Genomic DNA, 54,123 nt, shown 5'->3' on the forward strand with positions numbered 1-54,123 from the left:
TCGGTGTAGGCCGGGCTGGAAAAGACCTGGACCAGCGGGTGCAGCGCCACGGCGCTTTCCGGCGCGAGCAGGTGCTTCATGAGGGCGCTGACACGCACCCCGCGATTGCTCAGCCAGACGACGCGCGACTCGTCGATCCGCCCGTTTTCAACCTCGATCACCTGGTCGTGCTTGTCAAGGTAGTGGCCGGCCGCGTCGGTTTTGGCCACCCCCGAACTGTGCAGCGCGATCACCTGCCACTCGTTGTTGAACACTGGCGCGCCGCTGCTTCCCTGTGCCGTGTCGCTTTTGTAGATCAGGACATCCGGCAGATCGTTGTCGATGATTTCGTTGTTGCGCAGCGCAATCTGTTTTTCCTCGCCATCGGGGTGCTGAACGATGGTCGCGTAGTCGCCCGTGCCCGCCTTTCCCAGCCGGCCATTCAGGATGAGGTAGCCCTGGTCATGCAGCTGGCGCAGGCCGGTCAGGTCACGTGGGCGAACGGCGACCAGGGCCAGGTCCAGCGCCTTGGAGGTGTGCAGGAAGGCTTCGGGGTCCAGCGCATGGACCACCGGTTCACCGAGCTTTCCGAAGGCGTCGTATTCGTAGCCGAACTCGATGGCGGCGTCATCGGCCAGTGCTGCGAATTCGGCGACATCTGACACCGGGAACACATGGTGATTGGTCATCATGAGTTCAGGTGAAACCATGAAGCCGGTGGCATAGGCGGTGCGTCGGTCCTTCTTGTCAAAGTAGCGAATCCTGCCCACCGCGCGCGACTGTGCATAGCCGGTGAGCAGGTAGTTGATGGGCAGAAGGTCGTTGGTGCCGAGGTAGCGCTCGAAAGCCAGGCTGGCGCTTTCCCGTGCCGATGCCGCAATCATCGCGCGCCGGCGTTCCAGGTGGTCCAGGCCGTCAAGCACCAATGCAGAGCGGGAAACGATGCGCGACTGCAGGCTTCTGACCTGCGCAGGCGTCTTCGGATAGTCCGCCTCAGCCTTCGAAAGCAGTTCGACAGGTAGTTTCATACGACAACCTCGCGATGGTTTGGGCGCTTGAATCGTCGGTCAGGAACGGGTTGGCCGGCAAGCCGCGTTCCTGCGCGAAGTCTGTGTGCCTGGGACGGCCGCGCCATGCCGTCTTGCATAACTGTAAGACGCCTGCGAAACCGGGTCAACGTCAACCGCGCGGTGGCCCGTGGGTGCATCACGGCAAACCGGTGGATGGCCTGCAATGGCAATGCCGGCCTTGAATGCTGCCGCAAGGTAAATGCTGCCAAAAATGTGAGCGCCAGGATCAATGCCGACGGTCTCGAGGTGCGGGAACATCCGGAGGTCGCGGCCCGCTTCGACACCTTCGATTTCGAAACCAACACCGGGACATCCGCCGAGATCCGCCGCCATGTCGGTGCCAGGGGCAAGGTGGACCGGCAGCGGATCACGCGCAAGCACGTCAGCCCGGAATGAGCAATTGGGGGGCGGTCCGCAGGCGGGCGATCAGACGGGGCTGACCACCCCGCGGCCTGAAAAATGGCCCTGGACGTTTTCCAGGAAACGGTCAAAGGAGGCTTGCGTCGCTTCGGGGGACCAGCCGGCCAGGTGCGGCGTGAGGATCACGTTGTCCAGCCCGATGAGCGTCTCGGGGCGGGCCGGCTCGCTTTCGTAGACGTCCAGGCCGGCACCGGCAATCCGGCCATCGCGCAGGGCTGTCGCCAGCGCTAGGGTATCGACCACGCTGCCCCGGCCAATGTTCACCAGAAAGCCTTGCGGGCCCAGCGCATCGAGCACCTGCGCATTGACGAGATGCCGGGTGGCTTCCCCGCCCGGTGCCGCGCATACCAGGACATCGCACCATTGCGCCAGCCCCTCCAGGCTGGCGAAGTAGCGGTACGCAATGCCTGCTTTGGGGCTGCGGTTGTGGTAGCCGATGGGCATGTCGAAAGCGGCCGCACGCCTGGCTATCTTCTCCCCGATGGTGCCCAGGCCGAGGATGCCGATGCGCTTGCCCGAAACGTTCGGCGGCTGGGGAATGGCCAGGCGCCACACACCTTCGCGGCACAGGCGGTCGAGTTGCCGGAAGTTGCGCATGGCCGCGATGACAAGACCGAACGCATGGTCGGCGACGCAGTTGTCGTTGGTGCCCCGGCCATTGGCCACGGCGATGCCACGTGCCCGCGCCGCATCCAGATCGACCCGTTCGTAGCCGGCGCCCATGCAGCAGATGAGTTCGAGCGCCGGCATGGCGGCGATTTCCTGCGCCGTCAAGCCCAGAACACCAATGGTGAGCACGGCTCGAAATTTAGCGCCATGCGTGGCGATTGCGGCGGCGCGTTCGCCTTCGGTCGGCGCGTAGGTGAGGTCGTAAAGTTCGGACAGCGCCGCTTGATGTTCGCTTGAATGCGTGTTGAGCACCAGCAAGGAAATTTTGTCGGACATGCGCGTGAAACTCCTGAAAATGATTTTTGTCGCCATCAGTTTGGCATGTTGTTGGACGTGATCAGCGGCTTTGGGCTGAGGCCATCTTTCACCTGGAAATCCAAACGCCAGCGGCGTCGGCAGGCTGAACTGGCTGCTCCATCAAAGAGGGAATGCATCGTCTCTGTTGGCCTTGCGCTTTGGCGTTTCAATGCAAGGCGCGTAAGATGAAACGCCATACCGCCCAACAACTCTTGAGGGAGCCATTTCATGAACAACCATGTCTACAAGCAGCTGGAACTGACCGGCTCGTCCAGTGTCAGCATCGAAGAGGCCGTGACCCATGCCATTGCCAAGGCGCATGAGACGGTGCGCAACATCCAGTGGTTCACCATCACCGAAACCCGGGGCCATGTGGTCGAGGGCAAGGTGGCGCACTGGCAGGTTTCCCTGAAAATCGGTTTCACGCTCGACTAACGGCCCGCCTACTCTGGAACTTGCATGTACCAACGAATCTTGCTGGCTTATGACGGCTCTGCTCCGGGACAGCAGGCCTTGCTGGACTGCCATGAAATTGCGCAGTGGAGCGGCTCGGAACTGTCGCTCATCGCCGTCATGCCGCTGCCGCTGAACAACCTCGGGCTTGAAGGCAGCATTTATGACGAATCGCTGCAGGACAGTGAAAAGGAACGCTACCAGGCCATTCTTGACACCGGTCTGCGCAAGCTCGGCGATGCCGGCCTGAAAGCCAGCGGATACGTCGTGACCGGGGATGCTGTGAGTGAAATTACCCTCTGTGCCCGCCAGATCAAGGCGGACCTGATCGTGGTCGGCCACAAGCATCTGGACGGCTGGGCCGCCCGCTGGTGGCGGGGCTCTGTCTCCAAGGCATTGATTGAACAGTCGCCCTGCAGCGTGCTAGTGGTCATCACGCATTAACCGGCATTGCGAATCTTCCAGCAGATCCTGCGCCGCCCGTTTCTCGCGGCTTGTCAAAAGGCAGTCGGCGCCGCCAGGGCTGGCGATGGCAATGGTGTCCACGCATATCCGTTTCGACTGCCCCCCGGATTTTAGTGTCAAATAGGCTTCTCGCGCAGGCGCAGCATGCGCAGGAAGCTATAAATAAAGTAGCAAAAATTGAACGGTACCCTTGGTGCGCCGTGACCTGAGGGCCGGGTGATGAAAACGCCCGGCAGCGTCAGGGCGCTGCCCCCCAGTAGCAAGGGCGCAATGTCCTTGTGCTGTTTGACCCACCCATGGCGGAGTACCAACACCCGCCGCGGCTGGCGTGCACAGCGTGGCCGCCGAAAGGGGGATGTAGCACATGGCGCCCATCGTGCAGCCCTGGTCAGAGATCGCCGTGAAGCCAATCAAGGCTTACAGCCAGAGACTGCTTCGGCTGGTTTTCCGCAGACCTGCCGCCAGTGGCCGCTTTGCGCCGCTGAACACCGAACGCAGCACCAGTTCGCTGGCTGCTCCCACCCATGCAGCCGCAGGAAGGGCTCATTCGACAAACGAACAGCCGCACCGTGCAGCACATTGCCTGGCCCCGGCCTGCAGCAGACGCTAATGCAGGATGACAGCCGCTGGAATCGCTTCAACGGCATTGGCGCTGCGGCGTGAAAACAAACCCGGCTCGCAATTGGCCCGCATCAAGCTGGCGGCCCGGCTCATGTGGGTCCTGAGAAAAACAGTTTTTCGCTATTAAATTTGTAGCGTGCTTGTGCGTGCTGTGCTTGTGCCGGAGGTTTCTTTGATGCCCAGACGACAGCATTCTGTCGAATGCTGTTAGATGCGGACAGAATCCCTGTCCTGCTGACTGATTTTTAAACCGAATGAATTCGATTCTTTGCCTTGATACCGCCGCCTACTGGGTTTCCCGCGTGGCGGGGTACGCGCTGCTCAATCTGGGCGAGGATGCCGCGCTGATCGCCTTGATGTTCTGCTGAATCAAGGCAAAGTCCTGAAGGTTCCGGAGTGTGAAAAGGCCTGCGTCGGGCCCAGACCGGGGTTCGTCAGGCTTTCTTGGCCCAGGCGCTGCACCAAGCCTTGGCTGGAACCTGCTTGCCGGCGAACAGCGGACAACCTGCAGCGGCATCGGTCGGTTTGCCTTGGTACAGCGCGCAGTTGGCGCAGTTCTGGCCAGCGGCGTATTTCGGGTACTTCGCCTTGTCCACTTTGGTGGCGTCGGTTTTGTAACCCAAGGCAACCGCCTGTGGGTCGGTATCCTGAACCATCGGCGCGGCGGCCTGCGCCTGAGCCAAGCGGGTCGAGGCGAGCACGCCTGCGCCCACGATGGATTGGATGACAAAGGTTCTGCGATTTGATTTCATGTGGGTTCTCGATTTTTGAATGGACCTGGCCGAGTACGGTGAAAAGTGAATCGCCGCGTCGTCAAGGCATCGATCAGGCAGTACAGGCTCGCGCAATGAGCGGAGCCAATATCACAAGACCATGCCATGTCCTGGTTTTCTCGCCGATATAGGCAAAATCAAGTTTACAGCCAAGCCCTCAGTGTTGCTTGCAAAGCAGCGTGGTTCCATGATCCAGCGCAACGGTCTGTGCAAACTTTTGTCAGGTTCGCGGTCACAGCCTGTTTTTCGGATTCCCGGAAAAGAACTTGTTTTTCAATTGCTACAAAATATATAGCAGCATATCTATGCTGAACAAGCAAGGAGTTGCGATTTTTGCAACTCATAAGCGTCTGGAAGGCCCAGTGTCTGCCTTTTGCTGCCACGTGCTGAGGCTGCGAAAGCCCTATATGAAACCGGCCATTCCTGTGGAATTCGAAACACGGCGAATATTGTCATTTTCAAGTAAGGCTATGCTTGGCGTCCGCCTTGGCCGCGCGCGGTGTTTTTTTGGGACTTCATCGTTTTCCCATACGGCTATTGCGTATCAGTTTATTTCTTTACGTTATCAAGGGCTTTCATCATGAAGAGACATTTTTTACGCACCGTTCCCGCGCTGATTGCCTTGTCCTTGTCGCCGATGTTTGCTGCCGCGCAGGCTGCCTGGCCCGCCAAGACGATCACGCTGGTTTCCCCTTATGCGCCGGGCGGCACCACGGACGTGCTGGCACGGCTGCTGGCTTCCAAATTGCAGGGCGTGCTTGGCCAGACCGTCATCGTGGAGAACAAGGGCGGTGCTGGCGGCAACATCGGCACCGACTATGTGTCCAAGTCCAAGCCTGATGGCTACACGTTTTTGCTGGCAGCCAGTGGCCCGCTGGTGATTGCGCCTTCGCTCTATCCGAAGCTCCCTTACCAGCCAAACACCGATTTCACTGCGGTGGCGCCAGTTGCCAGCGCCGCGTTTGTGATTGCCGTCAATCCCAAGTCGGGCCTGACGAGCGTCCAGGACATCATCGCCAAGGCCAAGGCGGGCAACCTGGCCTTTGCATCTGCCGGTTCTGGCACGCCGCAGCACATTATTGGTGAGATGTTCAATGTGCAGGCCGGCGTCAAGATTCAGCACATTCCCTACAAAGGGTCGGGTCCTGCGTTGAACGACCTCGTCGGTGGCCAGGTTCCCATGACTTTCGAGAACCCGGTGCCCATCATGCCGCAGGTCAAGGCCGGCAATCTCAACGTGCTGGCGGTGACCAGCGCCAAGCGCTCGGCAGCGTTCCCCGAGATTCCGACTGTTGCCGAACTGGGCCTCAAGGGCTTCGATGCGCAGCCCTGGTACGGCGTTCTCGGCCCGGCGGGCATTCCGGTGGAAATTGTTGACCGCATGAACAAGGAAATCCGCACCATCCTGGCTTCAACCGACATCAAGGCGCGTCTGTTTGCGCTGGGCGCGGAACCGATGGACATGACACCGCTGGCCTTCAAGAATTTCATTGTGGCGGACACACAGAAATGGACCCGCGTGGTCAAGGCTTCCGGCGCCACGGTGGACTGACACGCACTGGCAACCTCCATGAGCTCCGACCTGCTTGATGGCGCAGCGCTGCGGCAGGCCTGCACCGGCCGGGCGGCCACGCCATGCACCTGCGCGCTCGGCGCCTGTCCCGGTTGGGAAAGCTTTACCGAAGACCGCTGGCCCGGCCCGTCGGTCCAGCGACTGGGAACCTTGCGCGATCCGGCGGTCGACGAGCCGACGTTGCAAGAGTTTCACCCAGGCGGCACGCGCTACGGTTCGCCGGACGCGCCATTGGCCCTGGAGTTTTTCCCCTGCAACCGGTGTGACGCTTATGCCTGCAACCGGTGCGGCCGCACCCTGCTCAGGTACACGGAATACGGTGGCTACTACGTCGATCACCGTGTCCGCGAAGTGGATCCGGAGCGGGTGGTCTAACGCGCATTGGTTCTGGCAAGCCAACCATTTTCAAGCACGAAAAAAGCATCTTGCGCACGCGCAGTCTGCGCTAAATGCTAGGAATTCAGTAGTGAATAGTTGGCCGATGCCTTGCGCGCCATGATGCAGGGGCCGGGTGATGGGGCGCCAGAAGCTGCCCAGGCCGCTTTCAGTCGGTCTGCCAAATCACCTTTTTGCCCGAGGATTCCCAGCGCTCGTAGTTGGCCGAGTAAACGTCCTCGATGCGGTTGCGCTTGACCTTGAAGGTTGGCGTGATGATGTCGTTCTCCACGGTCCAGGCCGCAGTCACGATGACAATGCACTGGAGCTGCTCGTGCGGGTCCAGCGTGGCATTGACGGCCTGCAGGTGCCGGGCCAGCGAGCTTTCCAGCACCGCGCGTGCAGCATCTTCCTGCGCGCGCTTGGCGGCCTCGGCATTGAGCATCACGATGCCCAGCGGCTGGCCCAGATTGGCGCCGGTCACCACGCAGGCCTCGACTGCCTCGTGCATCACCAGCTTGTCCTCGATCGGTGCGGGCGCCACGTACTTGCCCTTGCTGGTCTTGAACAGGTCCTTGACGCGCCCGGTGATATGCAGGTTGCCCTGCGCATCAATGACGCCCTTGTCGCCCGTGCGCAGCCAGCCGTCCTCTGTGAACGCGGCCTTGGTCTGCACCGGGTCCTTGTAGTAGCCCATCATCAGCGCAGGACTGCGCATCTGAATTTCCCCGGTGTCAGGGGCGATCCGGTCTTCCACGCCTTCGTATGCGGGTCCCACGCTGCCTTGCTGGTTGGCACCCGGAATGGTCAGGTGCGAGACCGCCAGGTTCTCCGTCAGGCCATAACCTTCGTTGATCGGCAGGCCAAGCTTGCGGTACCAGGCCAGCAGCGCCACCGGCATGGGCGCTGCGCCGCCCGCGGCGATACGGCACTGGTCAAGTCCGAGCGCCTTGAGTACCTTTTTTCTCACCAACCCGCCGATCACCGGAATCGACAGCAGCAGCTGGAGCCTGGCCGGCGGCATCTTGTGGTGCACCCCCTGCTGGAACTTGACCCACAGCCGGGGCACCGAGAAAAAGATGGTGGGCCGGGCGCGCTGCAGATCGGCGGCAAAGGTGTCGAGCGACTCGGCAAACCAAAGCCGCATGCCGGTGCGCAGCCAGCCGTGTTCGACCAGTACGCGCTCGACCACATGGGCCAACGGCAGGTAGGACAGCATCCGGTCCTGGCCGGTCATGCCGATGCGCTGGACGCCGGCATCAAGCGCCCAGGCAAAGCTGCCAAAGTTTTGCATCACGCCCTTGGGCTGGCCGGTGGTGCCGGAGGTGTAGATCAGCGTCGCCAGTTCGTCGGCGCCCCGAAGCACCTCGCCCTGCATCGGCGCCTGGCGGCCGCAGATGTCGTCCCAGCGGTCAGAATTCTGGAGGGCGTCTGGCGGCGACAGCGGGTAGCTGATGCAGGGAAGGCCGCTGGGCACGCCCGGTTTCATGTGCGCCCAAGCGTCGAGCTTGCCGACAAAGCAGGCCTTGGCTTGGCTGTGCGTGAGGATGTGCGCGATGGTGTCGGGTGCCAGCGTAGGGTACAGCGGCACCGAAACATGGCCAGCCATCCAGATGGCCAGGTCGCTCATCAGCCACCAGGCGCAGTTCTTGGACAGGATGGCAACGTTCGAGCCGGGCGCCCAGTCCTGGGCCTTCAGGTGCGCAGCCATGCGGCGCACCTGATCGGCCACCTCGCGCCAAGTGTAGTCCTGGGTCATGCCGCCGCCCATGGGCTGTGTCAGGCTGATGCTCTGGGGAATTGTTTTTTCCCAGTGGTAAAGGCGCTGCAGCGCCAGCAGGTCAGGGGAAACGGGTTCCATGGTTGTGGTCTCCTACTGTTGTTTTCAATGGTGGCCAGCCCCGCCAAGAGACTGCGCTTTGGGCGTATAAGTGGGCTGCTGTTGAGCTTCGTGCCTTCAGCTATTGAGGCTTTAATCGCTCGGCATGTCAATCCCCTGAAGCACGGGAAACCCCAGAAAATTCCCGGGGGAAACCCGCGTTTGCGGATTCCTGACAGACTCGTGGCCGTGGCAGGGCTGTTCGAATTTCCCGAAAACGGAAAAGGCACATTTCAACCGTAAGACCCAAGAGCGTTTTATGCCTCGGGAGTGCATCATGAAGATTCTCAAGACCCTTGTCAGCCTGTCTGCCGCTGCAGCGGTCGCGGCCGGCTGCGCCTTCACGCCGGTGCAGACGGGCATGTCGCGCGAACAGGTCATGGCCAGTTATGGCACACCGACCCGGGTCGTGCCGTTGCCAACGGGAACGCGCCTGCAGTATTCGAGGCAGCCCGCCGGCCAGAGCGCCGTGATGGTGGACCTGGATGCTGCTGGCAAGGTGATGGCGGTGCGGGAGGTGCTCAAGCTCCAGGCGTTCTTGCGCATCGAGCCCGGCCAGTGGACACGCGACGATGTGGAACGCGAGTTCGGCCCGCCCGCACGGATCGACAGGGTGGCGTCGTGGTCCGGCGACATCATGAACTACCGCTGGCGCGATAACCTGCAGGACATGTACTACTGGGTGTACCTGGACGCTGGCAACCGCGTCCAGCGCACCGGACAGGGCGTCGAGTTCCCCGTCACGACGGACGACTGAGCCCGTAGGCTACTGCACCGCGCGGCCAATTTCGGGCCAGCGGTGGTGCAGGTAAATCCAGGCCACCAGCCCGATGCTCAGCATGCCCAGCGACACGGCGGCCAGCGCCGGCGTCGAATGCATGACCAGCGGCGCGATGACGCCGGCCACCAGCCCGTTGGCCGACGAGCCGATAAAGGCCTGCAGCGAGGACGCCATGCCGCGCCGCTCCGGGTACAGGTCCAGCACCAGCAGCGTGACGACCGGCACCATCAGCGCCCAGCCAAAGGCAAAAAGGGCAATCGGAAACAGCGCCCATGCCACATGGGCGTCAAACAACAGATTGGCCAGCAGGTTGAAAACGGCGGTGACCAGCATGATGACAAACCCGTGGCGTATCTGCTTTTTCGGCGGAATCTTTCCGGCCAGGCGGCCGCTCAGCCAGGCCCCCGACATGATGCCCGAGATGGTCAGTACGAAGAACCAGAAAAACTGCGTGGGCTGCAGGCCCAGATGCTCGCCCAGGAAAGCCGGGGCGGCCAGCACGTACAGGAACATGCCATTGAAGGGAACACCGCTGGCCAGCGCCAGCAGTAAAAAACGCGGGCTGGAACCCAGTTGCCAGTAGCCGCGCATGAGGTGCCGCACTTCAAACGGCTGGCGTGCCTCGGGCTCCAGCGTTTCCGGCAAATACCGGTAGTTGGTCAACCAGAGCACGATGCCCACCCCGGTCAGAAACCAGAAAATGCTGTGCCAGCCCAGGTGCACGAACAGCCAGCCGCCGACTATTGGAGCAAGTGCCGGCGCGATGCCGAAGTAGATGGTGACCTGGCTCATGACCTGCTGCGCCTGCGCAGGCGGAAACATGTCGCGTATCACCGCGCGCGACACCACAATGCCGGCCCCGGTGGACAGGCCCTGCATGGCGCGGAAAAACACCAGCTGGCCAACGCTTTGCGACAGCGCGCAACCCGCCGACGCCAGCGTGAACATGGCAATGCCCCACAGCACGACCGGCCGGCGGCCGAAGCTGTCGGCCAGCGCGCCATGAAACAGGTTCATGAAGGCAAAGCCGAACAGGTAAGCCGACAGCGTCTGCTGCATTTCCACCGGCGTGGCGCCCAGCGATGTCGCCATGCCCGAGAACGCCGGCAGGTAGGTGTCGATGGAGAACGGCCCGAGCATGCCGAGCACGGCCAGCAGGGCAGCCAGCGCCCAGCGTGGGCCGCGCCAGAGTTGGTCGGCGTTCGGATTCATTCGCTCTTGAGTTTCAATGCGGTGTCGTAGAGTTCGTTGCGCGACGCGCCAGTGATGTCGGCGGTCAGCTTGACGGCGGTTTTCAGCGGCATTTCGGCCAGCAGCAGTTTGAGCACCCGGGTGCTGTCATCCGGGCCTTCGTGTGGGGCTGAGGCATGCAGCACCAGCGCAAACTCGCCCCGGGTGCGCTGCGGCCCGGCGTCCAGCCAGGCGGCAAGATCCTGCGCCGGCAGGGTGGCAATTTCCTCGAACTGCTTGGTCAGCTCGCGCCCGACCGTGACGAGCCGGCCTTGCAGCACCGCCAGGGCGCGCGCCAGGGCCTCGATGCGATGCGGCGCTTCCAGGATGACCGTGGCCCGGGAATCGGTTCCCAACAGCGCGATGGCCTGGTCGCGTTCGCCGGCCTTGGTCGGCAGGAAACCGGCAAACACGAAACTGCTGCCGCTGCCTTCACTGCCTTCGGCACGCGTCACGCCGGCAGCGCTGAGCACGGTCGTCACGCTGCTGGCGCCCGGCAGCGGCATCACCTTGAACCCGGCGGCCCGCACCGCCGCCACCAAGCGCGCGCCGGGGTCGCTGACGGCAGGCGTTCCGGCGTCGCTGACATAGGCCACGCGCTCGCCGCGCTGCAAGCGCTGCACCACGCCCTGGGCAGCTTCGGCCTCGTTGTGCTGGTGCACGGCCAGAAGGGGCTTGTCAATGCCATACTGGCGCAGCAGCGGCTGGGTGTGGCGCTTGTCCTCACAGGCAATCGCCTGCACCAGCTGCAGCACATGCAGTGCGCGCAGGGTGATGTCGGCCAGGTTGCCGATGGGCGTGGCCACCACATACAGCGTGGCCTCGGGATAATGCTGCATGCCTGCTGCGGCGCGTGCCGTGTCCAGGGCCAGTTCGAAAGAAGCGTTCAATGTGGTTTTCCAGAAAACAGGCGGATCAATTGCCCACCCGGGACGCGGCAGGCGGTGCTGCAGCGGTGCCGAAACAGGTTACCACCAAGTCCCGGGGTGACGCGGCCGAAGCGGCGGCGCGGGCCTGGCTGGCCCGGGCGGGACTGCGATGGGTCGAGTCCAATTATCGAACGCCGGGGCGCGGCGGCGGCGAGATTGACCTGATCATGCGCGCGCCGGACGGCACCCTGGTGTTTGTCGAGGTCCGCCAGCGCGCGAACGCATCGCATGGCGGCGCCGGCGCCAGCATCAGCGGCGCCAAGCAGCGCCGCATCATCTTTGCCGCGCGCCACTACCTGATGCGCTTTGCCAGCGCGCCGCCTTGCCGCTTCGACGTGGTGCTGGTGCATGGGGCGCTGTGCGGGGGCAACGTTCCTGGACCGGAAATCGAATGGCTGCCGGCCGCGTTCGACGCCTCCTGATCCATGGCGGCCGCTGAGATTCGGCCGCCCGGGGTATGGCAAATTTGTAACCAATCCTTCGTGGCGCTGCCGCCGTGCCTTTACCGGCACGGCGGCCCGCCATGACCCGCTATCATCCGTCCATGCTTGAACAACGAATCGAACAGCAATTCATCGACAGCGCCGACCTCAAATACCAGTCCGCGCAAATTCTCTCCAAACCCGTAGCCGCCGCAGTGCATGCGATCCTGGCCAGCGTCACCAGCGGCAACAAGGTCCTGGCCTGCGGCAACGGCGGTTCGGCTGCCGACGCCCAGCATTTCGCGGCTGAATTCGTCGGCAGGTACGAGCGCGAGCGGCCCGAACTTGGCGCCATTGCCCTGACCACCGACAGCTCTATCATCACCGCCATTGCCAATGATTACGATTTCAGCGTGATTTTTTCCAAGCAGGTGCGTGCCCTGGGCGTGGCCGGCGACGTGCTGCTGGCCATCAGCACCAGTGGCAATTCGGCCAACGTGCTGGCCGCCGTCGAAGCGGCGCATGAGCGCGAGATGACGGTGGTGGCGCTGACAGGACGGGGGGGCGGAAAAATGAACCAGGCGCTGCGCGAAACCGATGTCCATATCTGCGTGCCGCATGAGCGCACGGCCCGCATTCAGGAAGTGCATTCCCTGGTGATCCACTGCATCTGCGATGGTGTGGATACCCAGTTACTAGGCGATCAGGAGTCTTCGACATGAACCATGGTGTGATGAAACGACTCGCCGGTATGGCCGGCGCGGCAGTGCTGCTCTCCAGCCTTTTGTCGGCTTGCGTGGGGCCCCTGCTGGTGGGCGGTGCCATGGTCGGGGGCACGCTGGTGGCGGTTGACCGCCGGACTTCCGGCGCCCAGCTGGACGACGAAGCCATCGAATTGCGGGCCGCCAACCAGATCCGTTCCAACCTCGGAACCCGGGTGCGCGCGAGCGTCACCAGCTACAACCGCCAGGTGCTGCTGACCGGCGAGGTGCCCAATCTGCAGGACAAGCAGCGGGTCGAGGAGGCGGTCAAGTCGGTGGAAAACGTGGCGTCGGTGGTCAATGAACTGGCGGTCCTGAACAGCCCTTCGCTCATGGACCGCTCTGCCGACACGCTGCTGACCGGACGCATCAAGGCCATGCTGCTGGATGCCCGCGACCTGCAGTCCAACGCCTTCAAGGTCGTGACCGAACGCAATACGGTGTACCTCATGGGGCGCGTCACGCAGCGCGAGGCAGAGCGTGCCACGGAAGTTGTGCGCGCGACGCCGGGTGTGCAAAAAGTCGTCCGGCTTTTGGAAATCATCAGCGAGCAGGAGTTGCAGAGGATTGGAACCGTGCCTGCCGGCAGTGCGCAGCCGGCCGCTTCAGTCAAGCTTTGAGTCGCTTGCAAAAAGGTTAATGATCTTTGCCTTTTTGCATCTCAGGCAAGTCAGGCCGCTGCAAGAAGCCGCTTGGTGTTACTTCAGTCGTTTGACCAGGCTGGACGTGTCCCAGCGCTGGCCGCCCATCGCCTGCACGTCGGCATAAAACTGGTCCACCAGCGCCGTGACCGGCAGCCGGGCGCCATTGCGCTTGGCTTCGTCAAGCACCAGGCCCAGGTCCTTGCGCATCCAGTCCACCGCGAAGCCGAAGTCAAACCTGTCGGCCACCATCGTCTTGCCACGGTTGTCGAGCTGCCAGCTTTGCGCCGCGCCCTTGCCGATCACGTCGAGCACCTGGTTCACGTCCAACCCGGCCTTCTGGCCAAAAGCCACTGCTTCGCTCAATCCCTGGACCAGGCCGGCAATGCAGATCTGGTTGACCATCTTGGTCAGTTGCCCGGCGCCAGACTCGCCCATCAGGGTGAAGGCCTTCGAAAAGGCCATGCCGGCCGGCTTGACCGCATCGAAGGCCGCCGCATCGCCGCCGCACATGACCGTGAGCGCGCCGTTTTCCGCGCCGGCCTGACCGCCCGAGACGGGTGCGTCAACGAATTGCAGGCCGGCGGCTTTCGCCGCGCTGTAAAGCGCCCGGGCAACCGTCGCCGACGCCGTGGTGTGGTCGACAAAGATGGTGTCCGGCTTCATGCCGGCAAAAGCGCCGTTCGCGCCCAGCGTGACGGAACGCAGGTCATCATCGTTGCCGACGCAGCAAAACACCATGTCCGCGCCGTCAGCCGCTTCGCGTGGCGTGCTGGCCGAGGCGCCCTTGAATTCACTGCACCAGCCCTGGGCCTTGCCGGGGCTGCGGTTGTACACCGTGACGTCATGACCTGCCAGCGCCAGATGGCCGGCCATGGGGTAACCCATGACGCCCAGGCCGAGAAAGGCAACTTTGCAGGAAATGGAGGACTCGTAATTCTTGGTCAGGAGGGTGGTCATGTTGGATCAACAGGGGAAGTTAAAAGGAGTTCACACAATCGCAAAGTGCTCGGTTCCGGCCGACAGGTCGGTTGACTTGGCGCGCTGCGAATAAAGCTTGATCTGCAGCCGCAGGTCATTGACCGAATCGGCGTTGCGCAGGGCATCTTCGTACAGGATGTGGTTGCCTTCAAAGGCATCGAACAGCGACTGGTCAAAGGTCTGCATGCCCATGTTGCGGCTTTTCTTCATGATTTCCTTGATCTCGCTGACATCGCCCTTGAAGATGAGGTCGGAAATCAAGGGTGAATTGAGCATCACCTCGACTGCCGCAAACCGGCCTTTGCTGTCCTGCCGGGGCACCAGGCGCTGCGACACTACGGCCTTGAGGTTGAGCGACAAGTCCATCAGCAGCTGCGTGCGACGCTCTTCCGGAAAAAAGTTGATGATGCGGTCCATCGCCTGGTTGGCGCTGTTGGCATGCAGCGTGGCCAGGCACAGGTGGCCGGTTTCTGAAAACGCCAGCGCATGCTCCATGCTTTCGCGGTCGCGAATCTCGCCCATCAGGATCACGTCAGGCGCTTGGCGCATCGAGTTCTTCAGCGCCGAAGCCCAACTGTCCGTGTCCAGTCCGACCTCGCGCTGGGTCACCACGCAGTTCTTGTGCAGATGGACAAACTCCACCGGGTCTTCAATCGTCAGGATGTGGCCGTAGGACTGCTCGTTGCGCCAGTCGAGCATGGCCGCCATGGTGGTCGACTTGCCGGAACCGGTGGCACCCACCAGAATCGCCAGGCCCCGCTTGGCCATCACCACGTCCTTCAACACCGGTGGCAAACCCAGGCCGTCCAGCGTGGGAAGCACCGCCGGAATGACGCGCATCACCATGCCGACCTTGCCCTGCTGCATGAAGGCATTGATACGAAAACGGCCGATGCCGGGTGGCGAGATGGCGAAGTTGCATTCCTTGGTGCGCTCAAACTCGGCCGCCTGCTTGTCATTCATGATGGCGCGTGCCAGCGTCAACGTGTGGCTGGCATTGAGCGGCTGGGACGACACCTTGGTCAACTTGCCGTCGACCTTGATGGCGGGCGGAAATTCTCCGGTCAGGAAAAGGTCGCTGCCACCACGGCTGACCATGAGCCTCAGCAGGTCATTGATGAATTTACTGGCCTGATCGCGTTCCATGAATTCTCCTGGGTATTGTCAGCGGATGAAATGGCACCGGATCAGCTCTGTTGTTCACTGAGCCGGGCGCTCACGACCCGCATGCGGCGCGACAGCTTGCGGGCCAGCAAGGCAATCAGGCTGGCCGCCAGCGCCGGGTCGGTCGCCATCATCTCGTCGAGCGCCTGCGCGCCCAGTATCGCAATTTCGCAATCAGTCAGCGAGGTGCAGACGGAAAAACGCGGGCCGCTGTCGAGCAGTGACATTTCACCCAGGATGTCGCCCGGCCGTGCTTCGGTGAGATGCAGGCGCTCGCCCCAGGGCTGCTCGCGGTCCACGGCAATGCTGCCGCTCAGCAGCACCAGCATGAAGTTGCCGTGCTCGTCCTGGCGAATCACGTCCCGATTGGCCGGGAGCGAGGCAAAGTCAAGGAATTTTTCCAGACGTTGCAAGGCATCCCGCCCCAGCCGTGCCATGAAGTTGTCCCGGCTCCACAGTTCTTGCAGCAACTTGCTGCCGCGTCCGGCTGCCAGGCGTCGGGCGCCCACCTCGTTGGCCCGGGCCTCCCACGGGACCATGGACGAAGCATCGACTCCCTGGTCGGCAAAGGCAGTGGAAAAGAAAAATGTGTCCGGGATGTCGCCGCCGGCACTGGCGGGCGTGGCCTGCTTGATCAGTCCGATGAAGCCTTTCATGGCGCATTTCTCCTGGTGGGGACGGGACGGTCTCAGCCCGGAAAGTTGTCGGGAATCTTGGCCTTGCCGCGGGCTTCTGCGGCAGAAATGACATTGCGCCTGACCAGGTCGGTCAAATTCTGGTCCAGTGTCTGCATGCCCAGGCTGTTGCCGGTCTGAATTGACGAGTACATCTGCGCCACTTTGGCTTCCCGGATCAGGTTGCGGATGGCGCTGGTGCCCAGCATGATCTCATGCGCGGCCACGCGGCCCTGACCGTCCTTGGTCTTGCACAGGGTTTGCGAGATCACCGCCTGCAGCGATTCGGACAGCATCGAGCGGATCATTTCCTTTTCCTCGGCCGGAAACACGTCGATGATCCGGTCAATGGTCTTGGCCGCGCTCGACGTGTGCAGCGTGCCGAACACCAGGTGGCCGGTTTCCGCCGCCGTCATGGCCAGGCGAATGGTTTCCAGGTCACGCATTTCACCCACCAGAATGGCGTCCGGGTCTTCGCGCAGGGCCGATTTCAGGGCGGCGGCAAAGCTCAGCGTGTGGGGTCCGACCTCGCGCTGGTTGATCAGGCATTTCTTGGACTCGTGGACAAACTCGATCGGATCCTCGACCGTCAGGATGTGGCCGTATTCGGTTTCGTTCAGGTAGTTGACCATGGCGGCCAGCGTGGTCGATTTGCCCGAGCCGGTCGGGCCGGTGACCAGCACCATGCCGCGCGGTTTCAGGGCCAGGTCGCCGAAAATTTTTGGCGCGCCCAGTTGCTCCAGTGTCAGGATCTTCGACGGAATGGTTCGCAGCACCGCACCGGCGCCGCGGTTGTGGTTGAAGGCGTTGACCCGAAACCGCGCCAGGCCGTCGATCTCGAAAGAGAAATCAACCTCCAGGAATTCCTCGTACTGCTTGCGCTGGGTGTCGTTCATGATGTCGTACACCATGGCGTGGACTTCCTTGTGGTCCAGCGGGTCGATGTTGATGCGGCGAACATCGCCATGAACCCGGATCATCGGCGGAAGGCCGGCTGACAGATGCAGGTCGGATGCCTTGTTTTTGACGCTGAAGGCCAGCAACTGCGTAATGTCCATTCCGGCAAATCCTCTAAGTTGAATCTGAGTTTACAGTCGGATTATGACCACGATTGCGCACCACCTCCGACTTGTCCATGACCGAATTCATGCCGCCTGCCTGGCCTGCGGACGCGACCCTGCCAGCGTGCGCCTGCTGGCGGTTTCCAAAACCTTTGGCGCCGAGGCGGTGATCGAGGCCATGGCGGCGGGCCAGACGGCTTTTGGCGAGAACTACATTGCCGAAGGTGCGGGCAAGATCGAAGCCTTGCGCGGCTGGCTGGCCGCTGCCGCCCAGGGGGCCGTGATGCCTGCAAGCGCCCTCGAATGGCATTGCATCGGACCGGTCCAGAGCAACAAGACACGGCTGGTGGCCGGGCATTTCGACTGGGTGCAGTCGGTGGACCGGCTGAAGATCGCCCAGCGGCTGAGCGAGCAGCGCCCGGCCGAGCTGCCTGCGCTGCAGGTCTGCCTGCAGGTCAATATCGATGGCGGCGCCAACAAGTCGGGCGTGCCGCCCGAGGCGGCCCTGGCGCTGGCCCGGGAAGTCGCACAACTTCCGCGCCTGGTGCTGCGCGGCTTGATGGCCATTCCCGAGCCTGCTACTGATTTTGTAGCTGCACTTGCACTGCACGCCAGCGCAAAAGACCTGTTTGATCGAATAAATGACTCTGACGCCCTGGCGCTGCCGATGGACACGCTGTCGCTGGGCATGACGGCGGACCTGGAGGCCGCGATTCATGCTGGCAGCACCATGGTGCGCGTGGGAACGGCAATCTTCGGCGGGCGCGGCTGAACGCCTGCATCCTGGCCATGTCGGGACGGGCGATCTTTGGGGGGTGCGAGGGGAATGTCCGCCCCCTTTGACTGGCAACTGCTGAATGTGAGAAGGTAAGTGTTTTGCTACTGTATTAATAGCAATAAGCACAAGCGCAGCATGCGCAAAAGGCACTTTTAATGCTGAAAAGTCGTTTTCTGCTCAGAGCGAATGTGCATTAGCCCGGCAGCAATGATGCGGCCAGCGCCTTGCGGTGCGTGCCCGGTTCCATGAGGTAGGCCTCCAGTTCCCCGATCGGCAGCGGCTCGGAAAACAAGAAGCCCTGAAACTGGTCGCAACCCTGTGCAATCAGGAAATCCTGCTGCGCCTGGGTTTCCACGCCTTCGGCAACCACCTCCAGGTTGAGGCTGTGCGCCAGGGTGATGATGGTGCGGGAAATGGCGGCATCGGCCCGGTCCGTCAGCACTTCCGCGACAAAGTTCTTGTCGATCTTGAGCTGGTCCAGCGGCAGGCGCTTGAGGGCCGACAGCGACGAATAACCCATCCCGAAGTCGTCAAGCGCCAGCGTCACGCCCAAGGCCTTGAGCGTTCCCATGCGCGCCAGGGTGATCTCCATGCCGTCGGCCAGCAAGGTTTCGGTGAGTTCGAGCTTCAGGTGCTCGGGCTTGATGCCGGTGCGCCGGATCTCGGCCATCACCTGGTCGACAAAATCAGGATGCCGGAACTGGCGCACGCTGACATTCACCGCGATGCTCAAGCTGGCGGCCTGCGGCCATTGCGCCCAGGCGGCCAGTTGTTCGCACGCCGTTGCCAGCGCCCACTGGCCCAGCGGCAGGATCAGGCCGCTGTCCTCGGCCATCGGGATGAAGTCGGCTGGCATGACCAGTCCGCGCCTTGGATGCTGCCAGCGCAGCAAAGCCTCGACGCCGGTCACGCAGCCCTGGCGGTCAACCTGGGGCTGGTAATGCAACACAAACTCCTGCTTGCGCAGGCCGGCATGCAGTTCCGAGCTGACAGCGGCATTGGCATTGACCACCGCCTGCATTTCGGGATCAAAAAAGCACACGGCATTGCGGCCCGTGGTCTTGGCCTGGTACATCGCCAGGTCGGCCTGTTTGAGCACCTCGCTCACGCTGTCATGCGGGCCATTCAGCGAGGTCACGCCGATGCTGGAGGTGGTGTAGTGCTGGTGACCGGACAGATCAAAAGGTTCGCGCAGCTGTTCAAGCACTTTTTCAGCCAGCTTCTGGGTTTTGACGGTCGCCTCGGCCGCATCGTCCCCCAGGTCTTCGAGCAGCACGACAAACTCATCCCCGCCCAGCCGCGCCACCGTGTCGGTGTCGTCGACGCAGCCCGCCAGCCGTTCGGCGACCTGCTGCAGCAGCATGTCACCCTTGTGGTGGCCCAGGGTATCGTTCAGCACCTTGAGCTTGTCCACGTCAATGAACATCAGCGCGCCGTTGCGCCGCAGGTCAACGCTCTGCGACATCACCTGTTCCAGGCGGTTCAGCAGCATCAGCCGGTTGGGCAGGCTGGTCAGCGGGTCGTAGAAGGCCAGCTGGTGAATGGCGTCCGCCGCGACCTTGCGCTGGGTGATGTCCCGCCCGACGGCGACCCAGTGCGCCAGGTCGTCCGCCGTGTCGGCGACCTGGACGATTTCCAGTTCCAGCCAGAAGCAACTGCCGTTCTTGCGGTAGATCAGCAGTTCGCTGCGGGCCTGCCGCTTGCGCGCCAGCATTCTGACCATGCGTTCGAATTCATCCTGCGCTGCCCCGGGCCCCATGAGCTTGTGCGGCGTCTGGCCCAGCACCTCATGGCGGCTGTAGCCGGTGTGCTGCTCAAAGGCGTGGTTGACGAACACGATGTAAGGCACTTTTTTGCGCGCGGGCTGGGCCTCGGCGATCAGCACGATGTCGTTGAGCCGCGATACGCAGGTCTCCAGCAGCATCAACTGCTCTTGCGATTTTCGCCGCTTGCTCACATCGCGAAAGTACACGGCCAGCCCTTCGGCGAAGGGGCAGACGCGCACTTCCAGCCACTTTCCAAGCCCCGGGTAGAAATCTTCGAACTCAAGCTGCCGGCCAGTGGCGATCGATCGCTGGAGTTCCTGGCGCAGGCGCTGGTTCTTGTCATTGACCAGAACCTCCCAGATTTCCTTGCCAAGCAGTTCGGCACTGGTGTGTCGCAGCAACTGTTCGCTTTCCTGGTTCAGGTGGGTAAAGCAGCATTGCCGGTCCAGCGTGACAAAGGCATCGGTGATGGTAGACAACGTCGTGGTCAGGCGCATGGCCAGGTGGAGCGTTTCCTGCTGGGCCTGTTTCAGGTCCGAAATATTCTGGAGCATGCCCTGCAGGCTCTTGACCTGGCTGCGCTTGTTCGGCACCGCCTCGCAGACCATGCGCACCCATTTGCGGCCGGACGGCGTGTCGATCTGCATTTCTTCGTCAAACCCTATCCCATGCCGGCTGCACTGCTGAAACAGCCACCCGATCCGGTCCCGGTACTCGGACGAGAACCGGGCGATGAGTTCATCACGCGTGATCGCAAGCTCCGGCAGCAGGCCGATGAGGGCCGAAAATTCCGTGGAGCAGGACACCCGTTGAGGGCTTTTCAGGTCCATCTTCCAGCTGCCGGCATGCGCAATGCGCTCGGCCATGGCCAGTAGGTGGGCGGCCTGTTGAGGGGCTGAGAGCATGGGACTCCTGGTCAGGGCTACGCGGGGGCAAGTGGAACTGGGCGGCTTGAACGTTCAGGCGCAAGCGCAAACAGGCTTTAGCCGGCAAGCGGCATCTGCACAATGCGCTCGCACGCAGAACCTTCTTTATATGGATTATGTGCAAAAGCCAAGGATTCGCAGGCCTTGATGTTACGGGGCAGCAGGCGCGCCAGGCCGGCAATTTCGCCTGCGCCAGTCCTGACGAGGCTGCCGGCGCCTGCCTGGTCGGCGCAATGACGCTTAGGGTGTCGCGCTTCACCAAAACCGGCTGCTTGCCCAGCGAAGGCGCTTCTTTCTGAAGGCCGCTGGAGTCGTTCAGGCAGGGGCGTGCTCCTGTCCATGGAGAAAACAAAAGCCAGGCAGTCCAGCGGCTTGATCGGGTGCGCATTGTCGATTTCGCCCAGAAGCCGCATGACAGGCCTTTGGGGGTGAGGCGGACTGGATATACCAGCTGGACCTTTTCCTGGCTGGTGGCAACGCGTGCCAGCGCCTGGCAATTGTGTTCAAAACTTATGCCAAAGTTTTCCCGGCGGTGGCCCGTCACCAGCACCAACCGCCCGCAGGGGTTCTGGACGCTGAAGTTTTTTTCAAACTGTTCATGCATGAACGCAGGGGTAAAGATTTTTTCTCCTGACCTGGGGCGGCGCATCAATCACCGTATTGCCGGTGATGTGGATGTGGATGTGGATTTGACTGAAATTTGATAAATATGGATTGAAAACTTGAAAGGTTGTTTTTACTAAATTTTTATCATGCCGGGTCGGTTTCGACATGCAACTGCCGCCGCTCCACACTGATGCATGGATCTGAGGCCGCCGAATTGTTGGCGCTGTATTTATTGACCCGTTGCCTGCGCCGGCTGCTGTTGGCGCAAAAAATGGCCGAAAGCATGGCCTGGCCAGTTGACGCTCACAACCATTGGCGTTCACGGCAGTTGGGAAAGAAGGGGTATCCGCACGCGGCTGATCCATGGACTGCAGTAGACGATGCCAGTTTCGTCGAAGGAGGACCCCGGCCCCGGCAGCGTCGTTTGCCCGACGGGCTGCCTGAAGGCCTCGGTATTGTTTTCAGGAGGGCATGGGCGTGAAGGTGCGCAATGCTCCGGTCGCACGCCAGCCTGCCAAGGTCCTGACGCGATGCATTTGGCAATGCGTGTGTGCGAATGATTGCCTGAGCTTTGCGGCCTGAAGAGGACGGCGGCTGGCGGTTTTCGCTTCGCCACGGCCGGGGCGTCGAGGGCGCAACTCGATGCCTGCCGCGACTTCTCGGTCTATTTGTCCGATGGCCCGATCACATGCCAGAAGCGCGGGGCAAGCAACCGGCATTGAATGCTGGGTGCGCTGCCAGCAGCCTGCACACGGGAATTTTCTGGAAACGAAAACAATTAATTCGTTACTTATCTTGCATCCGGCAAGAAATTTTTGGCTATTTCGCAACGTAGGATGAATGGTTTTCAAGGACACCACATGGCAACACCGTTTTTTGGCAAGCGCGAGAATGAAATCCCAACCACCGGTGTGCGGCCTGCCACGGGCAGCAGCTATACGGGTTCAGGCGCGGCGCCCTCCGGCACGCTGCATTCCGCTTCCCCTTCAACCGGGGCGCCAAACATGGCCCGGCCGATGGGTGGCGAACCTGCTGCGCCTTCCGTCAACGAACGGGACAGCGGCAGCAAACTGACGGTCGGACCCAACATCAAGCTCAAGGGCGTCGAGATCACCGACTGCGACACGCTGGTCGTCGAGGGCACGGTGGAGGCCACGATGAATTCGCGCGTCATCCAGATTGCCGAGCAGGGCGCGTTCAAAGGCTCGGCCGAGATCGAGATTGCAGAAATCCGGGGCGAATTCGATGGCAACCTGATTGTTCGCCAGAAGCTGGTGATCTACGCCACCGGCAAGGTCACCGGCACCATTCGCTACGGCAAACTGGTGGTGGAAGAAGGCGGCCAGCTCTCGGGTGAAATTGTCTTTGGCACCCAGGGCGGCAGCCTCAAGCCGGCCGTCATCGCCAAGCCCGGCCTGCAGGCTGCATGACCAGTGAATCTAAGCAAATACTGGACTTCGCGCCCGTCCAGACGGCATAGCGTGCTATTTATTTAGGAGCTGACGGAGCTTGCTGTCTGCCCTGGTTCAGTCGCAGGCGTCGTACCACGTGCCTAAAACAGCTTGAAAACCAGCGGAATCAGCAGGGACGCCAGTACCACCTGCATTCCCAGCGCCAGGCCCGCGTAGGCCCCGGCATCCGCATCCACCTGCATGGCACGGGCCGCGCCAATGCCGTGGGAGGCGGTTCCCAGGGCGAAACCCCGGGCTGCCCAGCCTTGCGTGTCCGTCGGGATGCGCAGGGCTGCAAACAGGTACTTGCCGCACAGCGCGCCAACCAGCCCGGTGATCACCGCAAAAACCGCCGCCAGCGCCGGAATGCCGCCAATCTGCTCGGCAATGCCCATGGCGACCGGTGCGGTGACCGATTTGGGCACCAGCGAAAGAATCAGTTCCCTGGGCAGGCCGAACAGCCCGCCGAGCAGCAGCGACGAGGCCGCCGCCACGCTGCCGCCTGCCAGCGCCGCGACCAGCAGCCGGTGCCAGCGCTGGCGCAGTTCGGCCCGGCGCAGCCACAGCGGCCAGGCCAGCGCCACCACCGCCGGGCCGAGCAGGAAATGGATGAACTGCGCGCCGGCGAAGTAGGTCGGATACGACACGCCGGTGGCCAGCAGTCCGCAGGCCAGCACCACCACCGACCAGAGCACCGGATTCGCCCAGGGTGCATGCCCGGCGCGCACGTAAAAGGCATGCGCCAGCACATACACCATCAGCGTCGCGGTCAGGCCGAACAGCGGCGTGGTGGAAAGATAGACCCACAGCTGGACAAAATCAGACATCGCCATCCTTGGCCGGCGTGGTGGCAGCGGCAAGAACCGGATGGCGATCCCTGAGCAGGTGCAGGGTCAGCACCGTCACGGCCAGGCCGGCCGCGGTGGACAAAACCACGACTGCCAGCATGCGGATTCCGTACTCGCTGACGAGCGAAAGATGGGTCATCACGCCCACGCCTACCGGAACAAAGAGCAAGGAAAGGTGCGAGAGGAGGAACTCCGCGCAAGCGGCCACCGGCTCCTGGACGACCGGCCAGTGCAGTGCCAGCAGCAGCAGCACCATGCCGATCACCGGGCCGGGCAGTGGCAGGGCCAGGCCGCGTCCCAGCAGTTCGCCCGCCGACTGGAAAACCAGCAGCCACATCATTCCACGCAGGGCATTCATGTCATTCCATTTCCAAATCAAACCAGGATTAAACGCCAAACCGCAGCCCGTGCAGTGGCACGGCAAGGCGAAGCAACGATAAACCGGTTTGGGTCGGGCAACGGAATCATGGGCGCATCGGCGCGGTGCGTTTCAAAAACGCGGCAGGTCAGGGTGCGAAATCTTGCCGCCGCGCACCAGCATTTTTCCGTACTCGGCGCAGCGGTTCAGCGTCGGAATCACCTTGCCCGGATTGAGCAGGCCTTTCGGGTCAAACGCGCGCTTGACGCCAAACATCTGCTCGTTCTCCTCGGCTGAGAACTGCACGCACATGGAGTTGAGCTTTTCCACGCCCACACCATGCTCCCCCGTGACGGTGCCGCCCATGGCAACGCTGGTTTCCAGGATGTCGGCGCCAAACAGCTCGCAGCGGTGCAACTGGTCAGCGTCGTTGGCGTCGAACATGATGAGCGGGTGCAGGTTGCCGTCGCCCGCGTGGAACACATTGGCGCAGCGCAGGCCGTACTTGATTTCCATGTCGGCAATCGCCAGCAGAATGTCGGCCAGGCGCTTGCGCGGAATCGTCGAGTCCATGCACATGTAGTCGGGGCTGATGCGGCCCGACGCCGGAAAGGCATTCTTGCGCCCGCTCCAGAAGCGCAGCCGCTCGGCTTCGTTCTGGCTGACGGTGATGGCCGTGGCGCCGTAGCGCGCCAGCACGGCGCTCATGCGGCCGATTTCCTCTTCGACTTCTTCCGGCGTGCCATCGCTTTCACACAGCAAGATCGCCGCCGCGGTCAGGTCGTAGCCGGCATGCACGAAGTCCTCGACCGCGGCCGTCATCGGCTTGTCCATCATTTCCAGCCCGGCCGGAATGATGCCGGCGGCAATCACGCCGGCCACCGCATCGCCGGCCTTGCGCAGGTCATCGAAGCTGGCCATGATGCAGCGCGCCAGTTGTGGCTTGGGAATCAGCTTGACGGTGACTTCGGTGGTCACTGCCAGCATGCCTTCGCTGCCGATCACGATGGCCAGCAGGTCGTAGCCCGGTGCGTCCAGCGCATCGCCGCCAAACTCGACCTCATCGCCTTCAATGGTGAACCCCTTGACCTTCAGCACGTTGTGCACTGTGAGGCCATATTTCAGGCAATGCACGCCGCCCGAGTTCTCGGCCACATTGCCGCCGATGGTGCAGGCAATCTGGCTCGACGGGTCGGGCGCGTAGTACAGGCCGTGGGGGGCGGCGGCCTCGGAGATCGCCAGGTTGCGCACACCGCCCTGCACCAGCGCCGTGCGGCTGGTGGCATCGACTTTCAAAATCTTGTTGAACTTGGCCAGCGACAGCGTCACGCCCAGCCGGTGCGGCATGGCGCCGCCCGACAGCCCGGTGCCGGCGCCGCGCGCCACCACCGGCACATCAAGCGCATGGCAGGTCTTGAGCACCGCCTGCACTTCGGCATAGGTTTCCGGCAGCGCCACCACCAGCGGCCGCTCGCGGTAGGCGGTCAGCCCGTCGCATTCGTAGGGCGTGGTGTCTTCGCGGTTCCACAGCAGTGCATGCCTGGGCAGCACGGCTTCCAGCGCGCGCACGACCTGCGCCTGGCGCTCGGCGCGTTCAATAGAGGAAATTTGTTGCAAAGAGGCGGGTGCGTTCATGGTGGATTTTCCTGATGGAAGCAAGACTTTAGTCCAAATGCCCGGTGGCCGGGGGTGAAGATTTCTAAAGCCGGGTGTGAAATACAGGAGCGCGGGCTGGCAGCGCCCAGGCACGCATCGCATGGCGCGTTAAGGTTTTTTTTGGGTTGCGTCGGGGAATGACGCAACAGGAAAATTGGGTCCAGTTTTCCGCCGGCATCCATTCCACTGACGCGCTGATACGCCGCTGGAATATGTTGTTCGGAATCCAGGCGGCCTGGACTGCCTTGCCTGTTTGTGGGCATCAAGCTATTGCAGGGGAAGGTGTCAAAATAACTTCTCGATTCATGCAAAGGACATCGCCATGGCCCAAGCCGCCCAAAAACCTGTTTTTACCGCCGCCGATTACCTCGCCTGGGAGCCCGCGCAACGGGACCGGCATGAATTTCTGGACAGCGAAGTGTTTGCCATGGCCGGTGCCGAAGACCGGCATGTGACGGTCACCATGAATCTGGCTTTCGCCCTGCGCCAGCACCTTGGCGGCAGCCCCTGCCGCACCTATATGAGCGACATGCGGCTGCACGTCGCCGCTGCCAACAGCTACTTTTACCCCGACGTGCTGGTGACCTGCAGCGCGCTCGATCTGGCCAGCGCCATGGTCAAGACCGAACCCAAGCTGATCGCCGAAGTGCTGTCGCCCAGCACCGCCGCCTATGACCGGGGACTCAAATTCAGCCACTACCGCCGCCTTGCCAGCCTGGAGGAATATGTGCTGATCGACCTGGACACGCGCAGCACCGACTGTTTCCGCAAGCGCGATGACGGCTTGTGGGTGCTGCACCCGTTTGCCCGGGGCGAGCAGGTAGGGCTGGCCAGCGTGGCGCTGGAACTCAGCGCGGCGCAGTTGTTTGCGGAAGTGCCAGAAACCTGATTGCTATTATATTGGTAGCTAGTTACGCCCGTTTTATATGCGCAAGAGGCATGTTTGATGCTCAAACCAGGCTTTTGCGCAGCCAGTCGGCAAACGCCGCGCATTCCCAGCGGTCCATGGTGCCGGTGCGCCAGCACAGGTAGTGCGCATGCGGGCTGGGCACCTTGCGGCTGAAGACTTCATTGGTGTCCAGCCGCACCAGGGAGCCGTTTTCCAGCCACGGCGCGCCCAGCTTGAGGCGCACCAGGGCAATGCCCATGCCGGCGGCGGCGCAGTCGCACATCAGGCCGATGTCGTTGAACTGCGAGCCTTCGACCGGCTCGGGCCAGTCGAGGTGGTTGGCCGCGAACCAGGTGCGCCACGGCTCCAGCGGCGAGCGCAGCAGGTTTGCGCCCAGCAGGTCTTCGGCGGCGTCAAACGGCCCGTGCTCGCGCAGGAAGGTGGGCGACGCCAGCGGCGTGACCTCGTCATCGAGGAGGCAGACATGCTCCAGGTCGGCATAGCGCCCGGTGCCAAAGCGCACGATCAGGTCCGAGTCTTCGGCCACCACGTCGAGCAGCGGAATCGACACCTGCAGCGTCAGGTCGATCTCGGGGTAGGCGTCGGTGAACTGGCGCAGGCGCGGAATCAGTACGGAGCGGGCAAACGTCGGCGTGACCGCCAGCCGCAGCTTGCGTTTGCCCGGCGTGGCGCTCTGTCCGGCCGTGCCGGGAAACTTCTGCAGCGTGGCCAGTCCTTCGCGCACATGCGCCAGGTATTCGCTGCCTTCGGTGGTCAGTGAAAAATCAGCCCGGCCAAACAGTTTGGTGCCAATGATCTGCTCAAGCTGCTTGACCCGGTGGCTGACCGCGCTGGGCGTGACGCACAGTTCTTCGGCCGACAGGGTGACGCTGCGCAACCGCGCCAGGGCTTCGAACGTCAGCAGGCACTGGATCGGCGGGATGCGCTTGGCGGCTGCGCTGGGCACGGCGTAGGCCTCCATCGGCACAGGCCCCCGGACAAAGGGGGGAACGCCATTCTGACCGGGCGGGGTTTCGGCAGTTGCCATGGGGTACGCCTATTTGAAAATCACGGTTTTGTGGCCGTTCAGCACCACGCGGTGCTCGCTGTGCCATTTCACGGCCCGGGCCAGCACCTGGCTTTCGGTGTCGCGGCCCATCGCCGTCAGGTCTTCCACGGTCATGCCGTGGTCGGCCCGGGCCACGTCCTGCTCGATGATGGGCCCCTCGTCCAGGTCGGCGGTCACGTAATGCGCTGTGGCACCGATCAGTTTTACGCCCCGGTCATGCGCCTGGTAATAGGGTTTTGCCCCCTTGAAACTGGGCAGGAAAGAATGGTGGATGTTGATGGCCCGGCCAGCGAGCTGCTTGCACAGGTCGTTTGACAGGATCTGCATGTAACGCGCCAGCACCACCAGCTCGGCGCCTTCGGACTCGATGATCTCCAGCTGCTTCGCCTCGACCTGCGCCTTGGTGGCGGTGGTGACCGGCAGGTGGTGAAACGGGATGTTGTAGCTGGCCGCCAGCTGGTAAAACTCGCGGTGGTTGGAGACGATGGCGCGCACATCCAGGTGCAGCAGGCCCGACTTCCAGCGAAACAGCAGGTCGTTCAGGCAGTGGCCTTCCTTGCTGACCAGGATCACGGTGCGCATCGGCTGCGCGCTGTCATGCAGCTTCCAGTCCATCTGCAAGGGCTCGGCAAAGGTCTTGAGCCGGCTGGAGAGTTCGCTGTGCGTGAGCTGGTTGCAGGCAAACTGCACGCGCATGAAAAACAGCCCCGTGCCCTGGTCGTTGTACTGCGCTGCCTCTTCAATATTGCCGCCATGCTCGAACAGGAAGCCCGATACGGCATGCACAATGCCCCGGCGGTCAGGGCATGAAAGGGTCAGGATATAAGCGTGATTCATAAGGGGTGAATTGTCGCAGGTGGCTTGTGTTTGCCGCGCTGATGGCTCATCTCTGTCATGCGCCGCCGTGCAAGAGTGCCAGAATGCAGTTTCAACCCGCATTCGCCGGCTTCATTTTTTTACAGCACCTTGGGAGACTCGATATGGCTTATCAGAACTTCAACATGGACCACCAGTGGCTGCCGTTCACGCCCAACCGCAGCTTCATGAAAGACCCGCGCATCTTCGTGGCCGCTGACGGCATGCATTTCACGACGCATGACGGCCGAAAGGTGCTCGACGGCATTTCCAGCCTGTGGTGCGTCACCGCCGGCCACAACCGCAAGCCGATCAACGAAGCCATCAAGAAGCAGCTCGACACGCTCGACTACGCCACCGCCTTCCAGGCCAGCAACGACCAGGCCTTCAAGGCTGCCGAAATGATTGCCGACTTGGCGCCGGGTGACCTGAACAAGGTGCTGTTCTGCAACTCCGGCTCGGAGGCGGCCGACACCTCCCTCAAGGTGGCGCTGGCCTACCACCGGGCGCGCGGCGAAGGCCACCGCAATGTGTTCATCGGCCGGGAAAAGGGCTACCACGGCGTCGGGTTCGGCGGCATGAGCGTGGGCGGCATTCCGGCCAACCGCAAGGTTTACGGCTCGGCCCTGCTGCCGCGCGTGGACCACCTGCGCTTCATCCATGACCCGGTCAGCCATGCCTACATCAACGGCGTCGAGCCCGAATGGACTGAAGACCTGCTGCTGGAACTGGAAAACCGCATCCTGCCGCTGCATGACCCAAGCAACGTGGCCGCCGTGATCGTCGAGCCGATTTCCGGCAGCGCCGGCTGGTATCTGCCGCCCAAGGGCTACCTGAAACGGCTGCGCGAGATCTGCGACAAGCACGGCATCTTGCTGATCTTTGACGAGGTGATCACCGGCTTTGGCCGCCTCGGCGTCAACTTTGGCGCCGACTACTACGGCGTCGTGCCCGACATGCTGAACTTTGCCAAGGGCGTGACCAACGGCGTGATTCCGCTGGGCGGCGTGATCTGCACCGACCGCATCTACGACGCCATGATGAAGGGCAGCGCCAACAGCCCCGAATACGCGGTGGAGTTCTTCCACGGCTACACCTATTCGGGCCATCCGGTGGCCTGCGCAGCGGCGATTGCCACGCTGGAGCTGTTCCAGCAGGAAAACCTGTTCGAGCGCGCCGGCCAGATGGGCAAGGTGCTGGGCGATGCCATGCACAGCAGCCTCAAGGGGCTGCCCAACGTCATCGGCATTCGCGCGCTGGGGCTGGCCGGTGCCGTCGAACTGGCGTCGGTGGCCGGCGCGCCGGGCAAGCGCGCCTACGACATCTTCATGGAATGCTTCCATAACGGCGTCATGGTGCGGCCTGCCGGCGAGAACGTCGTCGTCTGCCCGCCCTTCATCGTGGAGAAAGAACACATCGACCGCATCGTCAATGTGGTGGCCGACGCCATTCGAAAACACGCCTGAGCCCCCACGCGGCGCACTGAAGGGTTTGGGCCAATGCTATTTTATCTATAGCGTTGAAATGCCTTGAACAGTGCGCAAGGGCATGATTTCATTAAAAATCAGGGTTTTGGGTTGCGTCTTTAACCAAGCGCCTTCTTGCCAGGCTGAGTCTTGTGATCGATGAAGTACTGTTTGATCGCGTCAGTAAACCCCGTTCGCAGGTGACTGGTGCGCTCAAGCAGGCCCACGTCGCGTTCAAGCACCACGCAAGGCAGGGGGATGATCATCAAACCCCGGTCACTTGACCAGTCAACGTTCGCCAGTTTGGGAACGATGGCAAGGCCGAAGCCCTGGCGCACAATTTCCATGATGGCTTCAAACGAATTGAGTTCCATGGCATCGGTCGGGTTGACATGGCACTGCCGCAAGACCTCGCTCACCAGATAACCTGTCCAGGTGGTTCTGTCGAAGCGGATGAAGGGGCAGTTGCGGAGCATCTCGATCGGATCGGCAGACAGGCTGAAGTGCGGGTGCCGTGGCGCGATCAACACCATGGGCTCGCGGTACAGCGGTGTCCAGATCAGATTCGAGGGCAGCGCATGTGGTGACCGGATCACCACCGCGCCGTCCAGCTGACCGTGTTCCACCTTGCGCATGAAGTCGTCGGACTGGCCGGCAAGCAGGCGTACCTCCAGACGCGGATACTGCTTTTTGATGGTCCACAGCGCATCTGCAAACGACCCCATCAGCGCCGAGATGAGCGCCCCCATCACGACGGTACCTGACAGTTCGTCGGTGTCTGCACCGGCTGCCAGCGCCTCATGGCGCAGCACCAGATCCTGAATGGCTGGCACCAGCTTGCGGCCGGCCGTGTTCAAAACCACCGAGCGCGCGGCCCGGTCAAACAGCGGCTGGTTCAACTCATCCTCCAGGCTGCGTATCTGCAGGCCAATGGCTGCCGGCGTCAAGCCGATCGCGTGGCCGGCTGCCGCGAAGCTGCCGAACTGGACCACGGCCAGAAAAGTTTTAAGGGTCCGGACTGAACGCATTCTTGTCTCCAGTTTTTGGGAGGGGTTGGCGTCGGCCGACGACCGCCACGAGCTAAACAAATAATTTACTTTCAACAAATTATTACTAGCTTTTATTTTCCCTTGACCGAATCAAGAATACCCACATGCATAAAACTCTCAAGGTAAAGGTATGGCGCGGCAAAGAGGTCGGCGGGTTCACGGCCTACGACGTGCCGCGCAACGAAAGCCAGACCGTGCTGGATGTCGTGACCTATATCCAGCGCCATCTGGAGCCCTCGCTGAGCTACCGGTTTGCCTGCCGGGTGGGCATGTGTGGCTCTTGCGCCATGACCGTCAATGGCAAGGCGCGCTGGACCTGCCGCACGCACATTTCCAAGGTGGCCCCCAACGGCGAACTGGAAATCGCGCCGCTGTCGAACCTGCCGGTGATCAAGGACCTGGTCACCGACATGAGCGAGTTCTTTGATAAATGGGCCCGTGCCAAGGGGCAGTTCAAGGGCGAACTGACGCGCGACGCGCCTTTCGCGAAGGTCGAGCCGGCTTCCCCGGAACGCAAGGCGGCCGACGCCGGCATTGAATGCATCGGCTGCGGCATTTGTTACGCCTCGTGCGACGTGGTGAGCTGGCAGCCTGACTACCTGGGTCCGGCGGCACTCAACCGCGCCTGGACGCTGGCCAACGACGTGCGGGATGTGCAGCAGGTCGAGCGGCTGCGAGCGGTGGCCGGTGACGCGGGCTGCCATTCCTGCCACACCCAGGGTTCCTGTACCGAGCGCTGTCCCAAGCAGCTCGCCCCTACGCTGTCGATTGCCGGGCTCAAGCGCATAGTGGCCAAAGCGGCTGTGCGGGGCGAATTGTGAGTGCCGCGGCTGCGTCCGGCATCGCGCAGGCCAAGCGCTGGTACTGGCAGCGCATCAGCGCCATGGTGCTGGCGCTGTGCGTGGTGGTGCATCTGGCGGTCATGATCTATGCGGTGCGCGGCGGGCTGAGCGCTGGTGAAATCCTGGGCCGCACGCAGGGCAACTGGGGTTTTGCCGTGTTTTATGCGGTGTTTGTCGTGGCCTGCGCGGTGCATGTGCCCGTGGGCGTGGCCAACATTGCCCGTGAATGGTGGGGCCTGGGGGAACGCGCTGCGCTCTGGCTCTCGCGGGCTTTCGGGCTGCTGCTGCTGGGGATGGGCCTGCGCGCCGTGGTTGCAGTGGTGGCGGCATGAAGCGCCGCAACGACCAGCGCGCCCGCGCGCACCCAGCCTACTGGGCTTTCCTGATGCATCGCCTGTCGGGCCTGGGCCTGGCGGCATTCCTGCCGCTGCATTTCTGGGCGCTGGGCCAGGCCCTGCAGGGAGCCGCCGCACTGGACGGTTTTCTGCGCTTCGCCGACCAGGGACTTTTCAAGTTTGCCGAATGGGGCCTGGTGGTCCTGCTGGCGCTGCACATGATGGGCGGCGTGCGCCTGCTGCTGATCGAATTCGGCAGCGCATCGGGACTGCGCAAGGACTGGATTGCGGGTGCGGCGGGTTTTGCCGCCGCCGCCGGAATGGCCTTTGCCCTGTCACTTTTTTCCTGACTTTCACGGGCTTTTCCTGACTTTTCCAGGCGGTGTGCAAGGCCTGCTTTTCCATAACAAGGAGACAACGACATGACCTTTAACCGACGTTCAGCCCTGGGCCGCATTTTTGCGGCAACCGTCGTCACGGTTGCCGCCTGGGGCGTCATGCCCGCCATGGCGCAGGAGCGCTGGCCCGCCAAGCCGGTGCGCCTGGTCGTTCCCTTTTCGCCGGGCGGCTCAACCGATGTGGTGGCACGCATGATCGGCCAGAAGCTTTCGGTGCTCTGGGGCCAGCCGGTGATTGTCGAAAACCGCGCCGGGGCTGGCGGCAACCTGGGCGCAGACATGGTGGCCAAATCGCCGGCCGACGGCTACACGCTGCTGATGGCCTCGGGCAGCATCACCATCAATCCGCACATCTACAAGAACATGCCTTTTGACACCAGGAAGGACCTGGCGCCGATCACGAATGTGGCCAGCGGGCCGATGTTGCTCGTGGTGCCTGACCGCGCGCCGGTCAAGAGCGTGAAGGAATTGATCACCTTGGCCAAGGAAACACCAGGCGCGCTCAACTTCGGCTCTGCCGGTGTGGGCAGCCAGGTGCACCTGGCCGGTGAAAACTTTGCCGATGCCGCCCGCATCGAAATCAGGCATGTGCCTTACCGGGGCGAAGCGGTTGCCTACAACGACCTGATAGCGGGCCAGATCCAGATGATGGTGGGCAATTTTGCAGCGGCTTCTGCCTTGCTGGGCCCCGGAAGGCTGCGCGCGCTGGCCGTGACCGGCAAGCAGCGCTCAGAGCAGCTGCCTGACGTTCCCACCGTGGCCGAAAGCGGCCTGCCAGGCTTCGAAAACACCGGCTGGTTTGGTTTTCTGGCGCCCGCCGGCACGCCCCAGGGGATTCTTTCCAAAATACAGATCGACACTGCCAAGGTGCTGGCCGAATCTGACACCAAGGCGCGTTTGTTCGTGCAGGGCATGACCCCGGTGGGCAACACCCCTGCCGAATTTTCCAAGGCCATGGATGCGGAGTCCAAGCAGTGGGCCACCCTCGTGAAAAACCGCAACATCACCACCAACTGACGCCAGGGTAAAACCGATGAAGATTGATTTGCAAGCGGTGGAAGACGCCGCCATGACGCTGTACATCCGCGCGCTCAAGATGCTGCCGCCCGATGTCAAGGCCGGGCTGGACCGGCTGACCCGGACGGAAACGGCTGCCACGGCCCAAAGCGTGCTGGCGACCATGGTGACCAACATCCAGGTGGCCGAGGCCACCGACAACCTGCTGTGCCAGGACACCGGCATTCCCATCTACAACCTGCTGATCGGCTCGAACGTGCAGGTGGATGGCCACGCGCTCAAGCAGGCGATACGCCGCGGCTGCGAGCGCGCCACCCGCGAGCATCCGCTGCGCTCCTCGGTGGTGCATCCGCTGACGCGCAAGAACAACCACACCTCCTGCGGCATCGAGGTGCCCGTCATTCACATTGATTTCAGCCCGATGCCCGACCTGCTGGACATCGAAATGATCCCCAAGGGCAGCGGTTCGGAAAACAATTCATTCCTGAAGATGGCCATTCCGGCCGAAGGCATCGACGCGATCAAGACCTTTGTGATCGACTGCGTGCTGGCGGCCGGCGGCAAGACTTGCCCGCCGACCATCGTCGGCGTCGGCCTTGGCGGCACGTCCGACCTGAGCGTGGCGCTGGCCAAGCGCGCGGCCACCCGCGAACTGGGCAGCCGCTGCAGCGACCCCGAGGGCGCCAAACTGGAAGAGGCGCTGTCTGCCGCAGTGAACCAGCTGGGCGTGGGGCCGCAAGGCCTGGGCGGCGACTCGACGGCCTTCGCGGTGCAGATCGAGCTGGCCTCGACGCACATCACCATGAACCCCATCGCCGTCAACATGCAGTGCCACTCGGCGCGGCGCGCCCGCGCAACGTTCACGCCTGCAGGCGTGACCTACGGCTATTAAGGACTTTTTAGGAATTCAGCATGGCGCATCACGAACTCTCCACGCCGGTCACCGAGGCGCAAATCCGTCAGCTGCGTATCAACGACACGGTCACCTTGCAGGCAACGCTGTTCGGCATCCGCGATGCCACGCAGATCCACATGTTCGACCACGGCCGCCAGGCCCGGTTCGACATGAATGGCCATGCCGTGATCCACACCGCGCCGAATGTGCAGAAGGTTGAAAAATCCGCCGAGTACCCGGCCGGCTACCGGCCGATCTGCATCGGCACGACCACCTCTGACCGGATGGAGCGCTTCACCCGGCCGCTCATGACGGACTACGGCGTGCGCATGGTCATCGGCAAGGGCGGCCTGCGGGACGGCTCGCTGTCTGCGTTCAAGGACCTGGGCGGCGTCTACCTGGCCATTGTCGGCGGCACCGCCGCGCTGGAAACCACATGGATCGAGCAGATCGAAGACGTCGACATGGACGATCTGAACCCCGAGTCGCTCTGGAAATTCAGGATACGCAATTTCGGCCCGCTGCTGGTGGCCATGGACAGCCATGGCGGCAGCCTGTATGACGAGCTCAAGCAAAGCACGGCAGGCAACAGGGCCACAGCGCTGGCCAGTCTGGGAGTGAAAACATGACCATCAAACGAGTGCAGACTGACATCCTGATCCTGGGCTCCGGCGGCGCCGGCCTGTTTGCCGCCCTGCATGCGCACCAGACGGCCCCTGACCTGTCGATCACCGTCGCCGTCAAGGGCCTGCTCGGGAAATGCGGCTGTACCCGGATGGTGCAGGGCGGCTACAACGTCGCGCTGGCCGCAGGCGACTCGGTCGAGCGGCATTTCATGGACACGATCGAGGGCAGCAAATGGCTGTCAGACCAGGACCTGGCCTGGACGCTGGTGACCAAGGCGGTCGAGCGGGTGCACGAGCTTGAAAACGAACTGGGCTGCTTTTTCGACCGCAACCCCGATGGCACCGTGCACCAGAAAGCCTTTGCCGGACAGACCTTCGACCGCACCGTGCACAAGGGTGACCTGACGGGCATCGAGATCATCAACCGGCTGTCCGAGCAGGTCTGGTCGCGCGGCATTGCCCGGCTTGAAGAGCACCGCGCCATCGAGCTGATCAAGACGCCCGACGGCAGCGCGCTGGCGGGCGTGCTGATGATCGACATGCGGGACGGCGGCTTCGTGTTCGTGCAGGCCAAGGCCGTGCTGCTCGCCACCGGCGGCGGCCCGACCATGTACAAGTACCACACGCCCTCCGGCGACAAGTCCTGCGACGGCCTGGCGATGGCGCTACGGGCGGGTCTGCCGGTGCGCGACATGGAAATGGTGCAGTTCCACCCCACCGGCCTGCTCGCCGGCACCGGCACGCGCATGACCGGCACCGTGCTGGAAGAAGGCTTGCGCGGCGCGGGCGGCTACCTGCTCAATGGCGACGGCCAGCGCTTCATGGACCGCTACGACCCGAGGCTGGAGCGCGCCACCCGCGACATCGTGTCACGCTCCATTTTTTCCGAGATGCGCGCGGGCCGCACGTCGCCGAATGGCGGCGTTTATCTCCAGATGTCGCATCTGGGGCCTGAGAAGGTGCGCAAGCAGTTCAAGGGCATGGTCGAGCGTTGCGGTGATTGCGGTTTCGATCTGGCAGGCGGCCTGGTGGAAGTGGTGCCAACAGCCCACTACATGATGGGCGGCGTGGTGTTTAAAGCCGACTGCACCACGGCCTTGACCGGTTTGTTTGCCGCTGGCGAAGACACGGGCGGTGTGCACGGCGCCAACCGGCTGGGCGGCAACGGCGTGGCCAATTCCACCGTGTTCGGCGGCATCGCCGGCGACAGCATGGCGGTCTGGGTGAACAGCCAGGGCCGCCTGCGCGACCCGGACGAAGCGGCGATCGGGCAAAGCATGGCCTCGCACCTGACGCCGTTTGCGCAGGCGCCCGGGAACATTGAGGCGATTCGCGAAGCGCTGTTCGACTGCATGTGGCAGGACGTTGGCATTTTGCGCACGGCCGAAGGCCTGCAGCGCGCGCTCGTCACGCTGGCTGAACTCGATGCGCGGCTGTCGCGCACCGGCGTGGCCGATGGCGACCGCGCCTTCAACCTGAGCTGGCACGACTGGCTCAACCTGAAGAGCCTGATTGCCGTGGGCCGTGTGATCACCACCTCCGCGCTGGCCCGCGAAGACTCGCGCGGCGCGCATTTCCGCGAAGACCATCCGCACACCGGCGACCTGGAAGGCTCCAGTTACATCGTCGTGACGCAGGACGGCCAGACGCTGTCGATGCGCCGCGAACCGGTGCACTTCACCCGCGTCGTGCCTGGCCAGACGATCCTGCAAGAGGAGGATGCAATCGTTTCTTGAAACGCTTGAACAAGGCGCCCCGTGCGCTTTGACCTTTCCATGGCAGGCCAGCCGGTGGCGCCCGAATTTCTAATCTGAAGAACAGGAGACATCGTGCATTCCATCCCGTATACCCTGGCCCTATGGGCCGGCCTGTCTGCCATCGCACCTCAGGCAAGTGCCCAGACCCATCCCTACCCCGATCGCCCGGTCACGCTGGTCGTGCCCTTCAGTGCCGGCGGCGATGCCGATGTCGCTGCGCGCAATCTGGGCGTCGTGGTGCAACGCACGATGGGCCAGAGTCTGATTCCGGTGAACCGGGCCGGCGCAGGCGGCGCCATTGGCTCTCTCGCGGTGCGGGGCGCCAAACCCGACGGCTACACACTGCTGCTCGCCCGCGTCGGCTCGCAGGTTGTCCTGCCAGCACTGCAAAAGGGGCTGGACTACAAGTGGGACAGCTTCACTTTCCTTGGCCTGCTGGAATTGAATCCTGTGGTCTGCGCGGTGCGCAGCGAATCAAGCTTCAAGACCATGGCAGACCTGGTTGTTGCGTTGCGCGCCAAGCCTGGCAAGCTGAACTACAGCACCACTGGCCCTGCGACGATCTTGAACTTTGGTCCCCAACTGTTGTTCGATGTGCTCAAGCTCGGCAAGAACGCCGCTGTGCCGGTGGCCTACAAGGGCGGCGGTGAAGCGGCCATGGCCGTGCTTTCGGGCGATGTGGATTTCAGTTGTGGAAACCTCACGTCGATGATCGGCAATATCAAGGGCGGCAAGCTGCATGCGCTGATGACCACGACGCCAGAGCGACTCAAGGATCTGCCAGACGTGCCGACGGCGCGCGAGGCGGGTTATCCACAACTCGAAGCAGTCATCGGCTGGAGTGCGCTGTATGGTCCGCCCGGCTTGGGCAAGGAGATCACGGACCGCTGGGTGAACACACTCGCAGCCGCCGCGCAGGACCCCCAGTGGATTGCCGCAACTGAAAAAGCCGGCAGCATTGCGCGGGTGATGAAGCCCGGGGACACCGAAAAATTCGCGTCGGATCAGTACCAGGTCTACGAACGCCTGGGCCGCGAACTCCAGATTGAATTGAAATAAAAGGACCGATACATGAACACCTTTTCCCGCAACCGTGGCTGTGATGCCTTGATCCAGTCGCTCAAGACAGCCGGCGTGCGCCGAATCTTCACGCTTTCGGGCAACCACATCATGCCGATTTTCGATGCCGCGTTCAATTCGGGAATTGAGCTCATCCACACGCGCCACGAGGCCAGCGCCGTGCACATGGCCGATGCCTATGCGCGCATCACCGGCGAGGTGGGCGTGGCGCTGGTCACCGGTGGCCCCGGCCATGGCAATGCGGTGTCTGCGCTTTACACCGCGCAGATGGCCGAATCGCCGGTGCTGCTGCTGTCCGGCCATGCGCCGAACAACCAGCTTGGACTGGGCGCTTTTCAGGAAATGCGCCAGGCCGAGATGGCGACCCCGGTGACAAAGGCGGCCTGGACGTGCGCCGGGCCGGACCAGGTTGCCGGCGACATCGCCAGGGCGATCCGTATCGCGCGATCGGGCAGGCCCGGGCCGGTGAACCTGAACCTGCCCACGGACGCGCTCGATGACATCGCTGAGGCACCGGCGCTGGCGGCCGATGCCTTCGAGCCTGAAACCATGGCGCTGGACTTGGCCACCGCCAGCGACCTGATGCAGCGCCTGGCCCAGGCCAGGCGGCCGATGATCCTTGCCGGCCCGGCCTGCATGACCCGCCCGGGCCGCGCGATGCTGGCTGCACTGGAAGCGGCCAGCGGTGTGCCGGTGATCGGCATGGAAAGTCCGCGCGGCATCGCCGATGCCAGCCTGGGTGCCTTTGCGCAGATGCTGGCGCAGGCCGACTGCGTGCTGCTGGTCGGAAAACGGCTCGACTTCACGCTCAAATTCGGCAAGGCTCCGGCCTTGTCGGCACAAGCCACCGTGCATCAGGTGGATGCCGAACCGGCCGAAATCGAACGCACGCGCAACGCGCTCGGTGATCGACTTGAAGTCACCGCGCTGGCCGATGCTTTTTCGTCGCTGTCGGCGTTGACGCAGGCGGCTTCAAGCGGCGCGCCGTCCGCGTGGCGCGCCGACGTGCGCGGCGCGATCGCCTACCGTCCGCCGGCATGGGACAGCGTGCAGTCGGATTTGCCTGGCAAGCTTCATCCGGTGCAGATGCTCAGGCCGCTGCAGGCACTGCTCGACAGCCATCCCGAATCGGTGCTGGTGTGCGATGGCGGCGAAATAGGGCAGTGGGCGATGGCTTGCCTGAACGCGCCGCACCGGGTCAACAACGGCGTGGCGGGCTCGATCGGCTCGGGTCTTCCGTATGCGCTGGCCGCGCGTTGCGCGCAGCCGCAAGCGCCGGTGGTGGCGGTGATGGGGGACGGCACGGTCGGGTTTCATATCGCTGAATACGACACGGCCATGCGCTACGGACTGCCCTTTGTGTCGGTGGTCGGCAACGATGCGCGCTGGAATGCCGAATACCAGATCCAGTTGCGCGACTACGGTGCGGACCGGCTGGTGGGCTGCGAGCTTCGCCCGATGCGCTATGACGCTGTCGCCCAGGCTTTCGGCGGTCATGGCGAACGGGTGACCGAGCCGCAGGCGATGGCGTCGGCCGTACAGCGTGCCCAGGCCAGCGGCCTGCCCGCCTGCCTGAACGTGATGATCGAGGGTGTGCCTGCGCCGCAGATCCAGTATTGAAGGGGGCCTGTGTGTCAAACGATGGCGTTGGTGCCCCGACGGTGACAGGTTTGTGCGCATGTGTTGTGATGTCCTCAGACGGATGGCCGCAGCGATGATGCTGGCGCTCACGTCGCCCGCCTGCCAACGCAAGGCAGTGAGCGCGTGATCGACCTGCCCTGGCTTACGCTGCTGAGCGCCGCGCTGATCGTGACGGTCGCGTACACCGTGTATGGCCTGACCGGATTTGGCGCAGCGATCATTGCCATACCGCTGCTGGCGCATTTCTTTCCCTTGCGCTTTGCCGTGCCGATGATGCTGGTGTTTGATCTTTTTGCCGGCTTGTTGCTGGGCCTGAAGAATCGCAAATACCTGGACCGGAGCGAATTGCTGCGCTTGCTGCCCTTTTTGTTGATCGGCATGGCGGTGGGTGTGACCTTGCTGGTACGCGTCAGCGAACGCTGGCTGCTGATGGTGTTGGGCCTCTTTGTGCTCACCTATGCCAGCTGGAGCCTGCTGCGCAAGGCGGTGACTGCACCCATTTCGTCCCGGTGGGCCATGCCCGCCGGGATGGTGGGGGGCGCGTTCACCGCGCTGTATGGCACGGGCGGGCCGGTTTACATGATCTACCTGGCGCGGCGCCTGCCCGACAAAACCGTGATGCGCGCGACCATTGGCGTGCTGATCTTCGGCACCGCCCTGATCCGGCTGGCGCTTTTCACCGGCAGCGGGTTTTACCGCCAGGACGGACTGCTGCTGCTCGCGTTTGCGTTGTTGCCGTGTGCGATTCTGGGCTATCTGGCGGGCAGCCACCTGCATGCGCGCATGCCCGCGGAACGCGTCATTCAGGCGGTGTGGCTGCTGTTGATTGCCGGCAGTACCAGCCTGCTGTGGCGCGGCCTGACCATGCCATGAGATCGGGGTTTTGCCCGGATGGGCATATTTTCCCAACGGCTGAATTCCTGTTGGCTTCAGCCCGGTTTGACTGATGTCGCCGGTCCGGTGGACTGACGCACCACCAGCGCCACGTCAATTTTGGTGCTGCGCTGGACCGGCTCACCGCGAATCGCGGCCACCAGCCGGTCGGCCGCTGTACTCCACATGGCTTGCGTGGGAACCCTTACGGTGGTCAGTGCGGGCTGCAGGTGCCGAGCCATCTCCAGGTCATCAAAACCCACGATGGACAGGTCGCGCGGCACCTGCAAGCCCAGGCTGGCCGCTTCCAGCATGGCGCCAAAGGCCAGCACGTCGTTGCCGCAGATCACCGCCGTGGGCGCTGGCTGGTGCGCCATCAGCTGGCGCAGCCCGTCCCGCGCATCGGCCAGCGCGTAAGCCCTCTCCAGGAGGCGCCCGGCGGGTAAATCCAGCCCGGCCGCCTGCAATGTCCTGCGCACGCCTTCAACACGCTGCATTGCACGGTCATTGCTGTGTGTTACGCCGGCCAGCATGGCAATGTGGCGATGCCCCAGATCGATCAGGTATTGCGTCGCCTGGGCCATGGCGGCAACATTGTCAAAGCCGACACTGATATGTTGGCTGTCCGGCGCATGCACCATCACATGGACGCAGGGCAGGCTGCGCTGCGCCATGAAACGCAGCAGGTCGGGATGCTGGCTGAAGCCGCACAGCACCAGCGCATCGGCCCCCCGGGTGACCAGGTTGATGGCCTGGCGCATTTCACTGGTTTTGTCGTAGCCGCTGGTGGCAATCAATAACTGGATGTCCGACTGCGCCAGCCGACGCTGGAGCGCATCAATGGCGGTGGCAAAGATGGCGTTGTCCACGGTGGGAAACACCGCGCCGACCGTGCCGGAGCGCCGCAGCATCAGCGCACGCGCCCCGGCATGCGGCACATAACCCAGCCGCTCCACCGCCGCCGCCACTTTCTTGCGCAAAGACTCGCTGACCGACTCGGGCCGGTTCAGGACGCGTGACACCGTCGCGGTCGATACGCCCGCCAGGCGGGCGACATCGTCAATGGTGGGGTGGCTATTTTCAGGTGCAGTCATAAGATTTAAATGTACGCGCTTACAGGTTTTATTTTAAGCCGGCAATCTTCGGGTTTACGTTAATAAATCAACATCGTCATCCGATTGACAGGTAAGGCTTGAACGTCAAATAATGAAAGCGCTTACAAATCAATTCGGGAGAGTTTGGTGACATCTGCGAAAACCGTTCAACCTCTGGCCGCCAGCGCTTCCAATCGCAATGGCGCACACCTTTTTTCGTGGAGCAATGGGTTGCTGCGTGTGATGCTGACGCTGGGCATGGTGGTTTTGGTGTGGTGGGGACTGACCGATGGCTCCGGCCTGATCTCCAGCATGCGGTTTCCCGCGCCGGCTGAAACCCTGGCCTCCTGGAACCAGATCGTGTTTGACGGCTACAGCAATGCGCGCTGGCACGAACATGTGCTGCGCAGCGTGCGGCTGGTCACCATGGGTTTTGTGGTGGCATCCACCCTGGGCGTGGTGCTGGGGCTGGCAATGGGCGCCAGCCGCACGGTGGAGGCGCTGGCCAACCCGGCTTTCCTGTTTCTGCGCCCGATTCCGCCGCTGGCCTGGATTCCGCTGGCCATCGTGTGGCTCGGTCTGGGCGATGCCGCAAAGGTGATGGTGATTTTCGTCGCTGCCTTCGTGCCGTCGGTCATCAACACCTTCAGCGGCGTGCGCCAGATCGAGCGACCGCTGCTGGAGGCCAGTGCCATGCTGAACATTGCCGGCTGGCGCTACTGGAAAGAGGTGCTGATTCCCGGGGCGATGCCGAGCATTTTCACCGGGCTGCGACTGTCATTGCAGGCGTCGTGGACCACCCTCGTGGCGGCTGAACTGGTGGGCGCCATCGCGGGTCTGGGGCAAATCCTTAACCAGGGCGCGCAGGACATTTACCCGCCCATGATCCTGGTCGGCATGATGAGCGTGGCCCTGACCGGCTGGCTGATGACGCTGGCCCTGGGCTGGCTGGAGAAAAAAGTGATGCCCTGGAGGAGCACGTAAATGCTGCAACCCCCTTTGTCCGCGGGCCGTTTCTGGGCCCTGAGTCTGGCGGGCGCCGCCGGATTTTTCTTCCTCTGGTCCGCCATGGCCTTGTCGGGCTTGGTGCCGCGCACTTTTTTGCCCGCGCCGTGGGAAATCCTCTCGCGCCTGGTCCAGTTGACGCATGAGCCGTTTGCTGGCTACACGCTGCAAATGCACCTGCTGTCCAGTCTGAAACGATTTGCCATGGGGTTCATTCTGGCGGTGTGTGTCGGCATTCCGCTGGGCTTGCTGATGGCCTGGTTTCGCTGGGTGGACAAGATTGTCGGGCCGCTGTTTGAAGCGGTGCGTTTTGTTGCGCCGATTGCCTGGGTGCCTTTTGCGGCACTGTGGTTTGGCACCGGCATTGGCGGGCCAATCCTGATCATTTTCATGGGGGCACTGCCGCCGGTACTGATCAACACCTACCGCGGCGCCAAGTATGTGGACCGCAAGTACATCGAAGCCTCCAGCATGCTGGGCGCGGGCCCCTGGCGCGGCATCACGCAGGTCATGCTTCCTGCGGCTGTTCCGTCTATCGTGGCTGGCCTGCGCATCTCTGCCGGCCTGGCCTGGCAGTCGCTGGTGGGAGCCGAGCTGATCGTTGCGTCCAGCGGGGTCGGTTACCTGATGGTCAAGGGGCAGGCCGGCTTGTCCACCGCCACGGTGATGAGCGGCATGATTGCCATCGGACTGGTGGGCCTGGTCATGGATGTGCTGCTGCAGCGTCTGCAGCAGACGATTGAAACCCGCCGTGGACTGTGAAAAGCGCGGCCCTGAAAAACACCAGCCCAGGAGACCTATGGCCATCATTCATTTCAACAATGTGGAGCGCACCTTTCACCAGGGCAACCAGGACTTTGTCGCGCTCAAGGGCGTCAACCTGGAGGTCGGCGACCGCGAGTTTGTCGCCATCGTGGGGCCGTCGGGTTGCGGCAAGACCACCTGCATGCGCATGGCGGCGGGACTTGAACATCCCACGGGCGGCCATGTGATGGTGGACAACGAGGTGGTGACGCGCCCCGGCCCGGACCGTGCGGTGGTGTTTCAGCAGTTTGCGCTGTTCCCCTGGAAAACCGTCTGGGACAACATCGAGTTCGGCCTGCATTCGCTGGGCATCGCGGCGGCCGAAAGGAAAAAACGTATCGAGCAATACATCGACCTGATGGGCCTGAAGGGTTACGAAAAAGCCTTTCCGCACCAGCTCTCGGGCGGCATGCAGCAGCGGGTGGCGATTGCCCGGGCCTATGTGCTCGACCCCAAGGTCTTGCTGATGGATGAACCCTTTGGCGCGCTCGATGCCCAGACGCGCGTGGTCATGCAGGAGGAGCTGGTGCGCCTGGCGCGCAAGCATCCGCGCACCGTGCTGTTCATCACCCATGCGGTGGAAGAGGCGGTTTACCTGGCCGACCGCGTCGTGGTGATGTCGCGCCGGCCCGGCACGATCCGGGAAATCATCGACATCAAATCCATTCGCGATGCAGAAGGCTGGGACGCCCTGCCGCGCATCGAGGACGTCATGGACCAGCCGTCTTTTGTTCACCTTCGAACCCAGATATGGAAATTGCTGCGCGATCAGCACGATGCGGCAATCCATTGAGTCAGGCCCCGGATTTTTATTCCACTAACTTCAGGAGATTCCCATGAAAACCTTCTTGCGCAACACCCTGCTGGGCGCTCTTGTCGCCAGCGCCACGCTGGGCGCTCAAGCGCAGGCACCGCTCACTGAAATCAAGGTCAGCTACCAGCCGGCCTTGTACTGGTCCTTGCCGTTTTTTGTTGCCGCAGAGAAGAACTGGTGGGCTGAAGTAGGGCTCAAGCCGGTGTTCAGCATCTTCCCGGCGGGTGTGCCGCAAATGGCTGCTGCTGCGGCCAAATCATGGGATGTGGGCGGAACAGGCTCTGTGCCGGCGGTGCTGGGCCATATGCGCTTCGGCATCAAAACCATTGGCCTGACCAATGACGAATCGGACGCCAACGCCCTGATGGTCAGCAAGGAAATGGCTGACCAGATCGCCAAAAACCCGGCGGCGATCAAAGGCCAGACGATTTTGCTCACCAGCAATTCCACTGGAGATTTTGCGGTCCAGTCGTGCCTGAAAAAATACGGACTGACCAAGCAGGACGTGATGATCAAGAACATGGGGCAGTCCGAAATCATCTCGGCGCTGGCGTCGGGCGGCGCCAACCTGGCCGGGCTCTGGGCGCCCAACACCTATGCGGTGGAAGAAAAGGCTGGCGCTGTCCAGCTCTGCTCGGGCAAGGACGGCGGCGCCATCGTGCCCGGTGCGCTGGTGGCACGCAGTGAATACGCCGAGCAGAACCCCGAGGAGGTCGCGAAATTTCTCGCCGTTTACCTGCGCGCCTGGTCGTGGATGAATGCCAACCGGCCCGAAGCGGTGGTGATGATGCGCAAGTTCTACGAGCAGGGGGGTGTCAATGTCTCCGACGCTTCGCTGCAAAAGGAGTTTGCCAAGCGCCCGACCTTTAGCCTCGAACAGCAGCTCGCCCGCATGGACCGCAGCCGGGGCGCTTCCGACATGGACACCTGGTTTGGGCAAATTGCCGCCTTCATGCGCGGCACGGGCGCCATCAACACCACACCGCCGGGCAACGACTACATCACCGATGCCTACATGAAGCGTGTCAACGCGAACCCCAAATTGCGAGAGTTCGCCAACCGCACCCAGTAAGTCACGCAAAGCACCTGCACGCCTGTCGTGGAGGTGCTTTTTCAAAGCCTGGATTTGTAAGGGCTTTCAAATGAGGTTGGCGGCGCCTTTTTGATTGACTTTTTATTGACCCCTTGAGGAGATTGAAATGACTGTGACATACCTGAAAAAAGCCGACAAGACGCCGGAAACAGAAACAGCCAGTGCCCAGCAAGTCGTGACCACCATGCTGGGCGAAATTGGCGCCAACGGCGAGTCGGCGGTGCGGGCCTATGCCAAAAAACTCGACCAGTGGGACGGCGAGATCGTGGTGAGCCGGGCCGAGATCGAGCGGCGCAGCGCCGAGGTGCCTGACCAGGTGCGGCGCGACATCGATTTTGCGATCAAGCAGGTGAGCGACTTTGCGCTGGCGCAGCGCCGGTCGCTGAACGAATTCTCGGTGGGCCTGCATCCAGGCGTGACTGCCGGGCAACGGGTACTGCCGGTCAATGTGGCCGGTTGTTACGCGCCTGCCGGGCGGTATGCGCACATCGCCTCGGCCTATATGGGCGTGGCCACGGCCAAGGCGGCAGGTGTGAAAACCATCATCGCCTGCTCCGGGCCGTTTCGTGGCGGTCCGATGCATCCGTATCTGCTATACGCCTTCGACCGGGCCGGTGCCGATGTCATCATGACGCTGGGCGGTGTGCAGGCCATTGCCTCGATGGCGTATGGCCTTTTTACGGGCCAGCCTGCGGATGTCATTGTCGGACCCGGTAACAAATTCGTTGCCGAAGCCAAACGCACATTGTTTGGCAAGGTCGGCATCGATGTGTTTGCCGGTCCGTCCGAGGTCGGCGTCATTGCGGACGACAGCGCTGATGCGGCCATGGTTGCAAGTGACCTGGTCGGCCAGGCCGAGCATGGCCATGAGTCACCCGCCTGGCTGTTCACCACCTCCCGGGCACTGGCCGAGCAGGTAATGCAACGGGTGCCCGAGTTGATTGACAAACTGCCGCCTACCGCGCGTGACGCCGCCGGCAGCGCCTGGCGCGATTACGGCGAAGTGATCTTGTGCGACACCCGGGATGAGGTGGTGGAGGTGTCAGACCGCTATGCCAGCGAACACCTGGAAGTGCATGCCCGTGATCTTGACTGGTGGCTGGACAACCTGACTTCCTACGGCTCGCTGTTCCTTGGCGAGGAAACCACGGTGGCCTTTGGTGACAAGGCCAGCGGCCCCAACCATGTGCTGCCGACCAAGGGCGCGGCGCGCTACTCCGGCGGCCTGTCGGTGCACAAGTTCATGAAAACCCTGACCTGGCAGCGCATGACACGCGATGGGGCCCGTGACATTGGCGAAGTCACTGCGCGTATTTCACGCCTGGAAGGCATGGAGGCCCATGCCCGAACGGCGGACGACCGGCTGGCCAAATACTTTCCCGGGACTGCGTTCGATCTGGGCGAGCCGGTGTCGGTATGAGCATTGCGCAACTGTTCGACCTGTCGGGCCGGCGGGCGCTGGTCACGGGCGGCAATTCCGGCATCGGCGAAGCCATGGCCCGCGCGCTGGGCCTGGCAGGCGCGCAGGTGCTGCTGGTGGCGCGTCGCCAGGGCGAACTCGACGCTGCCGCTACGCGCCTGCAGGCCGAAGGAATCGCTGCCACCACCCTGGCGGCGAACCTGGCCGATGCCGCCGCGCTGCGGGATGTGGCAGCTGCAGCCGAAGCGGCGCTGGGCGGCGTTGACATCCTTGTCAACGCCGCCGGCATCAACCTGCGGCAGCCGTTTCTGGACGTCACGCCTGCAAGCTGGGCAACGCAGCTGGCGCTGCATCTTTCCGCGCCGTTTTTTTTGACGCAGGCGCTCGCGCCCGGCATGAAGGACCGCCGCTGGGGCCGCATCATCAACATCGCTTCGCTGCAAAGCTGGCGTGCGTTTGCCAACAGCGCGCCGTATGGCGCCGGCAAGGGCGGCGTGGTGCAGCTGACACGCGCCATCGCCCAGGCGTGGTCGCCGCACGGCATCACCTGCAATGCCATCGGGCCGGGATTTTTCCCGACCGCGCTGACGGCCGCCGTGTTTGACAACCCCGAGCTGGCAGCGCGCAATGCGTCGCAAACCTGTATCGGGCGCAACGGAGAACTGACGGACCTGCATGGCGCGACGGTGTTTTTGGCCAGCGCGGCCAGCGCCTACATCACCGGACAGACGCTGATGGTCGATGGCGGCTTCACCGCGCGTTGAAAACTGAAAAAGGATCCATCGGATGAAAGCCCTTGTTTACACCCAACCCAACGAGCTGCAATTGCAGGAGCGCCCCCGGCCCGAACTGACCGATGGCGAAGTGGTGCTCAAAATCGACGCCGTCGGCATCTGCGGCTCCGACCTGCATGCCTGGCATGGCCACGACCCGCGGCGCACGCCAGGGCTGGTGCTGGGCCACGAGTTTGTCGGCACGGTGGCGGAATCGGCTGCCCGTGGTTTTGAGCCGGGCACGCGTTTCACCGGCAACCCGCTGATCACCTGCGGTGTCTGCGACTACTGCGTGCAGGGCCGCAACAACCTGTGTTCCAACCGCACCATGGTCGGCATGACCCGACCCGGCGCCTACGCCGAGTTCATGAGCATTCCGGCCGCGTCCCTGATCGCCATGCCGCAGGACATGTCCGATGTGGCGGCGGCGCTGACCGAACCGGCGGCCACGGCCTGGCACGCCGTCAACCTGTCGCTGCGCGTGCTGCCGCGTCCGGTGCACGAATGCCGCGTGCTGGTGATTGGCGGTGGTGCCATTGGCATGCTGGCCGCCTTGCTGCTCAAGCACCTGGGCGTGGTCCGGCTCACGCTGAGTGAGCCCAATTCCCTGCGGCGTGAGGCGGTACAGACCCATGTCGGTTGTGAAACCCTGGACCCGCGCCAACAGACACCCGCTGAAAACCATTACGACTATGTGTTTGATGCCGTGGGTGCCAAGGCGACGCGCCAGCAGGCCTTTGTCGCCATCCGGCCCGGCGGCGTGATCATGCATGTGGGCCTGCAGGACTGGGCCAGCGAAATCGACATGCGCAAGCTGACGTTGTCTGAAATCACGCTGCTGGGCACCTACACCTACACCACCGCCGACCTGCGCGCCACCGTGGCCGCGCTGCATGCGGGCGTGTTCGGAGACCTGGCCTGGGTTGAGGAACGGCCCATGGCGCAGGGGCAGCGCACCTTTCAGGACCTCGACGAAGGCCGCGCAGCATCGGCCAAGATCGTCTTGCGGCCCTGATAGGCAACGGCCGCCCCGGGCTGCCCGGGGGATTGCACCAAGCTACTTGCCGGCTGCAGGCCACTGCGCCTTCAATTCGGCGCAGTAGTCGGTCTCGGGCAATGCCGGTGTCGGCCAGACGCTGTCAAACGCGCCGGGCCGGTCGGTGGCATCGCCATCGCCAGCGCGCAGCTGCAGGGATTTGGCCTTCACGTCGGCCCGCAGGTGCTGCGGCACCCCCAGGGTACGGTCGGCATGGCCGTTGCCGGTCAGCAGCGCCACCGTTTTACCGGGCAGCAGCAACTGGTGAACGGTGTCGGCCATGGTGATGTCCTTGGCGATCTGGATGCGCGTCATCGGCGTGATCTGGCTTTCGGGCAGCAGGTTGCAGTGGCCGATGCGAATGCGCTGCTGCTGCGCCTTCAGGGCCGGACCTGGCAGCTGCGCATCGAGCTTGCTGTCGTTCATGCTGGCCGTCATCTGGTCGCGCGGCAGGTTGGCACCCAGCACCGGCACGCCGGCGCGCACGGCGGTCATCACCGCCGGCCCGTAGGCCGTCCACGGCCAGGACTTGTCGTCCCATTTCAATGCCCTGCGCGCCTGCGCTTCGGTCGAACTCGGTTTGAGCTGCGCGGTGCTGACACCGACCTCGGCCATTTCCAGCGCCACGGCGGCCAGCAGGCCCCGGCTTGCCAGGCTGGAAACGATCTGCTGCTCCAGTTCATGGTGCGCCGCCGCATCGTGCTGTTCGCCGACCAGCAGCACGTCGGCGGGCAGTAATGCCTCCAGCCGTGTCGCTGTCTGGGCAGCCATGCGGTTGCCGGTCTGTTCAAGGATGGGCAGTTCGGGCCTGCCGGCGCAACCCGCGGTCAGCAATGCGGATGAGGCCACAACAAGCAAGGCGAAACGGCAGGGTGAAAGGACGCGGGAAGTAAACAGCATGGCCGAATACTAAAGCCTTCGTCGGCGCGCTGCCTTGCGTTTGGCATCTTGCGGGCTTTTTGTCGGAGCGGTTGCGGATGCAGTCAAGCTCTGTCGGCGCAGGGGCCAGCCAAATGGTCAGTGCAGGGAAACCGGCGTGTTCGCCAAGCCGCTGTAGCCTTCCAGCGTGTCCTCGACCTCTTCCTGGGTAGGCGTGTCCTTTTCCCAGCCGCTCAGGCGCTGCTGGAACATTTCTGCCCAAGAGCCGTCAAGGTAAACCTGCTTGCCCGAGCGCTTGTCCACGATTTCATAGCCGTGCCGGGCGAGTTGGGGAACGGCTGGCCGGGGTGCCGAGTCTTCGGGCGCATTCGCGTGAATTTGCACCACCACAAATGATTCAGAGTCGTAAAGCAGTTGCATGGAGATATCCTTTCCCCGCAGATGGCCACGATCGGCGCAACTTCAAGGGGGCCTGGGCGGGCAAGGCCTTATAGACGGCTCATGGACGGCTCAGGGACGCGTCAGCTCGCTCAGTTGCTGATCGACAAAATCGCCGTTCGCCTGGGTGATCCTGCTGCGCACCGGCAGATAGTCCAGCGCCGGGGCAAACCAGATTTCAACCTTCTGGTCGTAGTCGCGGCGGGGCTGGCGCGACAGCTTGACGGTCGCCGTTTCGCCGAAAGGCAGGGCGAGCAATTCCGGGCCTTCGACTTCAAAGGTCCAGTTGTCCGCAGCGCGCGGCCCGACGGTGAGCGTTGAAATGGTCGAGCCCGCCGCAAAACCCGACGGGTTGCCCGCCAGCATGCCGCCGAGCTGAAAAAACACGCTGACCCGGTCCTGCGCGCCCTGAATCCACGGCACCGTGGGCGTGTTGGCGCTGAAACTGATCTGGCCCTTGTCGGGCTCGAAATGGGCCGCCACCTCGGTGCGCGACTTGTCGGAAAAGCGCGTGGGCGCCAGCCCTTGTGGGCTGATCTGGCCGGTGCTGCTCATGCTGCGCGAGCCGATGAACAACGCCTTGACGGTCATGCGCGCGGTGTAGCTGCCGCCGGCATTTTCCCAGAGCAGTTCGCCTTGGGCATGGTAGGTCAGGCCCTTGGCGCTGCCGGTCATGCGGTAGTCAAGCCGGGCGCTTGCCGCAAGCGCCATGGCTGTGACCGGCGTCTGGGTCACTGGCACCGGCGGTAAAGGCGCTGCAGCATCGCTGGCGGGCGGCGTCGGGGCCCCTGCCGTGGCGCTGCTGGCGGAAACTGCGGGTGCAGGTGCGGCATCCGGCAAGGCCGTGGAGGGCGCGGCGCTGTCCGCCTCTGCCGGGGCGGGCGTTTCATCGACTCTGCCAGGCGGCGGGCTAGGAGGTGCTATGGAATCAATAGCTGGTGGGGCAGGCTGGTTCTGCGCAACAGGCACTTTTTGCTTGAAAATTGGCTTTTTGGAAGGCTTGGCGACCGGTTGGGGCGGGGTTGGTGCGGGAGGCGCAGCTTCGGCCGGTGGCAGGCTGGCGGCCACCGGCGGCAGGGCAATGCTGCGGGTGGTCAGCACTGCGACGCTGTGGTACGGCGGTGCCTGCGCCGGGCCGAAGCGGGCCGGACGGGTTTGCAGCATCAGTGCATGAACGGCCAGCACCCCGGCGGCCAGCAGGCCCAGGGTGCGCCAGGGCGGTGCGGCGTGGCGCGGCACAATCTGGCCTGTTGCCGGGGTGTCGGAAGTCAGCCTGTCAGGACGCATCGCCCGGCCATTCATTTATTCTGGAAATCATGAAACTCGCTACCTACAAGGACGCCTCGCGCGACGGCCAGCTGGTCGTGGTGTCGCGCGACCTGTCAACCGCCCATTATGCGACCGGCATCGCCAGCCGGCTCCAGCAGGTGCTCGACGACTGGCGCTTCATGGCGCCGCAACTGCAGGACCTGTCTGAACTGCTCAACAGCGGCAAGGCGCGGCATGCCTTTGCGTTTGATCCAGCGCAGTGCATGGCGCCGCTGCCGCGCGCCTACCAGTGGGTCAGCGGCCCGGCGTATGCCAGCCATGTCGAACGGCTGGGCAGCCTCCCGGCGGCCACGCTGCCACCTAGCCTGTACGCCGAGCCGCTGCTGCGCCAGGGCGGCAGCGACGGCTTTATCGGTCCGCGCGATGACGTGGTGCTGGCCAGCGAAGCGGGGGGCATCGACTTTGAAGCGCAGCTGGCCGTCATCACCGGCGACGTGCCGATGGGCGCCAGCCCCGAACAGGCGCTGGACGGTATCCGTCTGCTGCTGCTGGCCAGCGACATCTGCCTGCGCAGCCTGGGCGCGCTGCAGGGCCAGCCCATGACGGCTTTTGGCCCGGTGGCCGTCACGCCTGACGAAGCCGGCGACGCCTGGCGCCAGGGGCGGCTCGGCCTGAGCCTGCAAACCAGCTGGAACGGCCGCAAGGTCGGCCTGTGCGACGCCGGCGCAGGCATGACGTTTCACTTCGGCCAGTTGTTGTCGCACCTGTGCAAAACGCGGCCGGTGAGCGCCGGCAGCATCGTCGGCGCCGGCCCGGTCAGCCACGCGGACTGGCGCCAGGGCTACAGCTGCATCGCCGAAAAGCGCGCGGTCGAGACCGTTGACACCGGCCAGCCCACCACCCGTTTCATGCAGTTCGGCGACACCCTGCGCATCGAGGTCAAGGGCAAAAACGGACAGTCGCTGTTCGGCGCGATCGAGCAGGAAATCACGCCGCCGGCTTGACGCGCTGCGAGCCGGAATGCCGGCCTGAATTCAGGCCGGCACGCGCATCAAGCCGCGTAAAGCGTGTCCAGCGAGCGCAAGCCCTTGACCTCGATCGGATTGCCGCACGGATCGCAAAAAAACATCGTCCACTGCTCGCCCGGCTGGCCTTCAAAGCGCACCTGCGGCGCCAGCAAAAACGTCGTCTTTGCCGCCTGCAGGCGCCCGGCCAGCGCCTGCCAGTCGGGCAGGGCCAGCACCACGCCGAAGTGCGGCATGGGAACCAGGTGCTCCCCGACATGGCCGGTGCGTTGGGTGGTGAACGGTTCGCCCAGGTGCAGCGACAACTGGTGGCCGAAGAAATCAAAATCGACCCAGGTGGCGGATGCGCGGCCTTCCGCGCAGCCCAGCACGCCGCCATAAAAGCGGCGCGCCTCGTCCAGATTGGTGACGTTGAAGGCAAGGTGAAACAGGCTTTTCATGGCCCCAGCTTAGCAGCCGGGCCGGCCGGCGTGAAGCGCGGCGCGGCGCACGGATGGCCCACCGGGTGCGACACCGCAAACCGGCTGAAGCGCTATCAAACCAGAAGCGCATGAGGAACAGCTCATCAGGAGACAGGGCGATTCCGGCTGCAAAACAAGCAAGGCCGGCGAGACCGCTCTGGCTGCGCGTCCGTTCAGGCAAACGCATCGAAAAAAACCGGTTGACGCAATGCCCCCGCGCTGCACAATCAGGCCGTGTGCAGGGGTTTATCCATGCCCTTTGCGCCCACAGGGCCGCCGGAGCCCGACCCCACAGACGCAACACTGCAACCACCGCCAGGAGACACTTCAATGAGCAACGCAAACACCCCGTCTTTTCCCGACTTTGGCAAACTGGTGCCCGGTTTCGATTTTCTGCAAAACCTGGCCAAACAGGCCGCCGGGAGCGCGACGCACGCCATACCGCAACTGCCCAACCTCGGAAACTGGATAGCGCCCACGCTCAACGTCGAGGAACTGGACAAGCGCGTGCAGGAACTGAAGGCGGTGCAGTTCTGGCTCGACCAGAACGCAGCGGCACTCAAGGCCACCATCCAGGCGCTGGAGGTGCAGAAAATGACGCTCGCCACCCTCAAGGGCATGAACTTCAACATGGGTGAAGTGGCCAATGCCTTCAAGCTCAAGGTCGGCGACAGCCTGTCGGGCGGCATGCAGCGCACGGCTGACAAGCCCAAGGGCTTTGCCGGTCTTGAAATTCCCCCTTCGGCCTTTCAGGCCAGCAAGGAAAAGGCCGACACTGGCCCGGACGCCGGCGAAAAATCCCCAGACTCCCGGGCCGAGGCCGGCGACGCACCAGCCCCGGCGACCGGCCTGGCAGACCCGATGCAGTGGTGGGGGGCGCTGACCCAGCAGTTCCAGGCCATTGCTGCCGAGGCGATGAAGGAAGTGGCCAAGACCAGCGCCATCGATGCAAGCAAGAGCATGGCGGCCGGCATGGCCAAGGACGCGGTCAGGACCGCCACCGACATGGCCAAGAACATGGCCGAGACCGCCAGCAAGACGATGGCCGGTGGCACCCGCGCTGCCATGAACACGGCCATGGCCGGCAGCTGGCCCAAGGCTGGCGCCGCAAAAGAAACGGCAGTCCCGACCGCAAGGAAGTCGGCCTCGAAGACGGGCGCGGGCAAGTCGGCCGCCGCCAAGTCACCAGCGGCCAAAGCCGCACCTAAGACCGCGACAAAGGCCAAGACACCGGCACGCAAGACGACGCGCTGAAGCGCTCCGCACCGGGAGCCGGTCAGGGCGGCGGGCTTGATTCTTGTGCGCGTCAGGCCCGACCGGGAACCCGGCTTTCGGCAGGGTTGCGCCTGATGTGCCACATTGCAGCCCTGAATCCACTTTTAACGGCTAACGGCGTTCCTGCTTTATGAAACTCTTCCCCTACGGCCACGCCACCCATCCCCAATGGGAAATGGCGGCCGCTCTGGTGCTGGCGCAGCTGCGCGGCTACATGGCCCTGCCGGCCTATGCCGCCTCGCCGACGCTGGCGCTGCTCTACATCACCGACCACTATGCGGCCCAGGCCCAGGAAATCCTCGACCACCTGAGCGCAGAGCTGCCCTTCATCACCGACT

The 54,123-nt window shown here is 63.2% G+C and carries 58 protein-coding genes (2 of these 58 running past the window's edge); 33 read left to right on the top strand and 25 right to left on the bottom strand.

Going from position 1 to position 54,123, the window contains the following annotated elements; genetic code table 11:
* A protein-coding gene (locus tag IWX85_RS13245; protein ID WP_196870055.1) for a DNA/RNA non-specific endonuclease crosses the window boundary here: on the bottom strand, positions 1 to 1,007 show its 5' portion. Its footprint begins 1,153 nt before the window's first position; the window shows 1,007 of its 2,160 coding nt (coding positions 1-1,007); it begins with the start codon at positions 1,005 to 1,007; its stop codon lies beyond the left edge, outside the window.
* A 195-nt stretch (positions 1,008 to 1,202) separates the two neighbouring features.
* Between IWX85_RS13245 and IWX85_RS13250 the strand changes: the two genes are divergently transcribed.
* Positions 1,203 to 1,445: a hypothetical protein gene (locus IWX85_RS13250; RefSeq protein WP_196870056.1), complete on the top strand. Its 243-nt coding sequence runs from the start codon at positions 1,203 to 1,205 to the stop codon at positions 1,443 to 1,445.
* A 30-nt stretch (positions 1,446 to 1,475) separates the two neighbouring features.
* Here the strand turns inward: IWX85_RS13250 and IWX85_RS13255 are convergent, their stop codons facing one another.
* Positions 1,476 to 2,414, bottom strand: coding sequence for a 2-hydroxyacid dehydrogenase (locus IWX85_RS13255; RefSeq protein WP_196870057.1), 939 nt, complete (start codon positions 2,412 to 2,414; stop codon positions 1,476 to 1,478).
* A 35-nt stretch (positions 2,415 to 2,449) separates the two neighbouring features.
* Entirely contained in the window at positions 2,450 to 2,665 is a 216-nt protein-coding gene (locus tag IWX85_RS13260) for a hypothetical protein (RefSeq protein WP_196870058.1), read from the bottom strand.
* On the opposite strand from IWX85_RS13260, the gene IWX85_RS13265 reads away from it, so the two are divergent.
* Both IWX85_RS13265 and IWX85_RS13270 read left to right on the top strand, forming a co-directional pair.
* A complete protein-coding gene (locus tag IWX85_RS13265) occupies positions 2,664 to 2,870 on the top strand; it encodes a dodecin (RefSeq protein WP_036806905.1) in 207 nt (68 codons plus the stop codon). The two genes, IWX85_RS13260 and IWX85_RS13265, sit on opposite strands and share 2 nt — an antisense overlap.
* A gap of 24 nt (positions 2,871 to 2,894) precedes the next feature.
* Positions 2,895 to 3,332, top strand: coding sequence for a universal stress protein (locus IWX85_RS13270; RefSeq protein WP_036806902.1), 438 nt, complete (start codon positions 2,895 to 2,897; stop codon positions 3,330 to 3,332).
* Between the two features lie 1,076 nt (positions 3,333 to 4,408).
* On the opposite strand, the gene IWX85_RS13275 is transcribed toward IWX85_RS13270, so the two are convergent.
* Positions 4,409 to 4,726, bottom strand: coding sequence for a high-potential iron-sulfur protein (locus IWX85_RS13275; protein WP_036806893.1), 318 nt, complete (start codon positions 4,724 to 4,726; stop codon positions 4,409 to 4,411).
* A gap of 601 nt (positions 4,727 to 5,327) precedes the next feature.
* On the opposite strand from IWX85_RS13275, the gene IWX85_RS13280 reads away from it, so the two are divergent.
* Both IWX85_RS13280 and IWX85_RS13285 read left to right on the top strand, forming a co-directional pair.
* Complete coding sequence (locus IWX85_RS13280) at positions 5,328 to 6,299, top strand: tripartite tricarboxylate transporter substrate binding protein (RefSeq protein WP_036806890.1); 972 nt, start codon at positions 5,328 to 5,330, stop codon at positions 6,297 to 6,299.
* 18 nt (positions 6,300 to 6,317) lie between these two features.
* The gene (locus IWX85_RS13285) at positions 6,318 to 6,695 is read left to right on the top strand and encodes a hypothetical protein (RefSeq protein ID WP_196870059.1); all 378 of its coding nucleotides are present in this window, start codon (positions 6,318 to 6,320) and stop codon (positions 6,693 to 6,695) included.
* Positions 6,696 to 6,864: 169 nt separating this feature from the next.
* Here the strand turns inward: IWX85_RS13285 and IWX85_RS13290 are convergent, their stop codons facing one another.
* Entirely contained in the window at positions 6,865 to 8,556 is a 1,692-nt protein-coding gene (locus tag IWX85_RS13290) for an AMP-binding protein (RefSeq protein WP_036806884.1), read from the bottom strand.
* Positions 8,557 to 8,851: 295 nt separating this feature from the next.
* Here IWX85_RS13290 and IWX85_RS13295 point away from each other — a divergent pair, with 295 nt between their 5' ends.
* Positions 8,852 to 9,331 (top strand): hypothetical protein, encoded by a 480-nt coding sequence (locus IWX85_RS13295; protein ID WP_196870060.1) that lies wholly within the window; start codon positions 8,852 to 8,854, stop codon positions 9,329 to 9,331.
* Positions 9,332 to 9,340: 9 nt separating this feature from the next.
* On the opposite strand, the gene IWX85_RS13300 is transcribed toward IWX85_RS13295, so the two are convergent.
* Both IWX85_RS13300 and rsmI read right to left on the bottom strand, forming a co-directional pair.
* On the bottom strand, positions 9,341 to 10,567 hold the full coding sequence (locus IWX85_RS13300; RefSeq protein WP_196870061.1) for a multidrug effflux MFS transporter: 1,227 nt from the start codon (positions 10,565 to 10,567) through the stop codon (positions 9,341 to 9,343).
* Complete coding sequence (gene rsmI / locus IWX85_RS13305; RefSeq protein WP_196870097.1) at positions 10,564 to 11,424, bottom strand: 16S rRNA (cytidine(1402)-2'-O)-methyltransferase; 861 nt, start codon at positions 11,422 to 11,424, stop codon at positions 10,564 to 10,566. The genes IWX85_RS13300 and rsmI overlap by 4 nt, the downstream gene beginning before the upstream one ends.
* Positions 11,425 to 11,474: 50 nt before the next feature.
* Here rsmI and IWX85_RS13310 point away from each other — a divergent pair, with 50 nt between their 5' ends.
* The 3 genes from IWX85_RS13310 (at position 11,475) to IWX85_RS13320 (ending at position 13,317) form a co-directional block, all read left to right on the top strand.
* The gene (locus tag IWX85_RS13310; RefSeq protein WP_051984132.1) at positions 11,475 to 11,936 is read left to right on the top strand and encodes a YraN family protein; all 462 of its coding nucleotides are present in this window, start codon (positions 11,475 to 11,477) and stop codon (positions 11,934 to 11,936) included.
* A 122-nt stretch (positions 11,937 to 12,058) separates the two neighbouring features.
* A complete protein-coding gene (locus IWX85_RS13315) occupies positions 12,059 to 12,658 on the top strand; it encodes a phosphoheptose isomerase (RefSeq protein ID WP_029526464.1) in 600 nt (199 codons plus the stop codon).
* Entirely contained in the window at positions 12,655 to 13,317 is a 663-nt protein-coding gene (locus tag IWX85_RS13320) for a BON domain-containing protein (protein ID WP_036806867.1), read from the top strand. The genes IWX85_RS13315 and IWX85_RS13320 overlap by 4 nt, the downstream gene beginning before the upstream one ends.
* Positions 13,318 to 13,395: 78 nt before the next feature.
* On the opposite strand, the gene IWX85_RS13325 is transcribed toward IWX85_RS13320, so the two are convergent.
* The 4 genes from IWX85_RS13325 to IWX85_RS13340 are packed head-to-tail and all read right to left on the bottom strand — an operon-like array spanning position 13,396 to position 17,215.
* Positions 13,396 to 14,298 carry an NAD(P)-dependent oxidoreductase gene (locus IWX85_RS13325; RefSeq protein ID WP_196870062.1) on the bottom strand — a complete coding sequence of 301 codons (903 nt, stop codon included), beginning with the start codon at positions 14,296 to 14,298 and terminating at the stop codon, positions 13,396 to 13,398.
* 30 nt (positions 14,299 to 14,328) lie between these two features.
* A complete protein-coding gene (locus IWX85_RS13330) occupies positions 14,329 to 15,465 on the bottom strand; it encodes a PilT/PilU family type 4a pilus ATPase (protein WP_036806862.1) in 1,137 nt (378 codons plus the stop codon).
* A gap of 41 nt (positions 15,466 to 15,506) precedes the next feature.
* The gene (locus tag IWX85_RS13335) at positions 15,507 to 16,139 is read right to left on the bottom strand and encodes a cyclic nucleotide-binding domain-containing protein (RefSeq protein ID WP_196870063.1); all 633 of its coding nucleotides are present in this window, start codon (positions 16,137 to 16,139) and stop codon (positions 15,507 to 15,509) included.
* 32 nt (positions 16,140 to 16,171) lie between these two features.
* Positions 16,172 to 17,215, bottom strand: a complete 1,044-nt coding sequence (locus IWX85_RS13340; RefSeq protein ID WP_196863419.1) for a type IV pilus twitching motility protein PilT — start codon at positions 17,213 to 17,215, stop codon at positions 16,172 to 16,174.
* A gap of 43 nt (positions 17,216 to 17,258) precedes the next feature.
* Between IWX85_RS13340 and IWX85_RS13345 the strand changes: the two genes are divergently transcribed.
* Positions 17,259 to 17,990 carry a YggS family pyridoxal phosphate-dependent enzyme gene (locus IWX85_RS13345; RefSeq protein ID WP_196870064.1) on the top strand — a complete coding sequence of 244 codons (732 nt, stop codon included), beginning with the start codon at positions 17,259 to 17,261 and terminating at the stop codon, positions 17,988 to 17,990.
* A 199-nt stretch (positions 17,991 to 18,189) separates the two neighbouring features.
* Here IWX85_RS13345 and IWX85_RS13350 read toward each other — a convergent pair whose 3' ends face one another.
* Genes IWX85_RS13350 through IWX85_RS20980 form a run of 3 tightly spaced genes read right to left on the bottom strand, consistent with a single transcriptional unit; the run spans position 18,190 to position 21,659 of the window.
* On the bottom strand, positions 18,190 to 20,616 hold the full coding sequence (locus IWX85_RS13350) for an EAL domain-containing protein (RefSeq protein WP_370584286.1): 2,427 nt from the start codon (positions 20,614 to 20,616) through the stop codon (positions 18,190 to 18,192).
* Positions 20,504 to 21,337 carry a UDP-N-acetylglucosamine 2-epimerase gene (locus tag IWX85_RS20975; RefSeq protein WP_370584287.1) on the bottom strand — a complete coding sequence of 278 codons (834 nt, stop codon included), beginning with the start codon at positions 21,335 to 21,337 and terminating at the stop codon, positions 20,504 to 20,506. Before IWX85_RS20975 ends, IWX85_RS13350 begins: the two co-directional genes overlap by 113 nt.
* Positions 21,285 to 21,659, bottom strand: coding sequence for a hypothetical protein (locus IWX85_RS20980; RefSeq protein ID WP_196870066.1), 375 nt, complete (start codon positions 21,657 to 21,659; stop codon positions 21,285 to 21,287). Before IWX85_RS20980 ends, IWX85_RS20975 begins: the two co-directional genes overlap by 53 nt.
* 495 nt (positions 21,660 to 22,154) lie before the next feature.
* Between IWX85_RS20980 and IWX85_RS13365 the strand changes: the two genes are divergently transcribed.
* Positions 22,155 to 22,724, top strand: coding sequence for a polymer-forming cytoskeletal protein (locus IWX85_RS13365; RefSeq protein ID WP_036812676.1), 570 nt, complete (start codon positions 22,155 to 22,157; stop codon positions 22,722 to 22,724).
* A gap of 122 nt (positions 22,725 to 22,846) precedes the next feature.
* Here the strand turns inward: IWX85_RS13365 and IWX85_RS13370 are convergent, their stop codons facing one another.
* The 3 genes from IWX85_RS13370 to IWX85_RS13380 form a co-directional block, all read right to left on the bottom strand.
* Positions 22,847 to 23,572: an LrgB family protein gene (locus IWX85_RS13370; RefSeq protein ID WP_196870067.1), complete on the bottom strand. Its 726-nt coding sequence runs from the start codon at positions 23,570 to 23,572 to the stop codon at positions 22,847 to 22,849.
* Complete coding sequence (locus IWX85_RS13375) at positions 23,565 to 23,951, bottom strand: CidA/LrgA family protein (protein WP_196870068.1); 387 nt, start codon at positions 23,949 to 23,951, stop codon at positions 23,565 to 23,567. Before IWX85_RS13375 ends, IWX85_RS13370 begins: the two co-directional genes overlap by 8 nt.
* 132 nt (positions 23,952 to 24,083) lie before the next feature.
* Complete coding sequence (locus IWX85_RS13380) at positions 24,084 to 25,586, bottom strand: FAD-linked oxidase C-terminal domain-containing protein (RefSeq protein ID WP_036806847.1); 1,503 nt, start codon at positions 25,584 to 25,586, stop codon at positions 24,084 to 24,086.
* Between the two features lie 343 nt (positions 25,587 to 25,929).
* On the opposite strand from IWX85_RS13380, the gene IWX85_RS13385 reads away from it, so the two are divergent.
* On the top strand, positions 25,930 to 26,496 hold the full coding sequence (locus tag IWX85_RS13385) for a Uma2 family endonuclease (protein ID WP_036806844.1): 567 nt from the start codon (positions 25,930 to 25,932) through the stop codon (positions 26,494 to 26,496).
* A 61-nt stretch (positions 26,497 to 26,557) separates the two neighbouring features.
* On the opposite strand, the gene IWX85_RS13390 is transcribed toward IWX85_RS13385, so the two are convergent.
* Both IWX85_RS13390 and purU read right to left on the bottom strand, forming a co-directional pair.
* Positions 26,558 to 27,478 carry a LysR substrate-binding domain-containing protein gene (locus IWX85_RS13390; protein ID WP_036806843.1) on the bottom strand — a complete coding sequence of 307 codons (921 nt, stop codon included), beginning with the start codon at positions 27,476 to 27,478 and terminating at the stop codon, positions 26,558 to 26,560.
* Between the two features lie 75 nt (positions 27,479 to 27,553).
* The gene (gene purU / locus IWX85_RS13395) at positions 27,554 to 28,402 is read right to left on the bottom strand and encodes a formyltetrahydrofolate deformylase (RefSeq protein WP_196870069.1); all 849 of its coding nucleotides are present in this window, start codon (positions 28,400 to 28,402) and stop codon (positions 27,554 to 27,556) included.
* Between the two features lie 143 nt (positions 28,403 to 28,545).
* Between purU and IWX85_RS13400 the strand changes: the two genes are divergently transcribed.
* Entirely contained in the window at positions 28,546 to 29,886 is a 1,341-nt protein-coding gene (locus tag IWX85_RS13400; protein WP_196870070.1) for an aspartate aminotransferase family protein, read from the top strand.
* A gap of 119 nt (positions 29,887 to 30,005) precedes the next feature.
* On the opposite strand, the gene IWX85_RS13405 is transcribed toward IWX85_RS13400, so the two are convergent.
* Positions 30,006 to 30,914 (bottom strand): LysR family transcriptional regulator, encoded by a 909-nt coding sequence (locus tag IWX85_RS13405; protein WP_196870071.1) that lies wholly within the window; start codon positions 30,912 to 30,914, stop codon positions 30,006 to 30,008.
* A 125-nt stretch (positions 30,915 to 31,039) separates the two neighbouring features.
* On the opposite strand from IWX85_RS13405, the gene IWX85_RS13410 reads away from it, so the two are divergent.
* The 10 genes from IWX85_RS13410 (at position 31,040) to IWX85_RS13455 (ending at position 40,399) form a co-directional block, all read left to right on the top strand.
* Positions 31,040 to 31,756, top strand: a complete 717-nt coding sequence (locus IWX85_RS13410; protein ID WP_196870072.1) for a succinate dehydrogenase/fumarate reductase iron-sulfur subunit — start codon at positions 31,040 to 31,042, stop codon at positions 31,754 to 31,756.
* Positions 31,753 to 32,109: a succinate dehydrogenase gene (locus tag IWX85_RS13415; protein WP_370584282.1), complete on the top strand. Its 357-nt coding sequence runs from the start codon at positions 31,753 to 31,755 to the stop codon at positions 32,107 to 32,109. The genes IWX85_RS13410 and IWX85_RS13415 overlap by 4 nt, the downstream gene beginning before the upstream one ends.
* Positions 32,106 to 32,462, top strand: coding sequence for a succinate dehydrogenase, cytochrome b556 subunit (sdhC, locus tag IWX85_RS13420; RefSeq protein WP_036806829.1), 357 nt, complete (start codon positions 32,106 to 32,108; stop codon positions 32,460 to 32,462). Before IWX85_RS13415 ends, sdhC begins: the two co-directional genes overlap by 4 nt.
* 72 nt (positions 32,463 to 32,534) lie before the next feature.
* Positions 32,535 to 33,527 carry a tripartite tricarboxylate transporter substrate binding protein gene (locus tag IWX85_RS13425; protein WP_196870073.1) on the top strand — a complete coding sequence of 331 codons (993 nt, stop codon included), beginning with the start codon at positions 32,535 to 32,537 and terminating at the stop codon, positions 33,525 to 33,527.
* A gap of 16 nt (positions 33,528 to 33,543) precedes the next feature.
* Positions 33,544 to 34,419: a fumarate hydratase gene (locus IWX85_RS13430; RefSeq protein ID WP_036806823.1), complete on the top strand. Its 876-nt coding sequence runs from the start codon at positions 33,544 to 33,546 to the stop codon at positions 34,417 to 34,419.
* Between the two features lie 20 nt (positions 34,420 to 34,439).
* A complete protein-coding gene (locus IWX85_RS13435; RefSeq protein WP_036806820.1) occupies positions 34,440 to 35,051 on the top strand; it encodes a fumarate hydratase C-terminal domain-containing protein in 612 nt (203 codons plus the stop codon).
* Positions 35,048 to 36,784, top strand: a complete 1,737-nt coding sequence (locus IWX85_RS13440; RefSeq protein WP_196870074.1) for an L-aspartate oxidase — start codon at positions 35,048 to 35,050, stop codon at positions 36,782 to 36,784. Before IWX85_RS13435 ends, IWX85_RS13440 begins: the two co-directional genes overlap by 4 nt.
* A gap of 93 nt (positions 36,785 to 36,877) precedes the next feature.
* On the top strand, positions 36,878 to 37,864 hold the full coding sequence (locus IWX85_RS13445; protein WP_370584283.1) for a Bug family tripartite tricarboxylate transporter substrate binding protein: 987 nt from the start codon (positions 36,878 to 36,880) through the stop codon (positions 37,862 to 37,864).
* 12 nt (positions 37,865 to 37,876) lie between these two features.
* On the top strand, positions 37,877 to 39,505 hold the full coding sequence (locus tag IWX85_RS13450) for a thiamine pyrophosphate-binding protein (protein WP_196870075.1): 1,629 nt from the start codon (positions 37,877 to 37,879) through the stop codon (positions 39,503 to 39,505).
* Positions 39,506 to 39,649: 144 nt separating this feature from the next.
* Positions 39,650 to 40,399 carry a sulfite exporter TauE/SafE family protein gene (locus tag IWX85_RS13455; RefSeq protein ID WP_370584284.1) on the top strand — a complete coding sequence of 250 codons (750 nt, stop codon included), beginning with the start codon at positions 39,650 to 39,652 and terminating at the stop codon, positions 40,397 to 40,399.
* Positions 40,400 to 40,455: 56 nt separating this feature from the next.
* On the opposite strand, the gene IWX85_RS13460 is transcribed toward IWX85_RS13455, so the two are convergent.
* On the bottom strand, positions 40,456 to 41,493 hold the full coding sequence (locus IWX85_RS13460; RefSeq protein ID WP_196870076.1) for a LacI family DNA-binding transcriptional regulator: 1,038 nt from the start codon (positions 41,491 to 41,493) through the stop codon (positions 40,456 to 40,458).
* A gap of 147 nt (positions 41,494 to 41,640) precedes the next feature.
* On the opposite strand from IWX85_RS13460, the gene IWX85_RS13465 reads away from it, so the two are divergent.
* The 7 genes from IWX85_RS13465 (at position 41,641) to IWX85_RS13495 (ending at position 48,417) form a co-directional block, all read left to right on the top strand.
* Positions 41,641 to 42,477 carry an ABC transporter permease gene (locus IWX85_RS13465; RefSeq protein WP_196870077.1) on the top strand — a complete coding sequence of 279 codons (837 nt, stop codon included), beginning with the start codon at positions 41,641 to 41,643 and terminating at the stop codon, positions 42,475 to 42,477.
* A complete protein-coding gene (locus IWX85_RS13470; protein ID WP_036806805.1) occupies positions 42,478 to 43,260 on the top strand; it encodes an ABC transporter permease in 783 nt (260 codons plus the stop codon).
* 37 nt (positions 43,261 to 43,297) lie between these two features.
* A complete protein-coding gene (locus tag IWX85_RS13475; RefSeq protein ID WP_036806801.1) occupies positions 43,298 to 44,095 on the top strand; it encodes an ABC transporter ATP-binding protein in 798 nt (265 codons plus the stop codon).
* Positions 44,096 to 44,138: 43 nt separating this feature from the next.
* Entirely contained in the window at positions 44,139 to 45,188 is a 1,050-nt protein-coding gene (locus IWX85_RS13480; protein WP_036806798.1) for an ABC transporter substrate-binding protein, read from the top strand.
* Positions 45,189 to 45,315: 127 nt separating this feature from the next.
* Positions 45,316 to 46,629: a histidinol dehydrogenase gene (gene hisD / locus IWX85_RS13485; RefSeq protein ID WP_196870078.1), complete on the top strand. Its 1,314-nt coding sequence runs from the start codon at positions 45,316 to 45,318 to the stop codon at positions 46,627 to 46,629.
* On the top strand, positions 46,626 to 47,393 hold the full coding sequence (locus IWX85_RS13490) for an SDR family NAD(P)-dependent oxidoreductase (protein ID WP_196870079.1): 768 nt from the start codon (positions 46,626 to 46,628) through the stop codon (positions 47,391 to 47,393). The genes hisD and IWX85_RS13490 overlap by 4 nt, the downstream gene beginning before the upstream one ends.
* 22 nt (positions 47,394 to 47,415) lie before the next feature.
* On the top strand, positions 47,416 to 48,417 hold the full coding sequence (locus IWX85_RS13495) for a galactitol-1-phosphate 5-dehydrogenase (protein ID WP_196870080.1): 1,002 nt from the start codon (positions 47,416 to 47,418) through the stop codon (positions 48,415 to 48,417).
* A gap of 42 nt (positions 48,418 to 48,459) precedes the next feature.
* Here the strand turns inward: IWX85_RS13495 and IWX85_RS13500 are convergent, their stop codons facing one another.
* The 3 genes from IWX85_RS13500 to IWX85_RS13510 form a co-directional block, all read right to left on the bottom strand.
* On the bottom strand, positions 48,460 to 49,338 hold the full coding sequence (locus IWX85_RS13500) for a ChaN family lipoprotein (protein WP_196870081.1): 879 nt from the start codon (positions 49,336 to 49,338) through the stop codon (positions 48,460 to 48,462).
* Positions 49,339 to 49,455: 117 nt separating this feature from the next.
* Positions 49,456 to 49,737 (bottom strand): DUF3567 domain-containing protein, encoded by a 282-nt coding sequence (locus IWX85_RS13505; RefSeq protein ID WP_036806783.1) that lies wholly within the window; start codon positions 49,735 to 49,737, stop codon positions 49,456 to 49,458.
* 90 nt (positions 49,738 to 49,827) lie between these two features.
* The gene (locus IWX85_RS13510; RefSeq protein WP_196870082.1) at positions 49,828 to 51,042 is read right to left on the bottom strand and encodes a DUF3108 domain-containing protein; all 1,215 of its coding nucleotides are present in this window, start codon (positions 51,040 to 51,042) and stop codon (positions 49,828 to 49,830) included.
* Between the two features lie 29 nt (positions 51,043 to 51,071).
* Here IWX85_RS13510 and IWX85_RS13515 point away from each other — a divergent pair, with 29 nt between their 5' ends.
* Positions 51,072 to 52,028: a fumarylacetoacetate hydrolase family protein gene (locus tag IWX85_RS13515; RefSeq protein ID WP_196870083.1), complete on the top strand. Its 957-nt coding sequence runs from the start codon at positions 51,072 to 51,074 to the stop codon at positions 52,026 to 52,028.
* A gap of 47 nt (positions 52,029 to 52,075) precedes the next feature.
* Here IWX85_RS13515 and IWX85_RS13520 read toward each other — a convergent pair whose 3' ends face one another.
* Positions 52,076 to 52,489 carry a VOC family protein gene (locus IWX85_RS13520; protein WP_036806777.1) on the bottom strand — a complete coding sequence of 138 codons (414 nt, stop codon included), beginning with the start codon at positions 52,487 to 52,489 and terminating at the stop codon, positions 52,076 to 52,078.
* Positions 52,490 to 52,840: 351 nt separating this feature from the next.
* Here IWX85_RS13520 and IWX85_RS13525 point away from each other — a divergent pair, with 351 nt between their 5' ends.
* The gene (locus IWX85_RS13525) at positions 52,841 to 53,764 is read left to right on the top strand and encodes a PhaM family polyhydroxyalkanoate granule multifunctional regulatory protein (protein ID WP_196870084.1); all 924 of its coding nucleotides are present in this window, start codon (positions 52,841 to 52,843) and stop codon (positions 53,762 to 53,764) included.
* A 151-nt stretch (positions 53,765 to 53,915) separates the two neighbouring features.
* Positions 53,916 to 54,123, top strand: partial view of an FIST N-terminal domain-containing protein gene (locus tag IWX85_RS13530; RefSeq protein ID WP_036806770.1) — the 5' portion only. Its footprint extends 1,085 nt past the window's final position; only the first 208 of its 1,293 coding nucleotides appear in the window; the start codon lies at positions 53,916 to 53,918; the stop codon falls past the right edge of the window.

It is taken from the genome of Polaromonas sp. CG_9.11 (assembly GCF_015752225.1).
Classification (GTDB): domain Bacteria; phylum Pseudomonadota; class Gammaproteobacteria; order Burkholderiales; family Burkholderiaceae_C; genus Polaromonas.

Excerpts from the sequence above, each read along its gene's own strand:
- IWX85_RS13250 (WP_196870056.1), top strand. The coding sequence starts at position 1,203 with ATGGCCTGCAATGGCAATGCCGGCCTTGAATGCTGCCGCAAGGTAAAT.
- IWX85_RS13255 (WP_196870057.1), bottom strand. The coding sequence starts at position 2,414 with ATGTCCGACAAAATTTCCTTGCTGGTGCTCAACACGCATTCAAGCGAA.
- IWX85_RS13265 (WP_036806905.1), top strand. The coding sequence starts at position 2,664 with ATGAACAACCATGTCTACAAGCAGCTGGAACTGACCGGCTCGTCCAGT.
- IWX85_RS13260 (WP_196870058.1), bottom strand. The coding sequence starts at position 2,665 with ATGAAATGGCTCCCTCAAGAGTTGTTGGGCGGTATGGCGTTTCATCTT.
- IWX85_RS13270 (WP_036806902.1), top strand. The coding sequence starts at position 2,895 with ATGTACCAACGAATCTTGCTGGCTTATGACGGCTCTGCTCCGGGACAG.
- IWX85_RS13275 (WP_036806893.1), bottom strand. The coding sequence starts at position 4,726 with ATGAAATCAAATCGCAGAACCTTTGTCATCCAATCCATCGTGGGCGCA.
- IWX85_RS13280 (WP_036806890.1), top strand. The coding sequence starts at position 5,328 with ATGAAGAGACATTTTTTACGCACCGTTCCCGCGCTGATTGCCTTGTCC.
- IWX85_RS13285 (WP_196870059.1), top strand. The coding sequence starts at position 6,318 with ATGAGCTCCGACCTGCTTGATGGCGCAGCGCTGCGGCAGGCCTGCACC.
- IWX85_RS13290 (WP_036806884.1), bottom strand. The coding sequence starts at position 8,556 with ATGGAACCCGTTTCCCCTGACCTGCTGGCGCTGCAGCGCCTTTACCAC.
- IWX85_RS13295 (WP_196870060.1), top strand. The coding sequence starts at position 8,852 with ATGAAGATTCTCAAGACCCTTGTCAGCCTGTCTGCCGCTGCAGCGGTC.
- IWX85_RS13300 (WP_196870061.1), bottom strand. The coding sequence starts at position 10,567 with ATGAATCCGAACGCCGACCAACTCTGGCGCGGCCCACGCTGGGCGCTG.
- rsmI (WP_196870097.1), bottom strand. The coding sequence starts at position 11,424 with ATGCAGCATTATCCCGAGGCCACGCTGTATGTGGTGGCCACGCCCATC.
- IWX85_RS13310 (WP_051984132.1), top strand. The coding sequence starts at position 11,475 with ATGTGGTTTTCCAGAAAACAGGCGGATCAATTGCCCACCCGGGACGCG.
- IWX85_RS13315 (WP_029526464.1), top strand. The coding sequence starts at position 12,059 with ATGCTTGAACAACGAATCGAACAGCAATTCATCGACAGCGCCGACCTC.
- IWX85_RS13320 (WP_036806867.1), top strand. The coding sequence starts at position 12,655 with ATGAACCATGGTGTGATGAAACGACTCGCCGGTATGGCCGGCGCGGCA.
- IWX85_RS13325 (WP_196870062.1), bottom strand. The coding sequence starts at position 14,298 with ATGACCACCCTCCTGACCAAGAATTACGAGTCCTCCATTTCCTGCAAA.
- IWX85_RS13330 (WP_036806862.1), bottom strand. The coding sequence starts at position 15,465 with ATGGAACGCGATCAGGCCAGTAAATTCATCAATGACCTGCTGAGGCTC.
- IWX85_RS13335 (WP_196870063.1), bottom strand. The coding sequence starts at position 16,139 with ATGAAAGGCTTCATCGGACTGATCAAGCAGGCCACGCCCGCCAGTGCC.
- IWX85_RS13340 (WP_196863419.1), bottom strand. The coding sequence starts at position 17,215 with ATGGACATTACGCAGTTGCTGGCCTTCAGCGTCAAAAACAAGGCATCC.
- IWX85_RS13345 (WP_196870064.1), top strand. The coding sequence starts at position 17,259 with ATGACCACGATTGCGCACCACCTCCGACTTGTCCATGACCGAATTCAT.
- IWX85_RS20975 (WP_370584287.1), bottom strand. The coding sequence starts at position 21,337 with ATGCGCCGCCCCAGGTCAGGAGAAAAAATCTTTACCCCTGCGTTCATG.
- IWX85_RS20980 (WP_196870066.1), bottom strand. The coding sequence starts at position 21,659 with ATGGATCAGCCGCGTGCGGATACCCCTTCTTTCCCAACTGCCGTGAAC.
- IWX85_RS13365 (WP_036812676.1), top strand. The coding sequence starts at position 22,155 with ATGGCAACACCGTTTTTTGGCAAGCGCGAGAATGAAATCCCAACCACC.
- IWX85_RS13370 (WP_196870067.1), bottom strand. The coding sequence starts at position 23,572 with ATGTCTGATTTTGTCCAGCTGTGGGTCTATCTTTCCACCACGCCGCTG.
- IWX85_RS13375 (WP_196870068.1), bottom strand. The coding sequence starts at position 23,951 with ATGAATGCCCTGCGTGGAATGATGTGGCTGCTGGTTTTCCAGTCGGCG.
- IWX85_RS13380 (WP_036806847.1), bottom strand. The coding sequence starts at position 25,586 with ATGAACGCACCCGCCTCTTTGCAACAAATTTCCTCTATTGAACGCGCC.
- IWX85_RS13385 (WP_036806844.1), top strand. The coding sequence starts at position 25,930 with ATGGCCCAAGCCGCCCAAAAACCTGTTTTTACCGCCGCCGATTACCTC.
- IWX85_RS13390 (WP_036806843.1), bottom strand. The coding sequence starts at position 27,478 with ATGGAGGCCTACGCCGTGCCCAGCGCAGCCGCCAAGCGCATCCCGCCG.
- purU (WP_196870069.1), bottom strand. The coding sequence starts at position 28,402 with ATGAATCACGCTTATATCCTGACCCTTTCATGCCCTGACCGCCGGGGC.
- IWX85_RS13400 (WP_196870070.1), top strand. The coding sequence starts at position 28,546 with ATGGCTTATCAGAACTTCAACATGGACCACCAGTGGCTGCCGTTCACG.
- IWX85_RS13405 (WP_196870071.1), bottom strand. The coding sequence starts at position 30,914 with ATGCGTTCAGTCCGGACCCTTAAAACTTTTCTGGCCGTGGTCCAGTTC.
- IWX85_RS13410 (WP_196870072.1), top strand. The coding sequence starts at position 31,040 with ATGCATAAAACTCTCAAGGTAAAGGTATGGCGCGGCAAAGAGGTCGGC.
- sdhC (WP_036806829.1), top strand. The coding sequence starts at position 32,106 with ATGAAGCGCCGCAACGACCAGCGCGCCCGCGCGCACCCAGCCTACTGG.
- IWX85_RS13425 (WP_196870073.1), top strand. The coding sequence starts at position 32,535 with ATGACCTTTAACCGACGTTCAGCCCTGGGCCGCATTTTTGCGGCAACC.
- IWX85_RS13430 (WP_036806823.1), top strand. The coding sequence starts at position 33,544 with ATGAAGATTGATTTGCAAGCGGTGGAAGACGCCGCCATGACGCTGTAC.
- IWX85_RS13435 (WP_036806820.1), top strand. The coding sequence starts at position 34,440 with ATGGCGCATCACGAACTCTCCACGCCGGTCACCGAGGCGCAAATCCGT.
- IWX85_RS13440 (WP_196870074.1), top strand. The coding sequence starts at position 35,048 with ATGACCATCAAACGAGTGCAGACTGACATCCTGATCCTGGGCTCCGGC.
- IWX85_RS13450 (WP_196870075.1), top strand. The coding sequence starts at position 37,877 with ATGAACACCTTTTCCCGCAACCGTGGCTGTGATGCCTTGATCCAGTCG.
- IWX85_RS13460 (WP_196870076.1), bottom strand. The coding sequence starts at position 41,493 with ATGACTGCACCTGAAAATAGCCACCCCACCATTGACGATGTCGCCCGC.
- IWX85_RS13470 (WP_036806805.1), top strand. The coding sequence starts at position 42,478 with ATGCTGCAACCCCCTTTGTCCGCGGGCCGTTTCTGGGCCCTGAGTCTG.
- IWX85_RS13475 (WP_036806801.1), top strand. The coding sequence starts at position 43,298 with ATGGCCATCATTCATTTCAACAATGTGGAGCGCACCTTTCACCAGGGC.
- IWX85_RS13480 (WP_036806798.1), top strand. The coding sequence starts at position 44,139 with ATGAAAACCTTCTTGCGCAACACCCTGCTGGGCGCTCTTGTCGCCAGC.
- hisD (WP_196870078.1), top strand. The coding sequence starts at position 45,316 with ATGACTGTGACATACCTGAAAAAAGCCGACAAGACGCCGGAAACAGAA.
- IWX85_RS13490 (WP_196870079.1), top strand. The coding sequence starts at position 46,626 with ATGAGCATTGCGCAACTGTTCGACCTGTCGGGCCGGCGGGCGCTGGTC.
- IWX85_RS13495 (WP_196870080.1), top strand. The coding sequence starts at position 47,416 with ATGAAAGCCCTTGTTTACACCCAACCCAACGAGCTGCAATTGCAGGAG.
- IWX85_RS13500 (WP_196870081.1), bottom strand. The coding sequence starts at position 49,338 with ATGCTGTTTACTTCCCGCGTCCTTTCACCCTGCCGTTTCGCCTTGCTT.
- IWX85_RS13505 (WP_036806783.1), bottom strand. The coding sequence starts at position 49,737 with ATGCAACTGCTTTACGACTCTGAATCATTTGTGGTGGTGCAAATTCAC.
- IWX85_RS13510 (WP_196870082.1), bottom strand. The coding sequence starts at position 51,042 with ATGCGTCCTGACAGGCTGACTTCCGACACCCCGGCAACAGGCCAGATT.
- IWX85_RS13515 (WP_196870083.1), top strand. The coding sequence starts at position 51,072 with ATGAAACTCGCTACCTACAAGGACGCCTCGCGCGACGGCCAGCTGGTC.
- IWX85_RS13520 (WP_036806777.1), bottom strand. The coding sequence starts at position 52,489 with ATGAAAAGCCTGTTTCACCTTGCCTTCAACGTCACCAATCTGGACGAG.
- IWX85_RS13525 (WP_196870084.1), top strand. The coding sequence starts at position 52,841 with ATGAGCAACGCAAACACCCCGTCTTTTCCCGACTTTGGCAAACTGGTG.